Annotated in this window: 43 protein-coding genes and 1 pseudogene (2 of these 44 cut by a window edge); 32 read left to right on the top strand and 12 right to left on the bottom strand. The window is 70.0% G+C overall.

Annotated elements, in window-relative coordinates; all coding sequences use genetic code 11:
- Together nrdF and M3E84_RS00460 are read left to right on the top strand one after the other, a co-directional pair.
- Positions 1–606, top strand: the 3' portion of a protein-coding gene (nrdF, locus tag M3E84_RS00465) for a class 1b ribonucleoside-diphosphate reductase subunit beta (protein WP_259893935.1). It extends 372 nt beyond the left edge of the window; 606 of the gene's 978 nt are visible here — the last part of the coding sequence; its start codon lies beyond the left edge, outside the window; it ends in the stop codon at positions 604–606.
- 204 nt (positions 607–810) lie between these two features.
- Positions 811–2,664 (top strand): DUF262 domain-containing protein, encoded by a 1,854-nt coding sequence (locus tag M3E84_RS00460; protein WP_259893909.1) that lies wholly within the window; start codon positions 811–813, stop codon positions 2,662–2,664.
- A gap of 68 nt (positions 2,665–2,732) precedes the next feature.
- On the opposite strand, the gene M3E84_RS00455 is transcribed toward M3E84_RS00460, so the two are convergent.
- Complete coding sequence (locus M3E84_RS00455) at positions 2,733–3,887, bottom strand: PrpF domain-containing protein (RefSeq protein WP_259893908.1); 1,155 nt, start codon at positions 3,885–3,887, stop codon at positions 2,733–2,735.
- Between the two features lie 180 nt (positions 3,888–4,067).
- Here M3E84_RS00455 and M3E84_RS00450 point away from each other — a divergent pair, with 180 nt between their 5' ends.
- Complete coding sequence (locus M3E84_RS00450) at positions 4,068–5,270, top strand: M20 family metallopeptidase (protein WP_259893907.1); 1,203 nt, start codon at positions 4,068–4,070, stop codon at positions 5,268–5,270.
- A gap of 43 nt (positions 5,271–5,313) precedes the next feature.
- Positions 5,314–6,603, top strand: coding sequence for an MFS transporter (locus tag M3E84_RS00445; protein ID WP_259893906.1), 1,290 nt, complete (start codon positions 5,314–5,316; stop codon positions 6,601–6,603).
- Between the two features lie 124 nt (positions 6,604–6,727).
- Here the strand turns inward: M3E84_RS00445 and M3E84_RS00440 are convergent.
- Positions 6,728–7,092: pseudogene (locus tag M3E84_RS00440) on the bottom strand (hypothetical protein); the annotation flags it as partial.
- 154 nt (positions 7,093–7,246) lie between these two features.
- Between M3E84_RS00440 and M3E84_RS00435 the strand changes: the two are divergent.
- Positions 7,247–8,629 carry a DUF4832 domain-containing protein gene (locus tag M3E84_RS00435; protein WP_259893905.1) on the top strand — a complete coding sequence of 461 codons (1,383 nt, stop codon included), beginning with the start codon at positions 7,247–7,249 and terminating at the stop codon, positions 8,627–8,629.
- On the opposite strand, the gene M3E84_RS00430 is transcribed toward M3E84_RS00435, so the two are convergent.
- The 5 genes from M3E84_RS00430 to M3E84_RS00410 all read right to left on the bottom strand — a co-directional run bounded on the left by M3E84_RS00430 (position 8,616) and on the right by M3E84_RS00410 (position 15,725).
- Positions 8,616–9,788, bottom strand: coding sequence for an NAD(P)/FAD-dependent oxidoreductase (locus M3E84_RS00430; protein WP_259893933.1), 1,173 nt, complete (start codon positions 9,786–9,788; stop codon positions 8,616–8,618). The two genes, M3E84_RS00435 and M3E84_RS00430, sit on opposite strands and share 14 nt — an antisense overlap.
- 105 nt (positions 9,789–9,893) lie before the next feature.
- Positions 9,894–12,224, bottom strand: coding sequence for an AAA family ATPase (locus M3E84_RS00425; protein ID WP_259893904.1), 2,331 nt, complete (start codon positions 12,222–12,224; stop codon positions 9,894–9,896).
- A 39-nt stretch (positions 12,225–12,263) separates the two neighbouring features.
- Positions 12,264–12,962: a hypothetical protein gene (locus M3E84_RS00420; RefSeq protein ID WP_259893903.1), complete on the bottom strand. Its 699-nt coding sequence runs from the start codon at positions 12,960–12,962 to the stop codon at positions 12,264–12,266.
- Positions 12,963–13,273: 311 nt separating this feature from the next.
- Positions 13,274–14,263 carry a hypothetical protein gene (locus tag M3E84_RS00415; protein WP_259893902.1) on the bottom strand — a complete coding sequence of 330 codons (990 nt, stop codon included), beginning with the start codon at positions 14,261–14,263 and terminating at the stop codon, positions 13,274–13,276.
- 88 nt (positions 14,264–14,351) lie between these two features.
- A complete protein-coding gene (locus M3E84_RS00410) occupies positions 14,352–15,725 on the bottom strand; it encodes an MFS transporter (protein ID WP_259893901.1) in 1,374 nt (457 codons plus the stop codon).
- A gap of 193 nt (positions 15,726–15,918) precedes the next feature.
- On the opposite strand from M3E84_RS00410, the gene thrS reads away from it, so the two are divergent.
- From thrS to M3E84_RS00390, 4 genes are all read left to right on the top strand, one after another.
- Positions 15,919–18,066, top strand: a complete 2,148-nt coding sequence (gene thrS / locus M3E84_RS00405) for a threonine--tRNA ligase (RefSeq protein ID WP_259893900.1) — start codon at positions 15,919–15,921, stop codon at positions 18,064–18,066.
- On the top strand, positions 18,063–18,719 hold the full coding sequence (locus M3E84_RS00400) for an HIT domain-containing protein (protein WP_259893898.1): 657 nt from the start codon (positions 18,063–18,065) through the stop codon (positions 18,717–18,719). Before thrS ends, M3E84_RS00400 begins: the two co-directional genes overlap by 4 nt.
- Before the next feature lie 23 nt (positions 18,720–18,742).
- Positions 18,743–19,954 carry a multidrug effflux MFS transporter gene (locus M3E84_RS00395; protein ID WP_259893896.1) on the top strand — a complete coding sequence of 404 codons (1,212 nt, stop codon included), beginning with the start codon at positions 18,743–18,745 and terminating at the stop codon, positions 19,952–19,954.
- A 132-nt stretch (positions 19,955–20,086) separates the two neighbouring features.
- Positions 20,087–20,677, top strand: coding sequence for a hypothetical protein (locus tag M3E84_RS00390; protein ID WP_259893894.1), 591 nt, complete (start codon positions 20,087–20,089; stop codon positions 20,675–20,677).
- Between the two features lie 196 nt (positions 20,678–20,873).
- Here the strand turns inward: M3E84_RS00390 and M3E84_RS00385 are convergent, their stop codons facing one another.
- Positions 20,874–21,437, bottom strand: a complete 564-nt coding sequence (locus tag M3E84_RS00385; RefSeq protein WP_259893892.1) for an AAA family ATPase — start codon at positions 21,435–21,437, stop codon at positions 20,874–20,876.
- Positions 21,438–21,626: 189 nt separating this feature from the next.
- On the opposite strand from M3E84_RS00385, the gene M3E84_RS00380 reads away from it, so the two are divergent.
- The 11 genes from M3E84_RS00380 (at position 21,627) to M3E84_RS00330 (ending at position 35,430) form a co-directional block, all read left to right on the top strand.
- Positions 21,627–23,051: an FAD-binding oxidoreductase gene (locus M3E84_RS00380; protein ID WP_259893890.1), complete on the top strand. Its 1,425-nt coding sequence runs from the start codon at positions 21,627–21,629 to the stop codon at positions 23,049–23,051.
- Positions 23,052–23,108: 57 nt separating this feature from the next.
- Positions 23,109–24,419, top strand: a complete 1,311-nt coding sequence (locus M3E84_RS00375) for a Mur ligase family protein (RefSeq protein ID WP_259893888.1) — start codon at positions 23,109–23,111, stop codon at positions 24,417–24,419.
- 13 nt (positions 24,420–24,432) lie between these two features.
- Entirely contained in the window at positions 24,433–25,206 is a 774-nt protein-coding gene (locus M3E84_RS00370; protein WP_259893886.1) for a type 1 glutamine amidotransferase, read from the top strand.
- A 176-nt stretch (positions 25,207–25,382) separates the two neighbouring features.
- Positions 25,383–26,144, top strand: a complete 762-nt coding sequence (locus M3E84_RS00365; RefSeq protein WP_259893884.1) for a YebC/PmpR family DNA-binding transcriptional regulator — start codon at positions 25,383–25,385, stop codon at positions 26,142–26,144.
- A 32-nt stretch (positions 26,145–26,176) separates the two neighbouring features.
- Entirely contained in the window at positions 26,177–26,848 is a 672-nt protein-coding gene (ruvC, locus tag M3E84_RS00360; RefSeq protein WP_259893882.1) for a crossover junction endodeoxyribonuclease RuvC, read from the top strand.
- Positions 26,849–27,003: 155 nt separating this feature from the next.
- The gene (gene ruvA, locus M3E84_RS00355) at positions 27,004–27,666 is read left to right on the top strand and encodes a Holliday junction branch migration protein RuvA (RefSeq protein ID WP_259893880.1); all 663 of its coding nucleotides are present in this window, start codon (positions 27,004–27,006) and stop codon (positions 27,664–27,666) included.
- Positions 27,667–27,668: 2 nt separating this feature from the next.
- The gene (ruvB, locus tag M3E84_RS00350) at positions 27,669–28,763 is read left to right on the top strand and encodes a Holliday junction branch migration DNA helicase RuvB (protein WP_259893878.1); all 1,095 of its coding nucleotides are present in this window, start codon (positions 27,669–27,671) and stop codon (positions 28,761–28,763) included.
- 263 nt (positions 28,764–29,026) lie between these two features.
- Positions 29,027–29,491: a preprotein translocase subunit YajC gene (yajC, locus tag M3E84_RS00345; RefSeq protein ID WP_259893877.1), complete on the top strand. Its 465-nt coding sequence runs from the start codon at positions 29,027–29,029 to the stop codon at positions 29,489–29,491.
- Positions 29,492–29,819: 328 nt separating this feature from the next.
- Positions 29,820–31,649 carry a protein translocase subunit SecD gene (secD, locus tag M3E84_RS00340; protein ID WP_396415525.1) on the top strand — a complete coding sequence of 610 codons (1,830 nt, stop codon included), beginning with the start codon at positions 29,820–29,822 and terminating at the stop codon, positions 31,647–31,649.
- Positions 31,649–32,737 (top strand): protein translocase subunit SecF, encoded by a 1,089-nt coding sequence (gene secF, locus M3E84_RS00335; protein ID WP_259893874.1) that lies wholly within the window; start codon positions 31,649–31,651, stop codon positions 32,735–32,737. The genes secD and secF overlap by 1 nt, the downstream gene beginning before the upstream one ends.
- Before the next feature lie 125 nt (positions 32,738–32,862).
- The gene (locus M3E84_RS00330; protein ID WP_259893872.1) at positions 32,863–35,430 is read left to right on the top strand and encodes a bifunctional (p)ppGpp synthetase/guanosine-3',5'-bis(diphosphate) 3'-pyrophosphohydrolase; all 2,568 of its coding nucleotides are present in this window, start codon (positions 32,863–32,865) and stop codon (positions 35,428–35,430) included.
- 83 nt (positions 35,431–35,513) lie between these two features.
- Here the strand turns inward: M3E84_RS00330 and M3E84_RS00325 are convergent, their stop codons facing one another.
- Both M3E84_RS00325 and M3E84_RS00320 read right to left on the bottom strand, forming a co-directional pair.
- On the bottom strand, positions 35,514–36,146 hold the full coding sequence (locus tag M3E84_RS00325; protein ID WP_259893870.1) for a hypothetical protein: 633 nt from the start codon (positions 36,144–36,146) through the stop codon (positions 35,514–35,516).
- Positions 36,147–36,295: 149 nt separating this feature from the next.
- Positions 36,296–38,101, bottom strand: coding sequence for a DUF349 domain-containing protein (locus M3E84_RS00320; protein ID WP_259893868.1), 1,806 nt, complete (start codon positions 38,099–38,101; stop codon positions 36,296–36,298).
- A gap of 373 nt (positions 38,102–38,474) precedes the next feature.
- Here M3E84_RS00320 and hisS point away from each other — a divergent pair, with 373 nt between their 5' ends.
- Positions 38,475–39,833: a histidine--tRNA ligase gene (hisS, locus tag M3E84_RS00315; protein WP_259893866.1), complete on the top strand. Its 1,359-nt coding sequence runs from the start codon at positions 38,475–38,477 to the stop codon at positions 39,831–39,833.
- On the opposite strand, the gene M3E84_RS00310 is transcribed toward hisS, so the two are convergent.
- The gene (locus M3E84_RS00310; protein WP_259893864.1) at positions 39,817–41,160 is read right to left on the bottom strand and encodes an APC family permease; all 1,344 of its coding nucleotides are present in this window, start codon (positions 41,158–41,160) and stop codon (positions 39,817–39,819) included. The two genes, hisS and M3E84_RS00310, sit on opposite strands and share 17 nt — an antisense overlap.
- A gap of 209 nt (positions 41,161–41,369) precedes the next feature.
- Between M3E84_RS00310 and aspS the strand changes: the two genes are divergently transcribed.
- From aspS to rpsD, 8 genes are all read left to right on the top strand, one after another.
- Positions 41,370–43,205 (top strand): aspartate--tRNA ligase, encoded by a 1,836-nt coding sequence (gene aspS, locus M3E84_RS00305; protein ID WP_259893862.1) that lies wholly within the window; start codon positions 41,370–41,372, stop codon positions 43,203–43,205.
- Positions 43,206–43,250: 45 nt separating this feature from the next.
- Positions 43,251–44,057 carry an alpha/beta hydrolase gene (locus tag M3E84_RS00300; RefSeq protein WP_259893860.1) on the top strand — a complete coding sequence of 269 codons (807 nt, stop codon included), beginning with the start codon at positions 43,251–43,253 and terminating at the stop codon, positions 44,055–44,057.
- Between the two features lie 36 nt (positions 44,058–44,093).
- Entirely contained in the window at positions 44,094–44,570 is a 477-nt protein-coding gene (gene dtd, locus M3E84_RS00295) for a D-aminoacyl-tRNA deacylase (protein ID WP_259893858.1), read from the top strand.
- 103 nt (positions 44,571–44,673) lie between these two features.
- The gene (locus tag M3E84_RS00290; RefSeq protein ID WP_259893856.1) at positions 44,674–46,230 is read left to right on the top strand and encodes a replication-associated recombination protein A; all 1,557 of its coding nucleotides are present in this window, start codon (positions 44,674–44,676) and stop codon (positions 46,228–46,230) included.
- A 109-nt stretch (positions 46,231–46,339) separates the two neighbouring features.
- Complete coding sequence (locus tag M3E84_RS00285) at positions 46,340–48,196, top strand: glycerol-3-phosphate dehydrogenase/oxidase (RefSeq protein WP_259893854.1); 1,857 nt, start codon at positions 46,340–46,342, stop codon at positions 48,194–48,196.
- Between the two features lie 26 nt (positions 48,197–48,222).
- Entirely contained in the window at positions 48,223–48,981 is a 759-nt protein-coding gene (locus tag M3E84_RS00280) for an MIP/aquaporin family protein (RefSeq protein WP_396415524.1), read from the top strand.
- A gap of 46 nt (positions 48,982–49,027) precedes the next feature.
- Positions 49,028–50,641: a glycerol kinase GlpK gene (gene glpK / locus M3E84_RS00275; RefSeq protein WP_259893852.1), complete on the top strand. Its 1,614-nt coding sequence runs from the start codon at positions 49,028–49,030 to the stop codon at positions 50,639–50,641.
- Between the two features lie 290 nt (positions 50,642–50,931).
- A complete protein-coding gene (rpsD, locus tag M3E84_RS00270; RefSeq protein WP_259893850.1) occupies positions 50,932–51,567 on the top strand; it encodes a 30S ribosomal protein S4 in 636 nt (211 codons plus the stop codon).
- A gap of 138 nt (positions 51,568–51,705) precedes the next feature.
- Here the strand turns inward: rpsD and M3E84_RS00265 are convergent, their stop codons facing one another.
- A complete protein-coding gene (locus tag M3E84_RS00265; protein WP_259893849.1) occupies positions 51,706–53,502 on the bottom strand; it encodes a S8 family serine peptidase in 1,797 nt (598 codons plus the stop codon).
- Positions 53,503–53,805: 303 nt separating this feature from the next.
- Here M3E84_RS00265 and M3E84_RS12435 point away from each other — a divergent pair, with 303 nt between their 5' ends.
- The 3 genes in view from M3E84_RS12435 to alaS are tightly spaced (each overlapping or abutting the next) and all read left to right on the top strand, a layout consistent with a single transcriptional unit that may run on beyond the window.
- Entirely contained in the window at positions 53,806–54,525 is a 720-nt protein-coding gene (locus tag M3E84_RS12435; RefSeq protein WP_396415522.1) for a DUF948 domain-containing protein, read from the top strand.
- Positions 54,522–54,998 (top strand): hypothetical protein, encoded by a 477-nt coding sequence (locus tag M3E84_RS00255; RefSeq protein WP_259893847.1) that lies wholly within the window; start codon positions 54,522–54,524, stop codon positions 54,996–54,998. Before M3E84_RS12435 ends, M3E84_RS00255 begins: the two co-directional genes overlap by 4 nt.
- Positions 54,992–57,671 carry the 5' portion of an alanine--tRNA ligase gene (gene alaS, locus M3E84_RS00250; RefSeq protein ID WP_259893844.1) on the top strand. It continues 8 nt past the right edge of the window, so 2,680 of the gene's 2,688 nt are visible here — the first part of the coding sequence; the start codon lies at positions 54,992–54,994; its stop codon lies off the right edge, out of view. The genes M3E84_RS00255 and alaS overlap by 7 nt, the downstream gene beginning before the upstream one ends.

Genomic DNA, 57,671 nt, shown 5'->3' with positions numbered 1-57,671 from the left:
GACGACGCCTTCCGGTGGTCCGAGGAGAACGAGTTCCTGCAGCGCAAGGCCGACATCGTCCTGGACCGCTATGTGGGCGATGATCCGCAGAAGAAGAAGGTGGCCTCCACGCTGCTGGAGTCCTTCCTGTTCTACTCGGGTTTCTACCTGCCAATGCACTTCTCCTCGCACGCCAAGCTGACGAACACGGCGGATCTGATCCGCCTGATCATCCGCGACGAGGCCGTGCACGGCTACTACATCGGCTACAAGTACCAGCGCGCCATGGAGCAGGAGAGCCCTGAGCGCCAGGCCGAGCTCAAGGACTTCACGTACGACCTGCTCGACGAGCTCTACGAGAACGAGATCGCCTACACCGAGTCGCTCTACGACGCGGTGGGGTGGACCGAGGAGGTCAAGAAGTTCCTGCACTATAACGCCAACAAGGCGCTGAACAACCTCGGCTACGAGGCCCTGTTCCCCAAGGAGATGACCGACGTCTCCCCGGCGATCCTCTCCGCGTTGTCCCCGAACGCCGACGAGAACCACGACTTCTTCTCCGGTTCCGGGTCCTCCTACGTGATCGGCAAGGCCGTGAACACGGAGGACGAGGACTGGGACTTCTGATCGGCTGATCCTCTTGTCGTCCAACGAGGCGACCCAGGGCCCGGTACCGCAGGATTCTGCGGTGCCGGGCCCTTCTTGATGCAGCTCCCGGATGAAGCGACGATGACGCAGCTGACGCAGCCGGTCTCCTGCTGTGGGGCATGATGAGTTCGAAGTCGGTCACTTGCAGCCGAACCATGGCCCCATACCGAGACGAGGTTCAATTTGTCCTTCGAGACCCCGCAGTTCCAGCTCGCTGAATACGTTTCATGGGCCCGCCAGGGAAAGCTGCAGCTTCCGGATTTCCAGAGGGAGTACAAGTGGGACGACGAGCGCGTTCGCCAGCTCATCGTCACCGTCCTACGGGGCCACCCGATGGGCATCGTCATGCTCTTGCAGACCGGCAACGAGCACGTGCGATTCAAGCCCAAGGCGATCTCCGGCTCGGGAGCTCCTGAGGGGACCGCGCCCGATTGGCTTCTGCTGGACGGGCAGCAGCGACTCACCTCATTGACCCAGGCCTTCAGCGGAAACGGAGTCGTGGCGACCAGGGACTCGCGCGGGAAGCTCCTGGACCGTCGATACTTCGTCGACGTCCGGGTGGCAGCAGAAGGGGATGACCGTCTTGATGACGCGGTCCTGTCGCTTCCTGCCGACGGCATCGAGCGCTCCAATTTCGGACGGGACATCGTCCGGGACCTGTCGGATGCCGACAATCAGGTCAGGGCGGGAATCGTGCCGGTCAGTCTCTTCCTGGACAGCTTTGCTCTCTACCGTCTCGTCAGCCGGATGGACGATCGAGATCTGGGCGACCGATTCATCAACGACATCGTGCAGCCGACCTCGGCCTACCGGATCCCGGCCATCTCCTTGGACCGCAAGACCAGCAAGGCGGCTGTGGCGACGGTCTTCGAAAAGGTGAACACCGGCGGGGTGCCGCTGACGGTATTCGAGCTGCTCACCTCCAGCTTCGCAGGTGACGCGCAATACTTCGAAAAGCACGGCAGCGACTTCAGGCTGAAGGACGACTGGGCCGAGATCGAAGCTGATTTCGCGGTGTACCCCGTTCTGGCTGACACCCGTAACGTTGAATTCATCCAGGGAATCAGCCTGCTCGAGACTCTCCGGCGCAACCGGGAGAGCAGGACCCAGCGCCCACCGGCCGTGTCCGCCAAGCGCGAGGACCTCCTGAAGCTCGAATTGGCGTCGTATCTGTCGTGGCGGGATCAGCTGCGCGACGGTTTTCTGTGGGCTGCGCGATTCGTCGTCGATCAGTGCATCTTCGACACGCGCTTCCTGCCGTATGCGACCCAGCTCGTCCCGCTTGCTGTGATCCGAGTGCTCCTCGGCTCGAACGCCGACAATCACGGAGTGCAGGCTCGGCTCCGGCGTTGGTACTGGTCCGGAGTGCTGGGCGAGCTCTACGGTTCCTCAACAGAGACCCGGTTCGCGCGAGACGTGGAGCAGGTACCGGCTTGGGCAATCGGAGAGTCCCAAGACCTGCCCCTGACCGTCGCGGACGCGTCGTTCAACGAATGGCGTCTGTACACGCTGAGGTCCCGGATTTCCGCCGCGTACAAGGGGATCTACGCGCTGCAGGTGGCGAAGGGCGCACGTGACTGGATTGCCAACCATCGCTTCGACCTGCAGACACACAAGGATCTGGCGACCGACATCCACCATGTCTTCCCCAAGGCCTGGTCGGAGAAGAATGACATCCGGGGCAGCCAGTACGACAGCATCATCAATAAGACACCCCTGGCGGCACGCACTAACCGGGCGATCGGCGGTGTCGCTCCGTCGCAGTACCTCCGACGTGTGGAGCGGGAGTCGCAACTGTCCTCGGCAGAGGTCGATGATCTGCTGCGGTCGCACGGTCTCGATGCGGAGGCCATGCGGCGAGACGACTTTGCGAGCCACTTCGAGCACCGTCGCGAGTTCCTCATCCGACTGATCGAGGAAGCCATGGGGACGCCGGTGCAACGGGAGAGCTCCGGGGCCGACGTCGTTCAAGACGCCGTAGCGGCAGCGGCGACGTTCGATTCCGACCAGGTGAAAGACGACACGGACGACGCCTGAGATTGACTGAAATCGGTCGACGACGAGGCCCGGATCCGCAGCACAATGCGGATCCGGGCCTCTCCGCATTACTGCGGCAGCGCCACCTGTCCGCGCATCAGCGGCCGGGCCGTGCGGAACAGCGACGCCGCAGTGACCTTGAGCGCACCGTCCTCCGCGCTCACGTCGGCCGCGGAGGCGACCACGCCCGACGGCGTCGCGATCCGCAGCTCCGAGCCCGAGCTCGTGGAACAGCGCTGCACCACGGTGCCCTCGATGTTCGCGGCTGCCGCTGCGCACAGCGCGGAGGTGCCGGGGATCGCGCGGTGGCTCAGCCCCATGGACACGGCGCGGATCAGGACGTCGCAGTCAGCGGCGGGCACATCGGTGCCGTCGAGAAGGGTCGAGTCTGCTGGCGGTGCGACCATCGCGATCTTGGGAACGGACTGCGGGGCGTCCGCCGGCGTCTCGCACAGTCCCATGGCCACCGCACCTGTCCGTCGGATCCGCTCCAGCAGGGCTGCGAGCTCCGCCTCGGCATCGAGCGCGTCGGGCAGCTCGGCGCCCGTGAGGCCCAGATCGGTGGCTGCCACGAACACCATGGGCGTGGCGACATCCACGAGCGAGACCTCGATCGAACGCCCTCCGACCTCGAGGGTGTCGACGGGGTACCCAGTGGGCAGCGCGCCGCTGGTGCGCGAGCCGCTTGGGTCGAGGTAGCGCAGCTCGATGGGTGCTCCGGATCCGGCCACGCCCGGGAGCACGAAGTTAGCTGAGGTCACGGCGGCGCCATCGGCGACCTCCAGCCTGACCTCGATCAGCTTCCCGGTGTTGGTGTTGTGGGCGATGACGCTGGCGGGTCCGTCGTCGTCGACCTCGTGGATGCCGGCCATTAGCGCGAAGGGCACGACGGCCGCCGAGAGATTGCCGCAGTTGCCCGAGTAGTCCACGGCCGCCTCGCGGACGGCCACCTGGCCGAAGGTGTAGTCCACATCCGCATCCGGCCGTGACGACGGCGCCACGGAGACGACCTTGGACAGCGACGAGATCCCGCCGCCCATCCCGTCCAGCTGCCGGCCGAACGGATCCGGGGAGCCCAGGGCATCCGTGAAGACGCGGTCGCGCTGCGGCCCCGCCGGAGGGAGATCCTGCTCGCGGAAGAACAGTCCCTTGCTGGTGCCCCCGCGCATGAACATCGCATCGATCCAGGTGGTCGTCGGGCGGGCCTTCGCATCTGCGCTCATGCAGGGAGTCTGGCGACGCTGCTGGGGCGGCGCAAGCACAGGCCCTGTTCGGGGTCCCGCCGGTGACCCGGCTGAGGATTAGGCTCGGTGCATCGTGATCGGTGTCCCGGCAGGACGCAGGCCTCCTGGCGCCCTGCCGAGAACCACCGGGCGAGAGAGCCCCGAGGCGGAGGAGCCCAGATGTCCCGGACAGTCCAGGCGCAGGACCTCGACCTGATCGCCCTGCGTCGGGAGCTGCATCAGATCCCCGAGGTCGGGCTGCAGCTGCCGCGCACACATGCCCGGCTCCTGGCGGAGTTCGAGCAGCTGCCGGTGGAGATCACCGAGGCTTCCGGCGCGTCGGGGTTCGTCGCCGTCCTGCGCGGCACCGCCGAAGTCCCCGCTGATCAAAGGCGCCCGATTGCGCTTCTGCGCGCGGATATGGACGCACTGCCCGTGGTCGAGGAGACCGGCGAGGCCTTCGCCTCGTCGAACGGGGCCATGCACGCCTGCGGGCACGACCTGCACATGGCCGCGATCGTCGGGGCCGCCCGGCAGCTGTGCGCCCGGCGCCAGGAGCTGTACGGGGACGTCGTCTTCCTCCTGCAGGCGGGGGAGGAGGGCCACGGGGGAGCGCGGCTGGTACTGGAGGAGGGGTTGATCGAGGCGGCCGGGCGCCGCCCGGATCATGCCTACGGCCTGCGTGTCTGGTCCTCGGGGCACCCCACCGGTTCGATCCGCAGCCGCGCCGGTGCGCTGATGGCCGGGGTGGACACCTTCGATCTGCGCGTCATCGGGCGCGGCGGACACGGCTCCGCGCCGCAGCACACGGTCGATCCCATCCCGATCCTGTGCGAGATGGTCACCCAGTCCCAGGTCATGATCACCCGCCAGTTCGACGTCTTCGACCCGGTGGTGCTCACCTGCGGCGTCCTGCGCGCCGGTGAGGCGAACAACGTGATCGCGGATCAGGCGATGGCCTCCTTCTCCATGCGCACGTTCTCGGATGCCACGCGCCAGAAGATGCTCGGGGAGCTCGCCCGGCTGTTCACGCACCTGGCGCAGGCTCGGGGCGCGCACTGCGAGCTGAAGGTCACCGCCTCATCGCCCACGACCCTCAACGATCCCGCCGAGGTCGACTACGTGGAGGCGGTCGTCCAGCGAGGCTTCCCGGGCCGCTGGTCGCCCATGGCGGATCCGGTGACGGCCTCGGAGGACTTCGCCTACGTGCTCGAGCAGATCCCCGGGGCCTTCGTGTTCGTCTCCGCCGTCCCGGAGGGCACCGACCCGACGACGGCGCCGTCGAACCACTCCCCGCAGGCCATCTTCGACGACTCCGTGCTCGACGACGCCGCCCACCTGCTCACCGAGCTCGCCCTCGGCCGACTCGTCGAGCCGTCCTGAACGACCACCACACCCTCCCGCCTCGAGAAAGCAGGTGCCGTCCATGACCACCACCACCGAGCGACCCCGGCAGAGCGCCGCCCGGACGCTGATCGGAACCGGCGTCGGCAATGCCGTCGAATGGTTCGACTGGAACGTCTACGCCACCTTCGCGGTGTACTTCTCCATCCAGCTGTTCAACAGCGAGAACCCGCAGTCGGCGTTCCTGCAGACCATGGCGGTCTTCGCCGTGGGCTTCGTGGCCCGGCCCTTCGGCAGTTTCGTGTTCGGCTGGGTCGGCGACCGGATCGGGCGCCGCCCGTCGCTGACGCTGGCCGTGCTGGCGGCTTCGGCGGGTTCGCTGCTGATCGCGGTGTGCCCCACCTACGACCGGATCGGCTGGCTGGCCTCGGTGCTGCTGGTGCTCGCCCGCCTCATCCAGGGCCTGGCCCACGGCGGCGAGATGCCCTCGGCCCAGACCTATCTGGCCGAGCACGCGCCGCGGGAGCACCGCGGCCTGTTCGCCAGCGTCATCTACGTCTCCGGCACCTTCGGCCTGCTGATGGGCCTGGGGCTCGGCCTCGGCCTGCAGGCGATGCTCACCGAGGATCAGATGGCCGCCTGGGGCTGGCGCGTGCCGTTCGCGATCGGGGCCGTGCTGGGACTCATCGCCCTGTGGATCCGCCGCTCCATGGAGGAGTCCGAGGTCTTCGAGGACCACCGGGCCCACACCCAGGCTCTGGAGATCGTGGAGGAGAACGTCTTCGTCGCCGTGTTGAAGAACTGGCCGACCGGTCTGCGGGTCATCGCGATGACCGCGGGCCTGACCGTGTCGTACTACATCTGGTCGGTGACCATGAGCTCGGTCGCTCAGACCTCGTTCGGCTACTCGCCGGGAGAGGCCTTCGAGGCCGCGCTGCTGGGCAACCTCTTCCTGATCCTCGTGCTGCCCGTGTGGGGCTGGGTCTCGGACCGGATCGGACGACGGCCGGCTATCATCATCGGCCTGCTGGGCAGTGCGATTCTCTACCTGCCCATGATCAATCTGGTGGACGGCGGCACCATGTGGCAGCTGACCTTCGCGATCTGCGTCCAGGTCGGGCTGCTGGCCGGCTTCCTCTCCCACGCCCCGGCCACGTACGCGGAGATGTTCCCCACGGGCCAGCGCACGAGCGGGTTCGGGATCTACTACGCGATCGCCATCGCGGCCTTCGGAGGCACCGCCGGCTACGTGTTCACGTGGATCGGCGACGCGCGCACGTTCGGCTTCTACGCCATCGGCCTGCTGCTGATCGCTGTGGCCACGGTCTTCTTCATGCCGGAGACCAAGGGCAAGGACCTCACCGAGGCCTGAGCTCTCCACTGCAGATGCCAGCGGGTCGCCGTCCGACGGGCCGCTGTCCTCGTCTTCAGCCCTCGGGCGGCGGCAGGGTGGTCATCCGCGACAGCCGACGGGTCACGACGATCGCCGTCAGCGTCTGATGCAGCACGCAGATCGCGTTGTAGACATCGGTCAGCGCGTTGACTCGTGGCAGCCCCTTCTCGGCGCGGCGGGTGAGCGCCTCCAGGGAGTTGCGGGTGCGCTGCGGCTTGGCGCCGAAGGCCCGATAGGCCTCGCGCCGGCGGCGATGTGGGGCAGCTCGTCCACCGGAGTCTGCGAGAGGAGCTCGGCAGTATGCTTCTCGGCGGCGGTGATCAGCTCCTCGACCGCCTGCCCGCCGTCGCCGGCAGTGACCTCGGGGCTCAGGCCATCGACGACCATGAGCAGCCCCCGGTAGTCGGGGCGCAGCTCGAGGACGGCGGGGTCGACGGAGCAGGCCTCGAGGAATTCGCGGGCGGGCATCTTCTGGGTCATGTCGCTCACGCTAGTCGGACCGAGTGCTTCGCCGGCCTGTCCGTGACGGGGTCGGGCCCTGCGAGTCCGGGATGATCCCGCACGCACCACTACGCTGGTCTCGTCCGCCGGGATCCTCCCGGCATCTCGAATCGGGGTCGGGGTGAGTTCCACGCATCGTCATGGCCTTCTGGGCGCCGCAGCGGTGGTGGCCGTCGTCGCCTCGCTGATCGCAGGAGTTCCCCAGGGTCCCATGTCCAAGCAGGTCCAGGATTACGAGTCCACCGACGAGCCGATTCCCAACCCGGGGCGCGGGATGTCGCACTACACCCAGACTCGCTACGCCGAGGACGGCTCCGGGCACACGCCCCTGGACGTCTGGCAGCTGCGTCGCTGGAAGGATGAGGACCAGACCACGGTCGTCTATCGGATCGTGCTGCTCGACGGATACCGCGAGTCGGACGCGCTGCCGCAGAAGGTCCTGGACGACCTGGACTCGGATCTCGACCTGCTCAACGACGAAGGCATGAAGGCGATCGTGCGCTTCGCCTACACGGAGGACGGAACGGACGACGCCACCGCGGATCGCACCGTCGCCCACATCCAGCAGCTGGCGCCGGTGCTCAATGATCACCGGGGCGTGATCCACTCGCTGCAGGCCGGCTTCGTGGGGCAGTGGGGCGAGTGGTACTACTCGGACAACTTCGCCAGCGATGCGAACGAGCCGTGGAATCTCACCGGCGACGACTGGGCGAACCGCCAGCGCGTCATGGATGCGCTGCAGGAGAGCATCGACCCGCGGATCGTGCTGCAGGTCCGCTACCCGGAGATCCATCGCCGGCTCGTGCACGAGGACCGCAAGGACCGGGTGGGCATCCACAACGACTGCTTCCTGGCCTCGGACACGGACATGGGCACCCTGGTCAACGACGAGGACCGCGCCTATCTGGAGCAGGTCGCGAAGAACGTGCCCACGACGGGGGAGACCTGCGCGGTGAACCCCGGGCGCTCCGATGACGCCGAGACCGCGGTCTCCGAGCTGCAGCGCTACAGCTGGGCCGTGCTCAACGCCGACTTCAACCAGGAGGTCCTGCAGTCCTGGGGCGAGGACGACCTGGCCGAGATCCAGAAGCGACTGGGCTACCGCTATGCCCTGGCCAGCGCCTCCGCGCCGCGCGAGCTGGCGCCGGGGGAGGACGGCCAGCTCTGGCTGCAGCTGCGCAACGACGGCTACGCGGCCACCGGGCGGCATGCGGAGATCGTCCTGACCTTCTCCGACGACTCCGGCCGGATCGTGCACACCGCGCGGACCGACGTGGAGCTGGATGGCATCCGCCCGGGTGAGGAGGGCTATGTTCCGGTGCCGTTCCAGGCACCCGCCCAGACGGGGTCCTACTCCCTGGGGCTGCAGGTCCCGGATCCGGACAGCGACTCCACCAGCGCGGATCTGAGACAGCCGGCCTACAGCGTGCGCCTGGCCAATGACGGCATCTGGGATTCCGGGACCGGCGTCAACGACCTGGGGATGCAGCTCACGGTCGAGTGAGGCTCTCGGCGCTGCGCACCGCGCCGCGGGCCGCCGCACGACCGGCTCGCGTGGCTCCGATGGTCGAGGCCGAGGCTCCGTAGCCCACCAGGAACAGCCCGGGCTGCTCGGTGACTGAGACGCCGTCCGGCTCCATCTGCACGCCGCCGCCGGGCCGGCGCAGGTGCAGCGGGGCCAGGTGATCCAGCACGGCGCGGAAGCCGGTGGCCCACAGCACCGCATCCACCGGGGTCTCCCATGCGCGCGGTCCGTCCGTCTCGGATGGTCGACCGGGCAGGGCGTCCATGGGCGGCTCCGTCCGCTGCAGGCCCTCCTCCACGACCTCACCCTGAGAGGGCCGTCCGCGACCGTCGGGTCCGGGCCCATCGAGCACCGCGCCCGTCTGCGTGAGCCGCAGGAGTCGGCCCCGGGAGATCAGGGCGCCGTCGTCGATGCCCTGCCGGTACTGCTCCGTGAGCGGCAGGCCCGTCGCGGCGACCACCGACAGCGGCGGCAGCCCGGTGGTGGTGCGCGCGGAGACCGAGGCCTCCACGTCAGCACCCCAGGACTTGTCGAAGAAGCGGTCGGTCCAGTCCGGTTCCCGACGCTTGCTCCACACCGTCTGCGCCCCAGCGGCCTCGAGCTGCAGGAGGAACTGCAGCGCTGAGGTGCCGCCGCCGACCACCAGCACGCGCTGGCCGGCGAAGTCCTCCGCCGCCGTGAAGTCGCGGGTGTGCAGCTGCCGGCCCGCGAACTCCCGCATCCCGGGATAGGCGGGCCAGTGCGGTCGGTTCCAGGTCCCAGTCGCGCTGATTACCGCGTTCGCTCGCCGCACCGAGCCGTCGGAGGCCGTGACGCGGAACAGGCCGTCGTCGTCGCGCTCCACCGAGGTCGCGGCCGCCGGGCGCACCACGGGCAGTCCGAGCTCGCGCTCGAAGGCTCCGTAGTAGCGGGAGACCACGCGACTGGCCGGCTCGGTCGGATCGGGATCGCCCAGCGGGAAACCGGGAAGGTCGTGGATGCCATGGGCGGCGTCGAAGGTCAGCGAGTCCCAGCGATGCCGCCACGCTCCGCCGGGCCCGTCATTGCCGTCGAGCACCACGAACTCCCGCCACGGCTGCAGCCCCTTGCGCAGCAGGTGACCCGCCGCGCTGAGCCCGGCCTGCCCCGCGCCGATCACAAGCACGGGCAGGGGATCGCCCTCGGCCCGCTGAGAAGTATGTGATGTATCCACAAAATCGAGAGCGCGCGGCGGCGTCGAGCTATTCCCTGCAGGCGCGGAGGCTCACAGCGCCGTGATGCGGACCGACGGCGCCTCAGCGGCTCGACTCGGATCGACCGTCGACGAGGTGCCCTCGGCCCAGGCCAGGAAGTCGGCGAACGCCAGGATCGGCTTGCCGTACTGCACCGCCTTCTTGGCCTTGCCGGACTGGGTGCCGAGCTCGGCGACCACCAGCACGTCGCACTTGGTCTTGGTGACGTTGGCGACCGGGGTGAGCCCGTGGGAGGCAGCCAGCCTCTCCACGTCGTAGCGGGAGAGCTCGCGCCCGTCGGCGTCATGGGCGGTGCCCGTGAAGCAGACTCGCGCGCCGGGGGAGAGGACGTCGGACAGATCGACGTCTGCGCCCTGGTCGCCGTCCAGGATCTGCGTGCCGAGCTGCGCCTCGATCTCCTGCAGGAGCCCTCGTGCCGTGGGGCTCAGAGCGGCGCGGTCGGCGGCGACCCGCAGCGCCTCGGTCAGTGCGGTGGCGCGATCGTCGTCCGAGGCGTCCAGCCCGGGCGCGTGCACGAGCAGCTTGACGCCCTCTGCACTGCGCGGCATGAGGTAGCCGGGGCGGTCGTCGATCCGGGGGAACGGCTCCTCGCCGCTCAGACCGCGTCGGGAGGCGATGTCGCGGGCGGCCAAGGCGCGCTCCAGCGCAGTCGGGGCGCTCAGGCGGGTGCGGTCCTCCCAGGTGAGTGAGCCGTCGTCGAGCTCGGTGCCCAGCGGCATGCGGGTGACGTGCTGGTTGCGCTTGAGCTCGAAGTCGATGCGGCTCAGCGCCTGGTCGACATGCAGCCCGATGGGCGTGCGGTCGCTGAGCAGCGGGCCCAGGGCGGCCCAGGCCTGCTCGAGCACCGGGGCGAGCTCCACGTCGGCGGCGGCGATGCCGTAGTCCGTGCGCGCCGAGCCCAGATCCCGCGTGGGGTTCACCAGCGTTGCGGCCTGCTGGCCGTCGTCGGTGACCACGGCCAGCTCGATGGGCCGCGGCTTCCAGCGCGTGCCCTCGTCGCCGACCCAGCACACGCCCAGGTACACGCTGCCGCGGGTCTCGAGCGCCGGTGCCTGGGAGCGCAGGAAGCGGCGCACGCGCTGATCCACGCGCAGGTCCTTGGGCAGCACATCGCGGGTGAGGACCATGCCCTCGAGCGTGCGGCAGCGGCTCAGCGCCACGTAGAGCTGCCCGTCGGCAAAGGTGCCTCCGGTCAGATCCACCACCACCCGGTCCAGGGTCTGGCCCTGACTCTTGTGGATCGTGATCGCCCAGGCCAGGCGGAACGGCAGCTGGGAGAAGGTGCCCACGACCTCGTGCGTGAGCTGCCCGCCCGCCACCGACGGCCGGGTCACCTCCCACAGGTGCCGCTCCACGGTGGTGCGCGAGCCGTCGGGCAGCTCGACGACGACGTAGGGCTCGCCGTCGTCGTCGAACAGGGTCTCGGTGATCTTGGCCAGGGTGCCGTTGACCCAGCGATCGGCCGGATCATTGGTCAGCAGCATGATCTGGGCGCCGGCCTTGTACTCCAGGACGTCCTCGGCCGGGCGCTCCATGCCATCGAGCTCTCCGGTGATCCGGGCGGTGGAGAACGCGGCCGGTGCCTCGATCCGCTCGAGCATCCGCCGATTGCGGGCCCCGGCGATCCGGTTGGTGGTGGCCAGGGTCAGCCAGAACTCATCCAGCGGCGGCTCGAAATCCGGATCGGTGTGGCGGTTCAGCTCGGTGCGCGCCTCCTCGAGCAGGCCGCCGTCGCGCACGGCGTTGAGGATCTCGACCATGCGCGTGTCGTTGAGCTGGCGGAAGACCGTGGTCAGCTCCACGACCGCGAACGACGGCGCCGCGTACTGATGTCCCGAGAAGAAGAAGGGGGACTCGTAGTAGGTCTGGAAATGCTCGCGCTCCGGCTCGGTCACCACCGGGGGCAGCTGATGCAGATCGCCGACCAGCACGAGCTGCACACCGCCGAACGGCGTGCCCGGCTTGGGCCCGAACTGCTCCAGGGCGAGCACCAGGCAGTCGAAGAGATCGGCCCGGACCATGGAGATCTCGTCGATCACCAGGGTGTCCAGGGCCTTCAGGGTCTTCATGAACCGACCCGGCCGGTAGTCCCCGGAGCGCACCTGCTCGGGGGTGATGCCCGCAGGGAAGGAGAACAGTCGGTGCAGGGTGTAGCCGCCCACGTTCAGCGCGGCGATGCCCGTGGGCGCGGCCACCACCACGGAGCGCGAGGTGTCTTCCAGGAACGTGCGGATCAGCGTGGACTTGCCTGTGCCGGCGCGGCCGGTGAGGAACACGGGGACGCCGGCGTGCAGCTTCTCCAGGGCGTCGGAGAACTCGGCGGTGAGGGTGAGGGCGGTCATGGCAACCATGGTCTCAACTGCAGCATGCCGCGGCGGTCATCAGGCCTTCCGCCGACCAGGATGTTCTGGGATGCGTCGGCGCAAGGTGGATTTCGCGTTCACCCACGCTTCCGCATCTGCCGAGACCCACTTCGCCAGGTCAAGGGCGGACGTCAGATCACGCTGCAGATTTCTGCGGTGTATCGGCTCATGGTGAGCTGCGCGATTACGGACGAACGTGAGGCTCTTCATCCGCCCGGCGACCTCTCTCTGCCGTTGCCGGAGATCCTTGGGGCCGTTCTCGAAGGCCCTGTGTGTCGCTGGAACCCAGAGCGAGGTCAAGTATCTGGACTCGACGAGGAAGCGCCAGAAGCCGAGACTGAGCTCGGCAATCACTTTGCCGTGGATCTCGGCGTCTTTGCCGTGGCGGGTTGCCCGCTGGCGGGCCTTGGAAACGTCCAAACTGGCGCGATCATCGAGAGGAGCCAGATCGAACCAGCTGATTCCTGGGCGCTTCTTCTGCGCCCATTCCGCAAGTGCGGCGTCAATGGCATTCCTGATGATCACTTCGACCATCGAGGTGAGCTCCAGCACCGATGCAGAAGCAGACATGTTCCACTCGTACAGCTCGAACGCTCGCTGATTGCTGCCGTCAGTGTCTGCGAAATAGGAGGAGAGCCGCTCATTGGTCAGGAGTCGGCGCAGCTCGCCGTAGTCCCACTCATGGGACGGAGGCGCGGGTGGATGAGGCGTTGACATCGCTCTCTCCTGCGGTAGAGTCTTCCGCGAAGACCCCGGAACGATCACTGGCCGTTGGCCACATCGCCGGGGTTACTTTTATGCCCGACACCGCGACTAGGCTCACGTCCTGCATGGCGCTGCGCGTAACGGAGTCACCGTGAGCCTAGTCGCGGTGTCGGTGCGATGCGGGCAACACGCCGAGCCCGCGCCGACGCGAGACGACACTCTGGGCGATGATGTCGCATCCTGCCTGCCGTGGAGTGGCGTGCTCCCCTGCCTGATGCAGGCCAGTACTGTCCTGACAGTGGCGTCTGGCATGCTCGACGCCCTCACTGATACGACACGAACCACGGCTTCGGCTCGATGTCGTAGGTCTGCTCGGGCGTCCAGGTGGGGGTGTCCTCGTCGTAGAAGTTCTTCCACGCCATGCGCATGCCCTGGGGCAGATCCGTCTTCAGCGTCTCCCAGGTGCTCAGCTTCAGATCGCGGGTGCCGTGGCCGTCGGCGTGGATGACCATGGCCAGCTCCGGCACGGTGGCATCGATGCTCGCGCGGTCCGGGAGCATGGTGACGGAGAACTGATGCAGGATCAGCACCTTCTGCGGCAGGTCGTCCTCCCGCACGATGCCCGCCAGCCATTGGGCGACCTCGTTGACCTCGGCGGCGCCCACCGAGCCGACCTGCACCATGTGCCGAGCACCGGGCTGCAGCCGCCACTCGGGATCCAGCGCCAGGCCCACATGCGGCTGCCGCAGCAGATCCTCGTAGCGCTTGGCCTGGGTCAGGAAGTCCGTGGAGCCGGGCTGCAGATCCAGCACGCAATAGACACCGGCCTCGCCTGCGGCATCGATCCACGGCTTCAGGGACTTCGGATCCAGCTCATTGGAGTAGTCGCCGTCGGGGCCGGCCTCGGCGGAGGCCACGGTGGCGATGATCTCGAAGGCCGGGATGATCGGCTGTTCGGAGAACGGCTCGTACTCCTTCGCCAGCTGCTTCACGCGGGTGATCGAGGCTTGGAGGTCCTGCTCGCCCAGGCAGCCCAGCCCCGGCACCCCCGGGGTGCCGTAGAGGGCGACCATTCGACGGTCCGGGAAGACCTCCCTCCCGCCGCCGGGCAGCTCTACGGGCTCGGGTGTCGGCGACGGACTGGCAGAGGGTGTCGTCGTGCCCGAGCCGTCCGAGTCCGAGGCAGTGCGGTTCGGATCGGAGGAGCATGCGCTGACTCCCGCGAGCACGGCCAGCGGCGTGCCGAGCAGCAGGGTGCGGCGCGTCGTCGCGGGGAAGGACCGGAGTCCAGAGCGGGGGGCGGGAACTGGCATGGCGGGGGACCTCGTGGGGCGAAGACGGGCAGATCGGTCGTTCACGATCGAAACTATCCCAGCAGGCTGATGATCGTCGAGCCGGGGCTCACACGATGTCGATCGTCCCCGTCGGCAGGGGCGGCAGGCGTCCGATGCTGCGACCGTGCACCAGCCAGTAGTAGCCGAGGCAGACCAGCACCACACCGGCCGCGCACAGGAACATGCCCCGGTATCCCAGGGCAGGGATGACTGCGCCCAGGACCGCGGGGCCGACGGTGGCGCCCAGATCCATGCACAGGAAGAAGGTCGCGGTGGTCAGCCCCACGCGCGCGATCGGCGCCCGCTTCACGGCGGCGGACTGCGCAGCGGTGATGAGAGCCCCGAACGAGCACCCCAGCGCAGCGCCGGCCACCAGCAGCATCCAGCCGGAGACAGCGAAGGCCAGCAGCGACAGGGTCCCGGCGAAGAGCACGAGCGCCGGCAGGATCACGCTGTTGTCCCCGCGCCGGTCCTGCAGCCGCCCCAGGAACGGGCGCGTGAGCACGATCGCCACGGCGTAGATCACGAAGAACGCAGCCGCCGCACCCACCAGGTCCAGCTCGATCGCATAGGCGTTGAGGAAGGACAGGATCGTGGAGTAGGCCACGCCGATGAAGAACATCAGCCCGGAGATCGGCAGCGCTCGCGGCTCGATGATCGAGGACAGCCTCCATTGCAGGGCCGCCCGGCGCTGCTGGGCGCTCAGCTCGATCTCCGGGACGCGCAGCACCAGCACGACACCCAGTGCGAGAAGCGCCACCACGGTGACCAGCAGGAACAGGCTCCCGTAGCCGATCGAGCGCGAGAGCATCACGCCCAGGGCGGGGCCGAGGGCGGTGGCCAGCGTCGTGGACATCCCGAAGTAGCCGGTGGCCTCGCCGCGGCGCCGTGAGGGGATCACGGACTGCACCGCCGCCGGGGCGATCGTGGTGATCGCGGCGAAGGCCAGGCCGTTGACGAAGCGGACGGCCAGCAGACCCGACATGCCCGTGTCCGGCAGATAGGCAGCCGAGACCAGGCTGAAGAGCACCATCGCGCTGAGCAGCACGCGCCTGCGTCCCAGGACCTCCATGTACTTGCCGCTGAGCAGCCGGGCGATCACGGCTCCGATCGTGAACGCAGAGGTGGTCAGCCCGGCCTCGGACTCTCCGGCCCCGAACCGCTCCATCGCGTAGACCGCCGAGATCGTGGTCACTAGGTAGAACTGTATGGAGACCAGGAACTGGATCAGCCACAGCAGCACGAACTGCTTCGAGAGGATCGGCTGGGCCGGATCTCTGCGACGCCTCGGCTCCGGCACCTCGAGGCGCGGGATCTGCCCTGTCACCGGCTGGTTGTAGGAGCTGGGCTCGGCGGGTCCGTCGTCGCCTCGGTCCTGCAGGGCCTTGTCGCGGTCGTCGGGGTCCTCGGAGTCGTCGGTCCAGGAGGGCGGCTGGGGCATGACGGAACGGGTCTCCGATCGGCTGCGGATCTGGGTGCGGGGCACTGGCCACATTAGCCGCGTCCGCCGCAGGGCACCCCGGCTGCCTCGGCACTGCGGCGTCGCACCGCGCCGGTAGCATGGCCAGGTCACGCGGCCCCTGTACGGCCGCGTCCCCCGAACCGAAAGGCTGCAGCAGCTCATGAGCGAGTCCGTGTCCCAGAACCCCTCCGCGCACAACGGCGCCGATGATCAGACCCTGAGCGTCATCGTCGACGGCCAGCGGCAGCAGGTCCCCACGGGCAGTACCGCAGCCGACCTGTACCAGGGCCAGCGCGAGGTCGTCGTGGCCCGGATCGACGGCACCTTGCGGGATCTGGCCACGCCCCTGGCCGAGGGCCAGTCCATCGAGCGCGTGCTGATCTCGGATCCTGAGGGCCTGGAGGTCCTGCGCCATTCCACCGCCCACGTCATGGCCCAGGCGGTCCAGCAGCTCAAGCAGGAGGCCAAGCTCGGCATCGGCCCGTACATTACGGACGGGTTCTACTTCGACTTCGACGTCGACGAGGCCTTCACCCCGGAGGACCTCAAGGCGCTGGAGAAGCGCATGCTCAAGATCGTGAACTCCACGCAGAGCTTCCGCCGCCGCAGCGTCACCCACGATGAGGCCGTCGCCGAGATGGCCGATGAGCCCTACAAGCTCGAGCTGATCGGTCTGGCCCAGGGTCCCGGCTCCGGCGCGGAGGTCGCGGCCACGGAGGGCGCCTCGCAGGAGGTCTCCGCCGGCGAGCTGACGATCTACGACAACGTCGATCGCAAGTCCGGGGAGACGGTCTGGAAGGACCTGTGCCGCGGCCCGCACCTGCCGGACACCAAGCTGATCGGCAACGGCTTCGCGCTCATGCGCTCGGCGGCCGCTTACTGGCGCGGCTCGGAGAAGAACAAGCAGCTGCAGCGCATCTACGGCACGGCCTGGCCCACCAAGGACGAGCTCAAGGAGTACAAGGACCGGCTCGCCGAGGCCGAGCGGCGCGATCACCGCAAGCTGGGCTCCGAGCTGGACCTGTTCTCCTTCCCCGACGAGATCGGCTCCGGACTGGCGGTGTTCCACCCCAAGGGCGGTCTGATCCGCATGGAGATGGAGAACCTCTCGCGCGAGCAGCACGTCAAGAACGGCTACTCCTTCGTGAGCACGCCGCACATCACCAAGTCCTCGCTGTTCGAGATCTCCGGGCACCTGGGCTTCTACAAGGACGGCATGTTCCCGCCCATGCAGATGGACGAGGAGCGCGACGCCGCGGGCAACATCACCAAGCAGGGCCAGGACTACTACCTCAAGCCCATGAACTGCCCCATGCACAACCTGATCTTCCGCCAGCGGGGCCGGTCCTACCGCGACCTCCCGCTGCGGCTGTTCGAGTTCGGCACGGTGTACCGCAATGAGAAGTCCGGGGTGATCCACGGCCTGACCCGCGCCCGCGGCTTCACGCAGGACGACGCCCACATCTACTGCACGCGCGAGCAGATGCGCCAGGAGATCGCCACCACGCTGGACTTCGTGCTGGACCTGCTGCGGGCCTACGGGCTGGACGACTTCTACCTGGAGCTGTCCACGCGCGATCCGCAGAAGTCCATCGGCGACGACTCCACCTGGGAGGAGGCCACCTCGACCCTCGAGGAGGTCGCCACCGCATCGGGTCTGGAGCTCGTGCCGGACCCGGAGGGCGCCGCCTTCTACGGCCCCAAGATCTCGGTCCAGGCCCGCGACGCAATCGGGCGCACCTGGCAGATGTCCACGATCCAGCTGGACTTCTTCATGCCGGAGCGCTTCGACCTCGAGTACGCGGCCGCCGACGGCTCCCGCCAGCGCCCCGTCATGATCCACCGGGCACTGTTCGGCTCGATCGAGCGCTTCTTCGGTGTGCTCACCGAGCACTACGCCGGCGCATTCCCGGCGTGGCTGGCGCCCGAGCAGGTCCGCGCCATCCCGGTGGCTGAGGCCTTCGACGACTACCTGGGCGAGGTCGTGGCGAAGCTGCGCACCGCCGGTGTGCGCGCCGAGCTCGACTCCTCCTCGGACCGATTCCCCAAGAAGATCCGCACCGCGTCCAAGGACAAGGTGCCGTTCGTGCTGATCGCCGGCGGCGACGACGCCGATGCCGGTGCCGTCTCCTTCCGCTTCCGCGACGGCTCCCAGGAGAACGGGGTGCCGGTCGAGGAGGCCGTCGCGCGGATCGCCGCGCACGTGTCGAATCGCGTCAACGACGATCCCGTCCCCTCGGCGGCCGCAGGCGATGAGACGGTCGGGCAGGCCCCGGGTGTGGACGCCGATGCGACGAGGTCGCAGGGCACGCAGTCATGAGCACGGGGGAGCAGGACGCGCGCGTCGGCCAGCACCACTGGGTGCGCCAGGACGACTTCGAGATCCCCGGGGTGCCGGATTCGTTCCAGCGCCTGTGGACCCCGCACCGGCTGGCCTACGTGCGCAGCGAAGACACCTCGGTCGAGACGGAGCCGGGCTGCCCGTTCTGCACGGGACCCGAGCGCCGGGACGACGAATCCCTGATCGTCTTCCGCGGCGAGCACTGCTTCGTGATCCTCAACCTGTTCCCCTACAACCCGGGCCACCTGCTGGTGTGCCCGTACCGTCACGTGGCCGAGCTGACTGATCTGTCGGACGATGAGCTCACCGAGCTCATGCGCCTGACCCGCGACGCCGTCGTGGCAGTGGGCGAGGCCTCCCACCCGAACGCCTTCAACACGGGGCTGAACCTGGGCCAGGCCGCTGGCGGGTCCCTGTCGGATCACCTGCACATGCACGTGGTGCCGCGGTGGATCGGCGACTCCAACTTTTTGCCGGTGACCGCCCACACCAAGGCGATCATGGACACCCTGGGCGGGACCTGGACCGACATCCGGGAGCACTGGCCGGGGCCGGGGTCCGGGTCGGAGCCGGCACCGGAGGCCTCGGGCGCGGGAGCTGAGGATCCGGCCGAGCACTCCGAGGAGGGCTGATCACCCCCGCTTTGCGCGCGGCGATGCAGCGACCCGCCGCCGTGCTGATCGTGGTGCTGGCGCTGCTGTCGGCGGTCTCGCCGCTGGCCACCGACGTCTACCTGCCGTCGTTCCCGGAGATGACCCGGGAGCTGACCACCACGGGCTCGGCGGTCCAGCTCACGCTGACCACCTTCATGATCGGGCTCGGCCTGGGCCAGCTGATCATCGGGCCGATGTCCGACGCTCTCGGGCGGCGCGGCCCGCTGCTGATCGGCACGGTCGTGTGCCTGCTGGCCGGGATCGTGTGCGCGCTGGCACCGAGCATCGAGGTGCTGATCGCGGCACGATTCGTGCAGGGCTTCAGCGGTGCGGCCGGAGTGGTGATAGCCCGGGCGATCATCACCGACCTCACCCGTGGAGCCATGACCGTGCGGCTGATGAACATCATGATGATCATCGGCGGCGTGATGCCGGTGATCGCGCCCATGATGGGCGGCGCCATTCTGCAGGTCGCCGACTGGCGAGGCATCTTCTGGGTGATCACCGCGATCGTGGCCGTGATGGTCGTCGGCATCCTGACCGTCGTCCCGGAGTCCCTGCCCGACGCGCGGCGCCAGGAGGGCGGCCTGCGGCGCATGGCATCCAACATCGACGCGGTGCTGCGCACGCCGGTCTACGCGGGCGGCGTGGTCGTCTCGGCTATGTCCTTCGCCACGCTGTTCGCTTACGTCTCGGCCTCGCCGTTCGTCATCCAGTCCATCCTGGGCCTGCCCACGCTGGCGTACTCGCTGCTGTTCGGGCTCAACGCCCTGGGTATGACCTCCGGCAGCCTGATCTCGATCCGGTTGGCCGGACGCGTGCACGTCCAGCGCACCCTGGGCACCGCTCTGTTCGCGCTCACGGCGGTGGCGCTGGCGCTGGTCGTCGTCGTGCTGATCGGGCTGCCCACGGTGCCGACCCTGGCGCTGCTCTTCTGCGCCACGACCGCCATGGGCTTCATCCTGGGCAACGCCTCGGCGGTGACCATGCAGGCCGCGCCCGAGACCTCCGGGACCGGCTCGGCGCTGATGGGGGCGCTGCAGTTCGGCATGGGCGCGCTCGTCTCCCCGATCGTGGGCATGGCCGGCGAGACCGACGCTCGCCCGATGGCGTGCACGATGGCCGTGTGCGCATCCATCGCGCTGGCCGCGTTCCTGATGCTCCGGCGCCGTGCGGCCTCGGTCTCGGCTGGCAGCACAGCCGGGAGCAGCTGAGCCACAAGATCAGGGCTCTGCGGTGGCCTGCAATCCGGTCCGCTTGTGTCGTCTGACCTCTCGTGTCTGCTGGAGCCACCCTCGAGCTGGGCCTTTTGGCGACAGCGTCATGGGGTCTGAGAGGAGACCCGAATGCAGAATTCGGACCATCCCGAGCTTCATGCCTGGGTGGACGAGAGCATGCGACAGCACGCTGTGCCTGATCCCATGTATCTGCTCGGTGCAGTCGTCTCCGAGCCGGCTCGCTGCCCCGGGACGAGACACCAGCTGCGGACCGTCCTCCCGAAAGGGGCTCCGAAGCTTCACTGGCATGAGCTGAGCCCACGGAAGAAGACTGAAGTCACGGCAGTGGTGGCCTCTGCCGAAGGCGAGCATCTCGTGGTCATGGCGACTCCGCTGAATCTCCGCAAGCAGGAACGAGCGAGAGCGGAGTGCCTCAAGCGTCTGCTCTGGGAGCTGGGCCAGCGAAATGTCAGTCTCGTGCACCTGGAGGCAAGGACTCCGTCGCTCAACAAGCGCGACATGGACCTGATCCTGCGCCTACGAGGCCAGAGAGCGATCCCTGCGGGCATCAGGGTGGAGATCGAGTTGCCCTCGATCGAACCGATGCTGTGGGTCCCCGATCAGGTCTTGGGGGCGGTCGGTGATGCCGAGACGGGCGACAGGAGATGGCTCGACCATTTTCAGGGAGCCGTCCAGATCATGCGCATCGTGTTGCAGTAGACAATGGACAGCGCGAAGGCCAGGTCCCGTCAGAGCGGGGATCCTGGCCTCTACTTCTCACCCACCCGCAGGAGGGGAGCTGCGTTCAGTAAACCTCACGGGCGCATCCTCTGTCCAGGTCCAGCCGAAGGCGAACTCGCTGCTTGATGCATGCACCGGTCGTCGATGCAGTATCCGAGCCTCGCCGTCAGCTCCTTCATCGTCTGGTGCCCTCGTCGAGGGCCCTGAGGCACCGTCTGGCTTCCCGGGGATGGCTCAGACGCACGGTGGTGAAAGAGGGGCAGCGGTCGTCCAACGTGGGAATGACCCGCTTGAGCTTGTTCCTGGTTCGCCAGCCCCACCGAATGATGTGGTCCTCATCGGTGAAGAACGTACGCAGAGGGGGCTCCTCATTCCCGTTCCACAGTTCCTGCCGCAGCAGGCGTCTGCTCAGGGTGCGCCGCACCAGCCGAGCCATCTGCACCGAGGTGGGGTAGTCCAGCCAGAACAGGGTGTCTGCGCGCTCCAGGATCAGGGGCTGTACCTCCTGGTATTGCAGCTCGATGACCCACTGGGGTCCTGAGATGAACCGTTCGACGTCGGCGACGAACGACTCGCGGCGTGTCCACTCGGGACCGTGGTGCAGGCTGTCGATCTCCACCCGCGGGTACCCCATCAGCTCTGCGATCCGGTTGCAGAGCGTGGTCTTTCCGGTCCCGCTGCCGCCGGCCACGGTGATCCTCTGGGGCATCCAGGTGAGGGGGTCATCTGCGGTGAGCACGCACATCAGCCTAGGCCTCGCCGGGTGCCGTGGCCTCTGAGTCGTCTGAGCCTCCACCATTGGCATGACCGGCTGCCGCAACCACGTCTCGCCCATGCGTCGACCGGGTGGACCTAGGCTCGAGTCACACCGCATCCCAGCAGGACCCCTCGTGCTGCTTGCTGCGGCACCTGACCGAGGAGTTGCCTGATGCCCACGAACCACCCGACGACGACTGCGCTCAAGCACCTCAAGGCGCAGCTGGGGGCGCGGCTGAGCACCGACCCCGCTGAGCTCGAGCCGCTGCGGGAGGACCGCTCGGGGCACCGCAGCCCGGGCGCCCCGCTGGCGCTGATCCGCGCCGGCAGCATCGAGGACATCCAGCTCGTGTGCCGCACCGCTTTCGAGCACGACATCCCGGTCGTCACCCGCGGCGCGGGCACCGGCCTGGCCGGCGGGGCGTGCGCCGGCCCCGGCGAGCTCGTGCTCTCCACGCAGGACATGGACCGGATCCACAAGATCTCGGTGCCCAACGGGCTGGCCGTCGTCGGGCCCGGGATCCTCAACGGCGCGCTGAACGCCCAGCTGGCCGAGCACGGGCTGTGGTGGGCGCCGGATCCGGCCAGCAAGGACATCTCCACGGTGGGCGGCAACATCGCCATGAACGCCGGCGGGCTGCTGTGCGCGAAGTACGGCGTCACCCGCGAAGCGGTGCTCGCGCTGAAGGTCGTGCTCGCCGACGGCCGCCTGATCTCGGTGGGCCACCGCACCGTCAAGGGCGTGACCGGCTACGACCTCTGCGCACTGATGATCGGCTCGGAGGGCACGCTGGGTGTGATCGTGGAGTGCACCCTGGCGCTGCGTCCCGTCGTGACGGGGCCGCGGCCGGTGGTCGCCGCCAGCTTCCCGGGCGTCGTCGCTGCCTCGGCGGCCGCCTCCGCCGTGACGGCCGAAGGCCTCACCCCCGCGCTGCTCGAGCTGATGGACGGGCCCACGGTGCAGTGCGTCGAGCAGCTGCGCGGTCGGCGCATCGGCTCGGCGGGGTCATCGTTCCTGCTGGTCCAGACCGACGGGGCCGAGGCGGCCGAGGCCGCGGGGCGGACCGCGGCGATCCTCGAACGCGCCGGGGGAGAGGTCCGCGCGGCCGAGGACGAGACGGAGGCCGAGGAGCTCGTGGACCTGCGGCGCAGCGCGTTCCCTGCGCTGGAGGCACGTGCCGAGCAGATGGCCCGGGACGGCGGCTTCGACGGACGCGGCTCGATCCTGGTGGAGGACATCGCCGTGCCGCGCGACCGGCTGGCCGAGGCCTTCGAGCGGATCCGCGAGATCGAGCTGCGCCACGGGATCCTCATCCCCACGACCACCCACGCCGGCGACGGCAACCTGCATCCCGTCTTCCTGGTCGGGGAGCCAGAGGTCCCAGAGCGCATCTGGGAGGCCGCCGGCGAGGTCTTCCGGATCGCCCTGGAGCTGGGCGGGACGCTGTCAGGCGAGCACGGCATCGGGCTGCTCAAGCGCCGCTGGCTGGGCGAGGAGCTCGGGGAGGATCAGCTCGAGCTCCAGCAGCGGATCCGCGAGGTCTTCGATCCGCAGGGGATCCTCAATCCCGGCAAGGTCATCGCTCGGGAGCGCTGAACCGGGCGTCTGGTCTCCGGCCCTGCCGTCGCTGAGGAGTCGGGGCGACGAACTAGGATGGCCGCCATGTCCAGACCACTTGTGAGGCTCCTCGGCCAGGGCGTGCGCGCCGCCACCAAGCTGCGCGGCGGGGGCTCGGCGTTCCCCGGGCTGATGATGGAGAAGCTGCACCCGGACTTCGTGGCCGAGCAGCTGGCCCGGCTGCCCCAGGGCGTCGTGGTGATCTCCGGGACCAACGGCAAGACGACCACCACCAAGATGGCCGTTCAGCTGCTCGAGTCCCAGGGCCTGCGCGTGTTCACCAACCGCACCGGCTCGAACTTCGTGCGCGGGGTGGCGGCCTCCCTGCTGGAGGAGATCTCCCTGACCGGCAGGCTGGACGCGGACATCGCCGTGCTGGAGCTCGACGAGGCCCACGCGGTCCACTTCGTGAAGCTCGTCCAGCCCCGGTTCGCACTGCTGCTCAACGTCATGCGAGATCAGCTCGACCGCTTCGGCGAGATCGACACCACCCGCCGCATGCTCTCCCAGATCGCGGCGGCCACCACCGAGGCCGTGGTCCTCAACCGCGAGGACCCGCGCATCGCCTCTCTGGCCGATGACGTCCGCCCCGGGGCCGCGGTGCACTGGTACGGGCTGTCGGAGAAGCTGCGGCCCATGTTCCCGTCGGACGACGACATGCGCGGCGCCGACGGCCCTGAGGCTCCGGTGCCGTCGCAGCAGGCCAAGCCGGAGGCGATCGTCCAGCTGGACGACTTCGAGGCCACCGACGTCACCTTCTCCGTGCGCGGGGAGCCGGCGCAGGCGGAGGTCCATCTCTACGGCGTCTACAACGTCTACAACGCCGCGGCCGCCCTGGCGCTGGCGCTGACCGTGTCGCAGGATCGCAGCGGCCCGTCGGCTGCTCTGCCGTCGCTGCTGGGCGAGCTGTCGCGGGTGACCCCGGCCTTCGGGCGCGGGGAGACCATCATGGTCGAGGGCACCCCCCTGCAGCTGCTGCTCGTGAAGAACCCCGCGGGCTTCCGCCTCTCGCTGGCCTCGGCGGCGCCGGAGTCCTACGCGACCATGATCTCCATCAACGACGAGTACGCCGACGGCCGCGACGTCTCCTGGCTGTGGGACGTCGAGTTCGAGTCCCTGCGCACCGGGGGAGTGGACATGGTCACGGGCACACGCGCCTGGGACATGGCGCTGCGCCTGGACTACGACCAGGTGCAGGTGGGCGCAGTGGAACCGGAGATTGGCCGTGCGCTCACGGAGTTCATCGCCGCAGCAGACGGACGCCCCATGCGGGTGTTCTGCACCTACACCTCCATGCTGACGCTGCGCCGCGAGCTGCGCGCCGTCGCCGTCGTCCCCGAGATCTGAGAAGAGGACCGCGATGACCACTGCGACTCCCGACCTCCCCTCCGCCGCGGCCGAGCCCGAGCTCGGCGGGCAGGGTGAGATCCACCTCGTCCAGCTCTACCCCCGGGACATGAACATCTACGGCGACTGGGGCAACACGCTGACGCTCAAGCGCCGCCTGGAGCGCCGCGGCTACAGCGTGCGCCTCACCGACTACAACCCTGGGGACTCCTTCCCCGGCGACGGCGACATCTTCGTGGGCGGCGGCGGCCAGGACTCAGGGCAGTTCCGCGTCATGGAGGACCTGCAGCGCATCAAGCCGCTGCTGCTGGAGCTGGTGCAGGACGGCGCGCCCATGCTCGCGATCTGCGGGCTCTACCAGCTCTTCGGCCATCGCTTCCGCACGATCGGCGGCGAGACGCTGACCGGCGTGGGGATCTTCGACCTCGAGACCGTCGGGGGCCCGGAGCGGCTGATCGGCAACATCGTCACCGAGTCGCCCGAACTCGGCACCGTGATCGGCTACGAGAACCACTCCGGTCTGACCCACCTGGGCGCGGGCCAGAAGCCCTTCGGCACCGTGGTCTCCGGTGCCGGCAACGACGGCCAGGACGGCACCGAGGGCGCGGTGACCCGCGAGGTCATCGGCACCTACCTGCACGGCTCGCTGCTGCCCAAGAATCCGGCGGTGGCCGATCACCTGATCGCCACCGCGGTGCGCCGCCGCCACGGGCACGAGACCTTGGAGCCGCTCAACGACCTGCTCGCCGAGAAGGCTCGGGAGGTCGCGGCGTCCCGGCCGCGCTGAGCCGGCGGCGCGTCCCCTACAATCGTCCAGCAGACTTCCCAGACCAGCGCGTCCTGCGTCGCGGGGGTGCGCGTCCGGCAACTCAGGCCGGCGGCGGCACCCCGCCGCACGCGCGGTCGGCCGCCGTCGGGATCCTCCCCACGGCGCGCCACCGACACCGAACCAGGAGGCAAGCCATGTCCGGTCACTCCAAGTGGGCCACCACCAAGCACAAGAAGGCCGCCATCGACGCCAAGCGCGCCAAGGCCTTCGCCAAGTACATCAAGGGCATCGAGGTCGCCGCACGCCAGGGCGGCGCCGACACCGCCGGCAACCCGGCGCTGGACCTGGCCGTGTCCAAGGCCAAGAAGAACTCGGTGCCCAATGACAACATCGACCGCGCCATCAAGCGCGGTGCCGGTCTGACCGGCGAGGTCATCGAGTACTCCGAGATCTTCTACGAGGCCCGCGGCCCCGAGGGCTCGGCGCTGTACATCGAGTGTCTGACCGACAACAAGAACCGCGCGGCCTCCGATGTGCGCGTGGCCGTGACCCGCAACGGCGGCACCATGGCCGATCCGGGCTCGGTGACCTTCATGTTCGAGCGCAAGGGCGTGGCCGAGGTCGCCAAGGCCGACGGCGTCACCGAGGACGACGTCATGATGGCCGTGCTGGACGCCGGTGCGGAGGAGGTCATCGAGGACCAGGAGGTCTTCGAGGTCATCTCCGAGGCCACCGACCTGCCCCAGATCCGCAAGGCCCTGGAGGAGGCGGAGCTGGAGTACAACAACGACGACCCCCAGTTCCGTCCGAACATGAAGGTCGAGCTGGACGCGGACGCCGCCCGCAAGTTCCTGCGCCTGGCCGATGCCATCGAGGAGCTCGACGACGTCCAGAACGTGTTCTCCAACGTGGAGATCACCCCCGAGGTCGCCGCCCAGCTCGAGGACGAGGACTGAGCCAGGCTCCGCCGGCGGACCGAAGCACCGCCATGGGCTCCGCGGCCCGATCGCAGATCCGCTCGCACGCACCCGAGCAGGTCATCCTGGGCGTCGACCCCGGGCTGACCCGCTGCGGGTTCGGGATCGTGCGCATGCGCGCCGATCGCCGCGCCGAGTGGGTCCACCACGAGGTCCAGGGAACGGGAGCCGATGAGCCGCTCGAGCAGCGGATCCTGCGCATCGCCCAGGCCGCTGATCAGCTGCTCGAGCGCTTCGCCCCGGACGCGCTGGCGATCGAGCGCGTCTTCGCCCAGAACAACGCCCCCACCGTGGTCGGCACCGCCCAGGCCTCCGGCGTGGTGATCGCCGCCGCGGCAGCGCGCGGCGTGCCGGTCGCCTGGCACACCCCGTCCGAGGTCAAGGCCGCGGTCACCGGCGACGGCTCGGCGGAGAAGGCCGCGGTGACCAAGATGATCGCGCGCATCCTGCGCCTCGAGGATCTGCCGCGTCCGGCCGATGCCGCGGATGCCCTGGCGATCGCCGTCTGCCACGGCTGGCGCTCCGGCGTCGGAGCAGGTCTGGACGCTCAGGCGGCCACGACCACCACGCATCAGGGGGCGCGCACGGGTCTGCAGCGCGCCGCCCGGGAGCGCGGCGCAGTCCTCACTCCGGCCCAGCGCGCCTGGCAGGCGGCCGAGCAGAAGGCTCGACGCGGTCGCTGAGGGCATCCGCCGGGCCTGCGGGCGTAGGGATTCCCGGGGCACGTCCTGCCCAGCGTCGTCCCTGCGGCTTGGTAGGGTGAGCGGCGTATCGTACTGATGTTCGAATGGCCGTCCTGCTCGTGGGTGGCCTCCCGCATCGAGGAGAGGGTGTTCCCATGATCGCGTCCGTGCGCGGCGAGGTGCTGCACAAGGGGCTGAGCACGGTCGTCGTCGACGTCATGGGGCTGGGCCTGGAGCTGCAGGCCACCCCGCAGACCCTCTCCGGGCTGCACGAGGGCCGTGAGGCCCGGCTGGCCTCGGCCTACGTGGCGCGCAAGGACGACTCCCCGCTGCTGTTCGGCTTCGCGGACGCGGAGGAGAAGGAGATCTTCGAGACCATGCTGGGCGTCTCCGGCATCGGTCCGCGCACCGCCTTGGCGGTGCTGGCCGCTCTGGGCACGCAGGAGGTCCGCACGGCCATCGCCCAGGGCGACCCCAAGCCGTTCACCACCGTCTCCGGCATCGGGCCCAAGGGTGCCAAGCGCATCGTGCTCGAGCTCGCGGACAAGCTCGTGCCCGCCGATCCGGCGCCGGCCTCGGCCCCGCAGGCGGCGCAGATCCCGTTGTGGCGCACTCAGGTGACCGAGGCCCTGACGGGGCTGGGCTGGAACGAGAAGGACGCCGGCGCCGCGATCGACGACGCCCTGGACGGCCGGGAGGAGCTCGCCGAGTCCGGTGATGTCGCCCTGATCCTGCGCACCGTGCTGGCCTGGCTCGGTGCGCGGGCCTCGACTCCCGCGGCCGGTCGCGGCTCGAACCGGGCAGGGGAGGGCCGCTGAGCATGGACGCACAGCACAGCGGACCCGAGCGCCTCGTGGGCGGGGAGCCGGAGCTGGATGAGCGCGCCGTCGAATCGGCGCTGCGCCCCGAGTCCCTGGCGGACTTCGTGGGCCAGCCGCGCGTGCGCCAGCAGCTCTCCCTGGTCCTGGAGGCCTCCAGGCTGCGGGGCCGCAGCGCCGATCACGTGCTGCTGTCCGGCCCTCCCGGTCTGGGCAAGACCACGCTGGCCATGATCATCGCCCAGGAGATGGGTGCTCCGCTGCGCATCTCATCCGGTCCTGCCATCCAGCACTCCGGGGATCTGGCGGCCATCCTCTCCTCACTGACCGAGGGCGAGGTGCTGTTCCTCGACGAGATCCACCGCATGTCCCGGCCTGCCGAAGAGATGCTCTACATGGCCATGGAGGACTTCCGGGTCGACATCGTGGTGGGCAAGGGCGCCGGAGCGACCTCGATCCCACTGGATCTGCCGCCGTTCACACTGGTCGGAGCCACCACGCGCGCTGGTCTGCTGCCGGGGCCGCTGCGCGATCGCTTCGGCTTCACCGGGCACCTCGAGTTCTACAGCGATCATGAGCTCGTCTCTGTGCTGCGCCGCTCGGCCGGGCTGCTGGACCTGCGCCTGTCCACGGAGGGCTTCCAGGAGGTGGCCACCCGCTCGCGCGGTACGCCGCGCATCGCCAACCGCCTGCTGCGGCGCGTGCGCGATTGGGCCCTGGTCCACGGCGTGGACAGCATCGACGCTCGAGCCTGCTCGGCGGCCCTGGAGATGTACGAGGTCGACTCGAGGGGCCTGGATCGCCTGGATCGCTCCGTGCTCGAGGCGCTGATCCGCCACTTCGGCGGCGGCCCGGTGGGGCTGTCCACGCTGGCCATCGCCGTGGGGGAGGAATCGGAGACCGTCGAGGAGGTCGCCGAGCCCTACCTGGTGCGCGAGGGCCTGCTGGCACGGACCCCGCGCGGTCGCATTGCCATGCCCGCTGCCTGGGAGCACCTGGGACTGGTCCCGCCCGAGCACGCCGCCTTCCGCGACACCGCGGTGCGCCAGGCGCTCGGGGACAGGGCGCCCAGCGAGCAGGACCCGCCGCAGCAGTAGCCCGCAGACGGGCCGAGCTGCATGCAGCGCGGCTCGAGCGGGGGCCAGGAGCCCGCCCCTTCCTGCGGGCGGGGTGCGGAAGCGCTCTGCGTGACCCGTCGCCTGGGAGGCCGCTGACCGGGTGCAGCGCGGTCGCGTCCCCTACCATGGACGGGAATCCCCGCCGCCGCCCGAGGCCAGCCTCCACGTCCCGGAGCTGAGACCGAGCCGCGGCAACGACCACCATGCGATGCCTCGAGCGCATCGCAGGATCAGGAGTCTGCATGACACCCGCCGTTCCCGCTTCGCTGTCCGCCGCCGGAAGCGCCGGAGGAGGCGGCTCCTCCATGCTGCTCTTCGGCTTCATGCTGCTGCTGATCATCGGCATGTTCTGGTTCTCCAGCCGCACCCGCAAGAAGCAGCAGGAGAAGCTCAAGTCGCAGCAGCGCGCCATGGAGCCGGGCATGGAGGTCATGACGAGCTACGGCCTCTACGGCCGCCTGGTCTCCAAGGACGAGGACGCCGTCAAGGCCGTCCTCGAGATCGCCCCGGGCACCCAGGTCACGGTGCACCTGCAGACGCTGACCAATGTTGTCGAGAAGGACGCCCCCGGCGCCCAGGGCACGCAGACCCGCGCTGAGGGTGCGGGTGCCACCGGCTCCACGGCCGCTGACGAGACCCCCGTCGACGACACCGCCGCCGGTGATCCCACGGATCCCCGCGATCCGGGAGCCGACTCCTCCCGCTGATCCTCCAGCACCTGCGCCTCGGCCGCTCGGCCGGGGCGCTCGTGCGTGTCGCGGTCCCGAGCTCGACTGCTCGGGCCCGCCATGGCGTGGCCGCAGCACGCGGCCCCCGTCTTGAACCCCTCGAACCCCGCAAGGATCTGCGCCCCCGATGTCGACATCGCCAGAAGATCGCTCCTCCGCGAGCACCCCCGGCCGCGAGCCGGGGGACCGGAAGAAGAAGCCGCGCCGCGGCGAGCAGGAGACCGCCGCCCAGCGCGCGCAGCGCCGGCAGGTCGGCGGCACCGAGCTGCACCGCGCGGTGAGCACCGCCCGCGGCTCGCTCGTGGCCATGTTCGTGCTCCTGGTCGCCCTGTTCGGCGTGCTCAGCTGGGGTGCGGGGCAGGGGCACACCGGCTGGGGGCCGCGTCTGGCGCTGGACCTCGAGGGCGGCACGCAGATGATCCTGACTCCCGAGCTGACCGGTCAGCAGGAGGGCGATGAGATCTCCCAGGAGCAGCTCGACCAGGCGGTGGAGATCATCCGCCAGCGCGTCGACGGCTCCGGCGTCTCCGAGGCCGAGGTCTCCACGCAGGGCGGGGAGAACATCGTGGTGTCCATGCCGGGCACGCCCGATCAGGAGACCCGGGACCTGATCCAGACCTCGGCGCAGATGAGCTTCCGCCCGGTGCTGATGGTCGGCCCCGCCGAAGCCACTCCCGAGGATCAGCGCACACCGGAGGACGAGCAGATCGAGCCGGAGGCCGAGCCCACGGACTCGTCGGATCCCAACTGGGTCGACGGCGATCTGATGGCCCAGTACGAGGCCACGGACTGCACACAGCCGCAGACCCCTGAGCAGCGCGCGGCCCAGGACCCGGAGGCGGCCATCGTCGCCTGCGATCCGGCCGGCGGCGGCAAGTACATCCTGGGCCCGATCGAGCTCGAGGGCACTGACATCTCGGACTCGTCGTACGGCATGGCCCAGGGCGCCAACGGGACGACCACCGGTCAGTACGCCGTGAACATCCAGTTCGACGATGAGGGCACCCAGACCTTCAAGGAGCTCTCCGAGCGCCTGAACTCGATCGGGCAGACCAGCCCCGGCGACCCGCGCAACCAGTTCGCGATCCTGCTCGACGGCGAGGTCATCTCCGCGCCGTCCATGGACGCGGTGATCCCCGACGGCCAGGCGCAGATCACCGGCTCCTTCACCGAGGAGGAGGCCGCGTTCCTCTCCGAGCAGCTGCGCTACGGCTCCCTGCCCGTGAGCTTCGAGATCTCCTCCGAGCAGCAGATCTCGGCCACGATGGGCGCCGATCAGCTGCGCTGGGGCGTCGTCGCCGGACTCATCGGCCTGGCCCTGGTGGCCGTCTACTGCCTGCTGCAGTACCGCCTGCTGGGCCTGGTGACCATCGCCTCGCTCGTGGTCCTGGGCGTGGCGTCCTGGCTGGCCATCGTGCTGCTGGGCTGGGGCATGAACTACCGCCTGTCGATGGCCGGCGTGGCCGGTCTGATCGTGTCGATCGGCATGGCCGCGGACTCGTTCATCGTCTACTTCGAGCGCATCCGCGATGAGATCCGCATCGGGCGCACGATCCCGGCGGCCATCGACCACGGCTGGAAGCGCGCCCGCCAGACGGTGATCGCCTCCAAGACCGTGAACCTGATCGCCTCCGTGGTGCTCTACTTCGTGGCAGTGGGCAACGTGCGCGGCTTCGCGTTCACCCTGGGTCTGACCGCAGTGATCGACCTGGTGGTCGTCTTCCTGTTCACCCACCCCGTCATGGTCCTGCTCTCGCGCACCCGCTTCTTCGCCCAGGGTCGCAAGGGCTCCGGACTGGATCCCGAGACCCTCGATGCCGTGCCGCTCTACCGCGGCGCCGGACGCACCCGGACCCCGGATGACCTGGATCCATCCGCCGGCGCCGTGGCCGAGGAGCCCGCCGCGCAGACCGCCCCGGCCGAGTCGGAGCTCGTGGGCGCCTCCTCGCCGCTGAGCTCCCGCCCGTCGGGGGCTTCGGCGGAGCCCGACGACGAGCGCGGACTCACCGTCGCCGAGCGCAGGCGTCGGGCCCGCCGCGAGGCAGGCGTGTCAGCCCCGGCCGACCCGCCGCCCCCGCAGGACCCGGATGCGACCCGCCCGGCCGCCGACCGACGCACGAACGAGGAGGACGCCTGATGTCCCGCTTCTCAGACTTCGGCAACGACCTCTACAGCGGTCGTCGCTCCTTCGCCTTCGTGCCCCGCCGCTGGCTGTGGCTGGCCGTCGCCGCCGTGCTCGTGGTGATCAGCCTGCTGATCCCCGTGGTCAAGGGCGGCTTCAACCTGGGCATCGACTTCACGGGAGGCTCGGAGTTCACGATCTCCTCGGTGGCCGACGACGATCCGCAGGCGGGCCAACAGGCGCTGCAGGACACCGGTGCCGCCGAAGGCGGCGACGTCACCAGCATCGCCCCGGGCATCGTGCGCGCCCAGACCGAGCAGCTCGACGACGAGCAGACCCTCGAGGTCCGCGACGCCCTGGCCCAGGCCTACGACGTCCCCGCTGAGAACGTCACCTCGAACTTCGTGGGCCCCACCTGGGGCGCTGGCATCTCCGAGCAGATGCTGCGCGGTCTGGTGATCTTCCTGGCGCTCACCGCTGTCGTGATGGCCCTGTACTTCCGCACCTGGAAGATGTCGGTGGCCTCGATGGCCGGCGTGTTCGTCACGGTCGCCCTGACCGTGGGCACGTACTCGCTCGTAGGCTTCGAGGTCACGCCCTCGGCCGTGATCGGCTTCCTGACCGTGCTGTCCTACTCGCTCTACGACACCGTGGTCGTCTTCGACAAGGTGCGCGAGAACACCCAGGGCCTGCTCGACGGCTCCGCACCGGCCTCCCGCCGACAGCGCGGGTTCCTGGGCCAGATCAACCTGGCGGCCAACCAGACGCTGGTGCGTTCGATCAACACCTCGGTCGTGGGCCTGCTGCCCGTGGGCGCCATCCTGTTCATCGGAGCCGCGCTGCTGGGCGCCGGAACGCTCAAGGACCTGGCGCTGTCGCAGTTCGTGGGCATCATCTACGGCACGCTGGCCACGCTGTTCGTGGCCACACCGCTCTACGCGGTGCTGCGCTCCAGGGAGCCCGCCGTGCGTCGGCTCGACGAGGCCGCCTCGAAGGGGACGCAGGCCACGGACGACGGCACCGGGATCGCTTCCGAGGACGAGGCTCCTGACAGCGTGGCCGCAGGCGGCGCCGTCTCCCGTACCGGAGCCGCGGAAGCCTGAGCAGGCGCCGCACTGTGGTCTGGAACACTTCCGGATCGACCTACAATTGCCGGATCGATCCAGCGCAGCGATCGCGTGGACGAGCCGGGCGCTGAGACCGGACGCAGCGAGAACAGGAGGCGGAGATGACCGACGGCCGCAGGGGAGTCATCGACGACGGCCGGGGGCGGCCTCCGAGCGCGACTGCCTCCGTCGCTGAGTCTGCTGAGCCTGTCGAGAGCGCCGGGTCCGCCGAGCCGGTGGAAGAGGCCTCGGCCGACGGCGCCGCCACCGGGACGTCTGCGAATGATCCGGAGGAGGCCATCGCCCGGCGGTCCCGTCAGCTGGAGGCCGAGGAGGTCCAACGCATGGCACGTCGGCGCACCGGCTCGAGCGCCGGCGGCACGCACTGGGTCGTGCCCGCCTCCCGTCCCGTGTTCGGCCGCGCCGTGTTCCCGGGCCGCTCGGAGCGCACCCGCTCCACGCTGTCGTACCTGTCGGGGGCCTCGATCTCGTCGTCGCCGCTGATCGAGCCGCTGCTGCGCACGGTGCGCGAGAACGCACCCGGCGAGGATCTCGCCGTCCTGCAGCGGGCGTTCGCCGTGGCCGACGAGCGCCACCAGGGGCAGAAGCGCAAGAGCGGCGACCCGTACATCACCCACCCGGTGGCCGTGACGACCATCCTGGCCGAGCTCGGGATGACCGGCTCGGTGCTGGTGGCAGCCCTGCTGCACGACACCGTCGAGGACACCGACTACTCGCTCGAGCAGCTCACCGAGGAGTTCGGCGAGGAGGTCGCGGCCCTCGTCGACGGCGTGACCAAGCTGGACAAGGTCCAGTACGGGGAGAACGCGCAGGCCGAAACCGTGCGCAAGATGATCGTGGCCATGGCCAAGGACATCCGCGTGCTGCTGATCAAGCTCGCCGATCGGCTGCACAACGCCCGCACGTGGCGCTTCGTGTCCCAGGAGTCCTCGGGGCGCAAGGCGCGCGAGACCCTGGAGATCTTCGCACCGCTGGCCCACCGCCTGGGCTTGAACACGATCAAGTGGGAGCTCGAGGACCTGTCCTTCGCGGCGCTGTACCCCAAGATCTACGAGGAGATCGTGCGGATGGTGGGGGAGCGCCAGCCCCAGCGCGAGCGCAACCTGGCGCAGATCCGCTCCGTGGTGGCCGAGGATCTGGACAAGGCCGAGATCGAGGCCACGATCACCGGGCGCCCCAAGCACTACTACTCCATCTACCAGAAGATGGTTGTGCGGGGTAAGGATTTCGATGAGATCCAGGACCTGTTGGCCGTGCGCGTGCTGGTGGGGACGGTGCGCGAGTGCTATGCGGCACTGGGCGCTCTGCATGCGCGGTGGCGACCGCTGCCGGGGCGGTTCAAGGACTACATCGCCATGCCCAAGTTCAACATGTACCAGTCGCTGCACACCACGGTGCTGGGACCGAACGGGCGCCCGGTCGAGATCCAGATCCGCACCCACGACATGCACCAGCGCGCCGAGTACGGTGTGGCGGCGCACTGGAAGTACAAGGCCTCCGGGGCGGCCGACGGCCCCTCCGCCAAGGCGGATGCCGATGACATCGGCTGGCTGAAGTCCCTGGTGTCGTGGCAGGACGAGACACGGGACTCGACCGAGTTCCTGGACTCGCTGCGCTATCAGATCGACACCAAGGAGGTCTTCGTCTTCACACCCAAGGGCGATGTCATGGCGCTGCCCGTGGGCTCCACCCCGGTGGACTTCGCCTACGCCGTGCACACGGAGGTCGGGGACAAGACCATCGGTGCGCGGGTCAACGGCAAGCTCGTGTCACTGTCCTCCGAGCTGCAGCACGGCGACTGGGTCGAGGTGCTGACCTCCAAGTCCGAAGCCGCCGGACCGTCGCAGGACTGGCTGAAGTTCGTCTCCTCGCCGCGGGCCCGGTCCAAGATCAAGCAGTGGTTCTCCAAGGAGCGCCGCGAGGAGGCCATCGAGCGCGGCCAGGAGGCGCTGACCCGGGCGCTGCGCAAGCACCATCTGCCGCTGCAGCGCACCGTGACCCAGGAGGCGCTGGTCTCGGCGGCGCACACGCTGAACAAGTCGGATATCGCCGAGCTCTACGAGGCCATCGGCACCGATGCGGTGACGGCCCGCCAGGTCGTGGACCTGCTGGTCGAATCGGCCGGCGGCGAGGAGGGCTCGGCCGAGGAGATCGACGACACCTCCACCCCCATCCAGCCGGTGCGCTCCCGCGTGGTCGACGCCGGCGTGGTCGTGGACGGAGCCACCGACGTCTACGTCAAGCTCGCCCGCTGCTGCACCCCGGTCCCGCCGGATGCCATCGTGGGCTTTGTGACCCGGGGCCAGGGCATCTCGGTGCACCGCGCCGACTGCTCGAACATCGCCGCGCAGAAGGAGCCAGAGCGCCTGGTCAAGGTCCACTGGGCCCCTACCCAGGCCTCGGTGTTCCTGGTCGAGATCCAGGTCGAGGCGCTGGATCGCGCCTCGCTGCTCTCCGATGTCACCCGGGTGCTCTCCGAGAACCACGTGAACATCCTCTCGGCCAACGTCTCGACCTCCACGCAGCGCGTGGCGATCTCCCGCTTCGCCTTCGAGATGGGCGATGCCCGCTACCTCAACCACGTGCTCAACCAGGTCCGACGGATCGACGGCGTCTACGACGTCTACCGCACTTCCGGGCAGCGCAGGCTGTCCCCCGCGGAGGCCTGAGGACTCCTTCCGCTCCACCGTGCTGGAGCTTCGCAGGTCGTGCCGGGTGGCGCTGCGCGACGTCTGCGCTGTCCATGGCCGGCTCACCGCGGCACGACCAGCCCGAGCCTGCGGCAGGCCCTGCGCAGTGCGGCCATGCCCTGGCGTCGCTGCGGCAGCCGGGAGCGATCCCGCAGCAGGTCCATGACGGCCTGAGGCCCCACGCCCAGGTGCGGGGCCTCCAGGAGCCGCTCCAGGGCGGGCGCCGCCGTAGGGTCCTCCCAGCAGGCCAGGTCGGCCGCCGTGCGCAGGGGCGTGGTGACCCGAAGACCGTGGAGCCGGTCGACGTCCTGCGGCTCATGGGCGAGCTGGCGCACCTCCCAGGGCAGGCCGTTGTGCTGCGGATCCACCGGGCGGGTGGTGGTGCGCCGCCGGCGATGGACCATCAGGTGCAGGCGAGCCGGTGCCGGGCAGCAGGAGAGGAACCAGGCGGCGGTCGTGCGATGCAGCACTGCGTGCTCCAGCACCGCCGCCGGCACGATCGCCCGGATGGCCTCAGCCCGATGCGCACGGGTCACGGGCTGCAGCCGCGGGCTGCAGGTGCCGCCCAGCAGCGGGGCGGCCAGGTCATCGCGCTGCAGCGCCGTTCGCTCAAGGGCGGAGAGCTCGACCCATCGCGGTTCTTCATCGGCGGAGGGTCGGAGGGTCTTGTGAGGATCGAGCAGCGGATGTGTCATGGCCGAGAGTCCACACCGACTCCGGGTGGTGAGGGGGATCGGGATCGCGGCTGTGGACAGAGCCGTGGCGTGGCGATGGCCCCCGATCCAGCAGAGGGATCGAGGGCCATCGGACGGAGGTCTCAGCCTGTGCTGCTGAGCCAGTCAGCTCACAGCGAGGCGGCGGAGCGGCGGATCATCTCCAGCATGGACTGGGCGCTGTCGATCTCCTTGTCGAGCTTCTTGGTCCGAGCGGAGTCTCCGGCGGCCTCGGCGGCCTCCTTCTTGGCCTGCAGATCTGCCAGCTTCTCCTCCGCCTGGGCGGTCATGGCGTTGGAGCGGACCTCGGTCTGCGAGGCGGCCTTGATGCGACCGCCGGAATCGGCCTCGCGCACGGCGTCCTCGACCTCGCCGAGCTCGTTCTCGATGCGCTTGAAGTCCCCGCGCGGGACCTTGCCGATCTCCTCCCAGCGGGCCTGGATGGACGACAGCTTCTTGCGGGCAGCCTTGGCGTCCGTGACGGGCAGCAGCTCGCGGGCCTCCTTGACCAGGGCCTCCTTGAGCTCCAGGTTGGCCGCGAACTCCCGGTCGACCTGCTTGTCGGCCTCCTTGCGGGCGTTGAAGAACACGTCCTGGGCGGCGCGGAAGCGGGCCCACAGGGCGTCGTCGTCCTTGCGCCCGGCGCGCGGGGTGGCCTTCCAGCGGTCCATCAGGTCGCGGTACTTGCCGGAGGTGGGGCCCCAGTCGGTCGAGGACTGCAGGGCCTCGGCCTCGGCGATCAGCTTCTGCTTGGTCTTCTTGGCCTCGGCGTTGCGCTCGTCGAGCTTGGAGAAGAACGCGCGGCGGTGGCGGTCGAACGTGGTGCGGGCGCCGCGGAAGCGCTTCCACAGCGACTCCTCGTCCTTGCGGGAGAGGCGATTGCCCGACTTCTGATGGGCCTGCCAGGCCTCGAAGAGCTCGTTCATGCGGGCGGTGGACTGCTTCCACTGCGTCTTCTCGGGCTCCTGCGCGGCGACCCGCTCGGCCTCGGCCACGATGGCCTCGCGGTGGGCGAGGTTCTCGGCGCGGGCGGCGTCGGCGGCCTTGCGGTGCTCGGCCTCCAGCTCCTTGATGCGCGGGCGCAGCGCCTCCAGGCGGGCCTCCAGCGCGCGGACGTCGCCCACGAGCTTGCGCTCGCCCAGCTGCGTCTTCACACGATCCAGACTGCGGGTCAGATCCCCGGCGGGAGCTCCAGCTGCCACACGCTGCTCGAGCAGCTCGACCTGGGTGCGGGCCTCCAGGAACTTCTTGGCGAAGTAGGCCAGCGCCTCGTCCTTCGGCACCTCCGGGACCTGCCCGGCCAGGACCTTCTCGCCGTCGATGAGCAGGTGCACGCTGCCGTCGTCGTCGACCTCGCCGAACTGGCGGGCCTCCTCAAGCTGCTCCGGGGTGACCTCCGCGGACGGTGCCGGCGTGGACGGGGCCGGTGCGCTCGAGGCCGCGGGGGCCTGGGCGGCCGAGGCGGGAGTGGGGGCGGCGGGCGAGGGAGCCGAGGTCTGCTCGCTCTCCTGGCCGGCAGCCTGCTCGGGGGCCTTCTCGGCCTCGGTGGGCTGCGGCTCGGCGGGGGAGGCGGACTCCTCGGCGGAGGACTGCGCCTCCTGCGCCGGGACGGTCGCAGCCGACGGCTCGCCGTCCTCGGCCGCACCGCCCTGCTGGATCAGGGTCTGATCCGCCGCCTCCTTCTCCTCGGCAGCTGTGGCCTCCTCGACGGCGACGGCATCGGCGATCTCACCTGCCACGTCCTCGCCGTCCGCCTGGGCCTGGGCCATGCGGGTCTGCTCCTCCTCGGCCAGCTGCGCCTCGGTGGTCTCGCCCGCGGGCGATTCCGCCTGGGCGGCGTCGGCGTCAGCCGCGGCCTCGGCGGCCGTGGAGTCGGGGTCGGCGGCCGCTTCGGTCGCCGGGAGGAAGTTGTCGTCGGATTCGAGACGCTCAGTCACCGCTGGAACTCTTTCGCTCGTGCCGACACGCGATCCCGGAACTCGCTGAGGGGGCGCTCGGCAGCCTGTCATGGTCCGCCGCTCGTGTGCTGCGCGGACGCTGTGCCCGTCCATCGTATCCAGAGGCGCCGACGCGACACCGGATGCGCGTTCGCCCGGGCGATGCCGTCGTCCGCCCCCACCCCGCTCACGGCCCCTCCCCACCGCCGAACGGGCAGCCCTTTGCGCTATAGGGCCTCTCAGCGCAACTGATTGCCCGTTCGGCGGTGGGGTGGGGGAGTCGCCGACGACGGGGCGGCGTGGATCTAGACTGTCCCGGACGCCGTCCGGCGCCAGCACCCACGTCGACCGCAACACCAGGAGACGACGCCCCATGGCCAGCAAGACCTCCCTCTCCGGCTTCCCCGAGTGGCTCCCGCAGGAGCGGCTCGTGGAGCTGCACGTGCTCGACACGCTGCGGGAGACCTTCGAGCTGCACGGCTTCTCCTCGATCGAGACCCGCGCCGTGGAGACCGTCGACCAGCTGCTGCGCAAGGGGGAGATCGATAAGGAGGTCTACGGCGTCTCGCGCCTGCAGGAGGACGAGGACAGCGGCCCCAAGGAGGGCCAGCTGGCACTGCACTTCGATCTCACCGTGCCGTTCGCCCGCTACGTCGTGGACAACGCCGGGCACCTCAGCTTCCCGTTCCGCCGGTACCAGATCCAGAAGGTCTGGCGCGGCGAGCGTCCCCAGGAGGGCCGTGCCCGCGAGTTCACGCAGGCGGACATCGACGTCGTGGGCGACGGCGCCCTGCCCTTCCGCTACGACGTCGAGATGGCCCTGGTGATCATCGACGCCCTGTCGAAGCTGCCCATCCCGGAGTTCGTTCTGCGGGTCAACAACCGCAAGCTCGCCGAGGGCTTCTACCGCGGCATCGGCCTGTCGGATGCCCCCGCCGTGCTGCGCGAGATCGACAAGCTCGAGAAGATCGGAGCCCAGGCCGTGGCCGCGAATCTCATCGAGAACGTGGGTGCCACGCAGGAGCAGGCCGACGCCGCGCTGAAGCTGGCGAGCATCCGCACCGAGGACGCCTCCTTCGTGGAGCAGGTCCGCGCGCTCGGCGTGCAGGACGAGCTGCTCGACGAGGGCCTGGCCGAGCTCGAGGAGGTCGTCGCCGAGGCCGTGCGCCGCGCCCCCGGCAAGCTGGTGGCCGATCTGTCGATCGCCCGCGGCCTGGACTACTACACCGGCACCGTCTACGAGACCGTGCTCGTGGGTCACGAGAAGCTGGGCTCCGTGTGCTCTGGCGGTCGCTACGAGTCGCTGGCCTCCTCCGGCAAGCGCACCTTCCCGGGCGTGGGCCTGTCGGTCGGCGTCACCCGACTGGTCTCGCGCATCCTCTCGCAGGGACTGGCCGAGGCCTCGCGCTCGGTGCCCACCGCCGTGCTGATCTCCCTGGTGGACGAGGACTCCTGGTCCGAGGCCCAGGACGTCGCCCAGCAGCTGCGCGCCCGCGGCATCGCCTGCGAGGTCTCGGCCTCGGCCGCTAAGTTCGGCAAGCAGATCCGCCACGCCGATCGCCGCGGCATCCCCTTCGTCTGGTTCTCGACCCGCGACGACTCCGGTGCGGTGACCCACGAGGTCAAGGACATCCGCTCCGGCGAGCAGGTCGCCGCCGATCCGGCCTCCTGGACTCCGCCGGCCGAGGACCTGCGCCCGTCGGTCGGCGCCCCGCTCAGCTGCGCCGATTGAGCACCAGGGCCCGCCCTGCCAGGCCCACCGCGAAGATCCCGAGCATCACGGCCACGGACTGCCACGGCAGCGAGAAGGCCAGCAGCAGGCAGCCGATCAGGCCCACGATGTTCAGCGCCCTGGGCGCCCAGCGCGGCCGCTCGTGCAGGGTGACCGCGGAGAGGTTGGCCAGCGCGTAGTAGACGAGCACGCCGAAGGACGAGAAGCCGATCACGGTGTGCAGATCGGTGAGGACGATCAGCGCGATCACGATCACGGCGGTGGTCAGCTCCGAGGCCCAGGGGACCTGCCTGCTCGAGATCCGGCGCAGGTACCGGGGCAGGTCGCGCTCCCGCGACATGGCCAGCGACGTGCGGGAGACCCCGGCGATCAGCGCCAGAAGAGCTCCCAGGGCGCCGGCGGCGGCCGCAAGCGTCACCACCGCAGCCAGGGCGGCGGAGGCGCCGTCGCCGAGGCCCAGCCGGATCGAGATCTCCTGGGCGGCAGCCAAGAACGGGGCCGAAGACGCCGCCAGCCCACCGGCGCCCAGCAGCCCGAGCAGCAGGACGGCCAGGAGCAGGTAGACCACGAGCACGAAGGCCAGCGCGCCCAGGATCGCCCGCGGGATGGTGCGCTGCGGGTCTCGGACCTCCTCGCCCATGGTGGCCACTCGTGCGTAGCCGGCGAAGGCGAAGAAGAGCAGCCCCGCTGCGGGAAGGACGCCCAGGGCGCTGCCGCGGTCGTCCTGCATGGCGGCTGTCAGGCCGTGCGTCGTGTCTGCTCCCAGCGCCGCCACGGTCAGACCCGCCACGACGGCCAGGATCAGCAGCACGACCGAGACCAGGATCCGCGTGAGCCCTGCGGTGCGGGTGATCCCGCCCAGGTTGACGCCGGTCAGCACCACGATCGCGGCCACCGCGAGGGCTCGGGCAGCGGCGGTGCCGTCGTCGAGCCCGAGCAGGGAGGCGGCGTACAGGCCGAAGGCCATCGACATGCCGGCCGCGGAGGCCGTCTTGCCGGTCACGAACCCCCAGCCGGCGGCGAAGCCGGCCCAAGGGCCCAGCTGCCGGTTCGCATAGACATAAGTGCCGCCGGAGGCCGGGTGGACCATGGCCAGCTGCGCCGTGGAGGTCGCATTGCACCAGGCCACGGCCGCCGCCAGCAGCAGCGCGACCGGCAGCAGCGCACCGGCATGGGCGGCGGCCGGGGCGAAGGCCGCGAACACCCCGGCGCCGATCATCGACCCGACGCCGATGATCGCGGCGTCGGCCGTGCCCAGGCGTCGGGCGAGCTCGCCGGGTCGGCTCGCCGAAGATGCGGCAGGGGGACGGGACGGTGAGGCGTTCACTGATCTCCTAAGGCGGCGCGGCGGCGGGATCGGGCCGGTGGGGCGAGGGCCACCCCCGGCTTGTAGACTCGACCGCGGCGACGCTACAGATCCCCGGTGAACCCGTCGTGAACGGGACCGGGCAGAGCGCTCGCCCCCAGACACCCCGAAGCCCCGGCGCATCCCGCCGGAGGGATTCGACGACGACCACGACCAGAAGGAAGTCCCACGTGCTGCGCACTCATCGACTCGGCGAGCTGAACGCCGAGCTCATCGGAGACACCGTCACCCTGACCGGCTGGGTGGACCGTCGTCGCGATCACGGCGGCGTCGCCTTCCTGGATCTGCGCGACGCCTCCGGCGTGGCCCAGGTGGTCGTGCGCGATGAGAACGACTTCCACCCGCTGCGCAACGAGTTCGTGCTGCAGATCCAGGGCACCGTCGAGCGCCGCCCGGAGGGCAACGAGAACCCGAACCTGCCCACCGGCGAGATCGAGGTCATCGCCGAGACCGTCACGGTGCTCAACACCTCGGCCCCGCTGCCGTTCCAGATCGACGAGCACGTGGAGGTCGGCGAGGAGGCCCGCCTCAAGTACCGCTACCTGGACCTGCGCCGCCCGGAGCCTGCCCGCATCATGCGCCTGCGCTCGGAGGCCTCCCGCGTGGTGCGCGAGCTGCTGCACGAGCAGGACTACCTCGAGGTCGAGACGCCCACGCTGACCCGCTCCACCCCGGAGGGCGCCCGCGACTTCCTGGTCCCGGCGCGTCTGGCCCCGGGCTCCTGGTACGCGCTGCCGCAGTCCCCGCAGCTGTTCAAGCAGCTGCTGCAGGTCGGCGGGCTCGAGCGCTACTTCCAGATCGCGCGCTGCTACCGCGACGAGGACTTCCGCGCCGACCGCCAGCCGGAGTTCACCCAGCTGGACATCGAGGCCTCGTTCGTCGAGCAGGACGATGTGATCGAGCTCGGCGAGGCCATCGTGAAGGCGCTGTGGTCGCTGATCGACGTGGAGGTCCCCACCCCGATCCGGCGCATGACCTACGCCGAGGCCATGGAGAAGTACGGCTCGGACAAGCCGGACCTGCGCTTCGGCCTGGAGCTCACCGAGCTGACCGAGTACTTCAAGGACACCCCGTTCCGCGTGTTCCAGGCCCCGTACGTGGGCGCCGTCGTCATGCCGGGCGGAGCCTCCCAGCCCCGACGCACGCTGGATGCCTGGCAGGAGTGGGCCCAGCAGCGCGGCGCCAAGGGCCTGGCCTACATCCTGTACAAGGAGGACGGCGAGTTCTCGGGCCCCGTGGCCAAGAACATCACGGACGAGGAGAAGGCCGGCCTGGCCGAGGCCACCGGCGCGGCCCCCGGCGACTGCATCTTCTTCGCGGCCGGCGAGGCCAAGCCGTCGCGCGGCCTGCTGGGTGCTGCGCGCGTGGAGATCGGCCACCGCACCGGGCTGATCGACCCGAACGACTGGGCCTTCGTGTGGGTCGTCGACGCCCCCATGTTCGAGCCCGCCTCGGATGCCGTGGCCTCCGGCGACGTCGCCGTGGGCTCCGGGGCCTGGACCGCCGTGCACCACGCGTTCACCTCGCCGCGCCCGGAGTACCTGGACACGTTCGACGAGAACCCCGGCGAGGCCCTGGCCTACGCCTACGACATCGTGCTCAACGGCACGGAGCTCGGCGGCGGCTCGATCCGCATCCATCGCCGCGACGTCCAGGACCGGGTCTTCCGCGTCATGGGGCTGTCCGAGGAGGAGGCCCAGGAGAAGTTCGGTTTCCTGCTCGATGCCTTCTCCTTCGGCGCGCCCCCGCACGGCGGCATCGCGCTGGGCTGGGACCGCGTGATCGCGCTGCTGGCCGGAGCGGATTCCATCCGCGAGGTCATCGCCTTCCCCAAGACCGGCAACGGCTACGACCCCCTGACGGCCGCGCCCGCGCCCATCACCGCGCAGCAGCGCAAGGAGGCCGGTGTGGACGCCAAGCCGGAGTCTCAGGCCAAGAAGGCAGCGGCTGCGGAGGACGTTCGCGAGGACCAGGGCGAGCAGCCCTCGGCGCCGACCGAAGGCTGAGCGGGTCCGCCCGCCGCGCCAGGACCACCGAGACAGGAGCAGAGCATGGCCCAGCAGGACATCATCCTCATCCACGGCACCTGGGGCAGCGGCGAGAGCTGGGGCCCGTTCGCCGACGAGCTGCGCGGGCTCGGGCTGCGCGTGCACACGCCCACGCTGCGCCACCACGGGACGCCGCAGGACCACGACGTCTGGGAGCTGGCCGAGCGGGTGCGGCGAGTCAGCCTCACGGACTACGTCGACGACCTGCAGCGCGAGGTCGAGCAGATGGAGACGGCCCCGATCATCCTGGGCCATTCTCTGGGCGGGCTGATCGCCCAGCTGCTCGCCGCGCGGGTGGAGTGCGCGGGCCTGATCCTGCTCTCCACGGCTCCCAGCCGTGGCATGTTCGCGCTCTATCCGTCCATGCTGCGGCTGTGGGGACCCCACGCCCCGACCTGGCTGCTCAGCCGCCCCATGTTCCCGGTCCCGCTGCAGACCTTCCGCAAGCGCATCGCCAACGTCCACTCGGACGAGGACACCGCCCGGCGCCACCGCACCCAGTGCGCCGAGTCGGGCCGGGCCTACCGGCAGATGTGCCTGTGGTTCCTGGACCCCACGAAGGCCTCCCAGGTCGACCCGGAGGCGATCCAGGCCCCGGTGCTGGTCGTCGGGGGAACGGAGGACCGCTGCGTCGATCCGCGCGTGGCCAAGTCCACGGCCAGGCTGCTGGGGTCGCAGGCGCAGCTGCACATGATGCGCGGCGCGGATCACGAGATGGCCTCCGAGAAGCACATGCCCGAGACGCTCCGCCTGATCGCGGAGTGGGGCGCCGAGCACGGCCTGCTGCCGAGCGCCCGAGAGCGTCGCTGAGGCCGCGGGGCCGGTCGGCGTGATGGACTGATCCGCATGCGAGTCATTCTGCAGCGAGCGCGCGGCGCCTCCGTCACGATCCCCGGCCCCGACGGCCCGCAGACCGTCGGCTCCTTCGAGGGCCCCGGCCTGGTGGCGCTCGTGGGCGTGGCCCACGGCGATGACGCCGCCACGGCCGCAGCCCTGGCGGAGAAGACGGCTGGGCTGCGGATCATGTCCGATGCCCAGTCCGACGAGGTCTCGTGCACCGACCTGGGCGCCCCGGTGCTCGTGGTCAGCCAGTTCACCCTCTACGGCGACGTCCGCAAGGGCCGGCGCCCGTCGTGGTCGCAGGCGGCGCCGAGGGAGGCCTCCGAGCCGATCGTCGAGGCCTATGCGCAGCGGCTGCGCGAGCTCGGCCTCGAGGCCCCCACCGGGCAGTTCGGTGCGGACATGCAGGTCAGCCTGGTCAACGACGGTCCGGTGACCCTGATCCTGGACTCCGAGCAGCTGGCGCGACCGCGGCGCGGCTGAGTCCGTTCGTCGCAGATCCGACGGTCCCGGGTCTGCGCTCCTGCCTCGCCCGTACGACGTCCGCGTCGACTGCGGTGTCGGAGACCGTCCCTAGCCTGAGAGCGTGACCAGCCAGAGCGACACCTCGCTGTTCGATCTAGACCCGGAGCCGGAGACCGATCCGGATCCGGAGACCGCCGCCGCGCCCTCGCAGGGCCGCCCGGGTGCCCGCACGGGAGCAGGTCGGCGCCGCTCGCCCTCCCCGCTGGCGGTGCGCATGCGCCCGCGCACGCTGGACGAGGTCGTGGGCCAGAAGCACCTGCTGCGCCCCGGCTCGCCGTTGCGCGTGCTGGCCGGAGAGGACACCGGGCCGGCCGGACCCAGCTCAATCATGCTGTGGGGCCCGCCCGGCACGGGCAAGACCACGATCGCCCACGTCATCGCCCGCGGCCCCCACCGCAAGTTCGTGGAGCTGTCGGCCATCACCGCCGGCGTGAAGGACGTCCGCCGGGTCATGGACCAGGCCCTCACGGACCGGGATCTGCATGGGCGCACCACCGTGCTGTTCCTGGACGAGATCCACCGCTTCACCAAGGCCCAGCAGGATGCCCTGCTGCCCGGCGTGGAGCGCGGCTGGGTCGTGCTGGTTGCCGCGACCACCGAGAACCCGTCCTTCTCGGTGATCTCCCCGCTGCTGTCGCGCTCGCTGCTGCTGACCCTGCAGCCGCTCGAGCAACGGGACATCGGGGAGCTGATCGATCGTGCGGTGACCGATCCCCGCGGCCTCGACGGCGCGGTCGCCCTGCAGCCCCGGGCCCGCGAGCACCTGCTCGAGCTGTGCGGCGGCGATGCCCGCAAGGCCCTGACCGGACTGGAGGCCGCCGCGGCCGTCGCGCTGTCGGAGGCCGCGGCCCGTGAGGCGGAAGCGCCCGCTGCGGCTGAGGGCGGCACCGATGCCGAGTCCTCGGAGGATGCAGGGGCGAGCACCGCAGACTCGCAGCATGATGCCGAGGACGCCGGCCCGTCGAACGCAGGTGCGGTCCCGGAGATCACCGTGGAGCACACCACGGAGGCCATGGACCGAGCCGCGCTGCGCTACGACCGCGACGGCGACCAGCACTACGACGTCATCTCCGCGTTCATCAAGTCGATCCGCGGCTCGGACGTCGACGCCTCGCTGCACTACCTGGCCCGGATGATCGAGGCAGGGGAGGACCCCCGGTTCATCGCCCGGCGCCTGATCATCTCCGCCGCGGAGGACATCGGCACCGCCGACCCCACGGCCCTGCAGACCGCCGTGGCCGCCGCCCAGGCCGTGCAGCTGATCGGCATGCCGGAAGGGCGGATCCCGCTGGCGGAGGCCACTGTCCTGCTGGCCACCGCACCCAAGTCCAACGCCGCCTACACGGCGATCGACCAGGCCATCGCCGACGTCCGCGCGGGCAAGGCCGGCCCCGTGCCCCCGCACCTGCGCGACGCCCACTACCCGGGGGCGCAGTCGCTGGGTCACGGGCGCGGCTATCGGTATGCGCATGACGCCCCCAACGCCGTGGCCTTCCAGCAGTACCCGCCGGACGAGCTGGTCGGGAAGGACTACTACCTGCCGACCGGCTACGGCCACGACCGAGAGCTGCAGCAGCGCACCCGCAAGCTGCGCGGCATTATCCGCGACGGCCCCTGACCGGCGTTGCGCACCACATGAGCCCCTTGTATGACTATCGTCACTCGAGACGCCGGGTATCGGTAACCAGCCCCGAGCCGACCGGGTGACCGGAGGAGAGGAAGAACCCATGGCGAACAGGACCTTCAGCACAGACCGCTCCGCGCTCAACCAGCGCTCGCGGGCCCGGGCGCTCGAGCAGATGGAGAACGGACCCCAGCTCGACGTCCTCGTCGTCGGCGGCGGCGTCACGGGCGCCGGCATCGCCCTGGATGCGGCCACCCGCGGTCTGCGGGTGGGGATCGTCGAGGGTCAAGACTGGGCCGGGGCCACCTCGCGCTGGTCCTCCAAGCTCGTCCACGGCGGGCTGCGCTACCTGCAGCAGCTCGACGTCAAGCTCGTCGCCGAGGCCCTGGGGGAGCGCGAGCGGCTGCTGTACACCCTGGCGCCGCACCTGGTGGAGCCCGTCCCATTCCTGTACCCGCTGCACAGCGGCTGGGAGCGCCCGTATGTCGGCACGGGGATCGGCCTGTACGACACCCTGGCGCACCTGAACTCCAAGGTGACCTCGCTGCCCAAGCGCGAGCACCTGAGCACCGAGGAGGTGCTCAAGCAGTTCCCCGACTTCCGCGAGGACGCCTCCGTGGGCGCTTTCAAGTACTGGGACGCCAAGGTCGATGACGCCCGCCTGGTCGTCACCCTGGTGCGCACCGCCGCGGCCAATGGAGCGCTGGCGGCCAACCGCGCCGAGGTTGTCGACCTGCTGCGCGAGGAGGACGAGTTCCAGGAGGGCCAGAACGTCGTGGGCGCCCTGGTGCGCGACAAGGAGACCGGCCGCGAGTTCCCGGTGCGCGCCTCGACCGTCATCTCCGCCACGGGTGTGTGGACCGAGTCCGTCCAGTCGCTCAGCGCCGCGGACGCCGGGCTGAAGGTGCTGGCCTCCAAGGGCATCCACATCGTGGTGCCGCGCGAGCGAATCCGCGGCGACGTCGGGCTGATCCTGCAGACCGAGAAGTCCGTGCTGTTCGTGATCCCGTGGGCGCATCACTGGATCATCGGCACCACGGACACCCCCTACGAGCAGTCCCTGGACACTCCTGCGGCCACGGGCGCGGACATCGACTACGTCATCGATCACGCGAATGAGGTCCTGGCCGACCCGCTGACCCGCGAAGACGTCATCGGCGTCTACGCCGGTCTGCGCCCGCTGCTGCAGCCGGTGACCCGCGACGGTCAGGACACGGCCTCCACCAAGGTCTCGCGCGAGCACACCGTGATGGAGCCGGTGCCGGGCCTGGTGAGCATCGCCGGCGGCAAGCTGACCACCTACCGCATCATGGCCCAGGACGCAGTGGACCTGGCTCTGGGCGAGGAGGAGGCGCAGAAGCGCCCGTCGATCACGGATCGCACACTGCTCCACGGCGCCGACGGCGTCTTCGGGCTGCGGGCGCGGATTCCGCTGCTGCTCGAGGACCTGCGCGCCGGGGCGGAGGACCCGCAGGTGTGGACCGAGCAGCGCCTGACCGACCTGATCGCCCGCTACGGCTCGGACCTGCACGCCGTGCTGGCGCTGATCGATGAGGACCCGTCGCTCGAGCGGCCGCTGGCCGGCGCGCCGGTGCACCTGCGCGCCGAGATCGTCCACGCCTGCCGGGCGGAGGGCGCGCTTCACCTCGAGGACCTGCTCGACACCCGCACCCGCCTCACCTACTCCGAGCCCCATCACGGCGACGCCGCAGTCGATGAGATCGCCGATCTGGCGGCAGCCGAGCTCGGCTGGGACGCCCAGCGCCGGGATCGGGAGGTCGAGGCCTATCGCTCGCGCAGCGCGGCAGAGGACGCCGCGGCCCGCACCCAGGAGGATCCGGCCGCAGAGCAGGCCCGCGACAGCGCCGAGCCTGTCGTGGAGGGTCTGCGCGTGCGCACTGTCCGCGACGATGACCAGCAGGGCGGGCGAGACCGCCAGGCCGATACGAACGGAGAGTGATCATGCTCAGCATCCCCGGGCAGACCATGCTGCCCCAGGCCCAGGAGGCCGCCCAGGTCGGTCTCGGCCAGGTCTTCGTCTCCGAGGTGATCGGCACCGCGGTGCTGATCCTCCTCGGCTGCGGCGTGGTGGCCAACGTGGTGCTGCCCAAGACCAAGGGCCACGACGGCGGCTGGCTCCTGATCAGCTTCGGCTGGGGACTGGGCGTGTTCGCCGGTGTCTACATGGCCTGGGCATCGGGGGCGCACATCAATCCCGCGGTGACCCTCGGAATGCTCGTCTCGGGCGCCTCCGAGTACGCCCCGGGCGTGGCCGTCACGCCCGCCTCTACCGCCGTCTACTTCATCGCCACCACACTGGGCGCCTTCCTGGGCGCGGTGCTGGTCTGGCTGGCGCACAAGAAGCACTACGAGGCCGCCGATGACCCCGCCTCCATCCTGGGCACGTTCGCCACCTCCGCGGAGATCCGCTCCCCGTGGTGGAACGTGGTCACGGAGGTCATCGCGACCTTCGTGCTGGTCGCGGTGATCCTCGTGTTCGGCGAGACCCCCTCGCAGCTCGGTCCCCTGGCCGTGGCCATGCTCGTCGTCGGCATCGGGGCGAGCCTCGGCGGGCCCACCGGCTACGCCATCAACCCCGCCCGTGACCTCGGTCCGCGCCTGGCCCATGCCGTGCTGCCCATCCGGGGCAAGGGCGGCTCGGACTGGTCCTACTCCTGGGTCCCGATCGCCGGGCCCCTGATCGGTGCAGCCCTGGCCGGGCTGCTCGTGCGCGCACTGGCCTGACCCACCCATCCGCGGTCCCGCAGGGACCCGACTCGAGGAGACGATGATGTCCCAGAGCACCCAGAAGTCCGACAGCACCAAGAAGACTCCCAAGGCGACCAAGGCGGCCAAGGGCACCAGCCCCAAGCCCCGCAGCGCGGATTCGGAGAAGACCCACGTCATCTCGATCGACCAGGGCACCACGAGCACCCGCGCGATCGTCTACGACCAGAAGGGCCGGGCCGTCTCCTCGGCCCAGCTCGAGCACAAGCAGATCTTTCCGCGCGCCGGCTGGGTCGAGCACGACGCCAAGGAGATCTGGCGCAATGTCCGCAAGGTCGTCGGCGATGCCCTTGCCGATGCCGACATCTCCTCCGATCAGATTGCCGGCGTGGGCATCACCAATCAGCGCGAGACCACGGTGGTGTGGGAGAAGGAGACCGGCAAGCCGATCCACAACGCAATCGTCTGGCAGGACACCCGCACGCAGAAGGCCGTGGACAAGCTGGCGGACAAGCACGGCGAGGAGCTGTTCCGGGAGCGCACCGGCCTGCCCCTGGCCAGCTACTTCGCCGGGCCCAAGATCTCCTGGATCCTCGATGAGGTGAAGGGCGCCCGCAAGCGCGCCGAGAAGGGCGAGCTGCTCGCGGGCACCATCGATTCGTGGCTCGTGTGGAACATGACCGGGGGCAAGCCGGATTCGGTGCACATCACCGATGTCACCAATGCTTCGCGCACTCTGCTGATGAACATCGACACCCTCGACTGGAACGAGGACCTCTGCCAGAAGGTCGGCGTTCCGGTGAAGATGCTCCCGGAGATCCGCTCCTCGCTCGAGGTCTACGGGGAGGTGCGTCGTCGGGGTCTGCTGCACGGTGTGCCGATCGCGGGCATCCTGGGCGATCAGCAGGCGGCCACGTTCGGGCAGGCCGTGTTCGAGCCCGGCATGATCAAGAACACCTACGGCACGGGCAACTTCGTGCTGATGAACACCGGCACCGAGCTCACGCGCTCGGACAACGGGCTGATCACCACGGTGGCCTATCAGATCGAGGACCAGAAGCCGGTCTACGCCCTCGAGGGCTCGATCGCGGTGACCGGTTCGCTCGTGCAGTGGCTGCGCGACAACCTGGGGCTGATCTCCTCGGCCCCCGAGACCGAGAAGCTGGCCGCGGAGGCGGAGGACAACGGCGGGGCCTACATCGTCCCGGCGTTCTCCGGCCTGTTCGCCCCGCACTGGCGCCCCGATGCCCGCGGCGTGATCGTGGGCCTGACCCGCTACGTGGACAAGCGCCACATCGCCCGCGCCGCGCTGGAGGCCGCCGCCTTCCAGTCGCGCGACGTCGTGCTCACCATGGACACCGACGCAGATGCCCCCGTGAAGGAGATCCGCGTGGACGGCGGCATGAGCGCCAACGACCTGCTGATGCAGTTCCAGGCCGATCTGCTCAACACCACCGTGATCCGCCCCAAAAACATCGAGACGACCGCCCTGGGCGCGGCCTACGCCGCCGGCATCACCGTCGGATTCTGGGACGGCATCGACGACGTCGCCGCCGCCTGGGAGGAGGACAAGCGCTGGGAGCCCACCATGAAGAAGAAGGAGCGCGAGCGCCTGGCCCGCAACTGGGACAAGGCCGTGGAGCGCACCCTGGGGTGGATGGACGACGACGTCCTGTGATCTCCGGCTCCTCCTGACCTGTCGGCTCGGGCGTCCCCGTTCGGGGGCGCCCGAGCTGGTATGGTGGCCCGTCGGCCGGCAAGGCCCTGCCTCGCGCACCTCGGACGTGTCCCAACCGCACGGACCCGGGCGGCTCGAGCAGGTGACCTGCAGCGTGAGGGGATTGCGGCTGATCCCCAGCTCTCCGCACGGAAAGATGCCGTGACGGAGGCCGCGCCGAACAGAACGCGCATCGGATTCCCGCACAGCTGTGAGGGGATTCCGGTCCGCCCGCATGAAAGGGGACCACAGTGTCCAACAACGCCAATCGCGCGCGCCGCCAGGTGCGCAAGTCGCGTGCCCTCGGCATCGCGCTGACCCCGAAGGCCGAGAAGTACTTCGAGCGTCGTCCGTACGCCCCCGGCGAGCACGGCCGTGCGCGTCGCAAGCAGGACTCGGACTACAAGGTCCGCCTGACCGAGAAGCAGCGTCTGCGCGCGCAGTACAACATCCGCGAGAAGCAGATGCACCGCGCCTACGTCGAGGCCAAGCGCCGCGAGGGTCGTACGGGCACCAACCTGCTGACCCTGCTCGAGTCCCGCCTCGATGCCCTGGTCCTGCGTGCTGGCTTCGCCCGCACCATGGCACAGGCCCGGCAGCTCGTCGTGCACCGCCACATCATGGTCGACGGCCAGCGCGTCGATCGCCCGTCGTTCATGGTCAAGCCCGGCCAGATGATCCACGTGCACTCGCGCTCGGAGAAGATGGCCCCGTTCCAGGTCGCCGCCACCGGCGCGCACCAGGATGTCCTCCCGGACACCCCGGCCTACCTGGATGTCTCGATCGACAAGCTGCAGGCGACCTACACCCGCCTGCCGGAGCGCTCGGAGATCCCCGTGACCTGCGAAGAGCAGCTCGTGGTCGAGTACTACGCCCGCATGGCCTGATCAGGCTGAACCTCGGCTGACCGCCTCGGCGGCTGGCCGGACGGCGGAAGGGCCCGCATCGTCTCAGGACGATGCGGGCCCTTCGTCATGCCTGCCCGGTGAGCCGCCGCGAGTCACGGCCCACCGGTGCGGCGGTCCTCAGTGCTTGTGCGGGGTGCGGCTCACAGCGCTGGCCGCGTTGACGATCCCTGCGCCGTAGAAGCCGTTGAACTCCGCGGTGCCTGCGCAGGCGGCCGTGTAGGAGTCGTCGCGGCCGGGGTAGGTGACCTCTGGCGCGTCGCAGGCCTTCTCGTGCGCGGAGCTCACGAGCAGCTTCTCCACCCGGTTCGGCTGCATCTTCATGCCGCCGAGCTGTCGGTCGGGCTGTCCGTGGCTGCCGATGATCAGCGCGGCCACGCCGGTGGCGTGCGGGGCGGCCATGGAGGTGCCCTGCATGTGCTCGTAGTACGCGCACTGACCGGCGGCATCGCACTCGCTGACCACGAACGGATCCGTGGACTCGCCGTTCTCGTCCAGGATGCCCATCTCGCGCACCACCTGGGCCGGGACCGCCGCCAGGATCAGATTGCCCGGCTGACGGCCCTGATCGGTGCCGTCGTAGTCGCGGAAGTAGCCGCCGGGAGCGGCCACGGTGGTCTGCTCGGTGCCGTAGTTGGAGTAGTCGGACTTGATCCCGGAGGGACCCACGGCGGAGATGCTCAGGACCCCGTCGCCCTCGGTGGGCATGTCCAGGCAGGAGTTGTCGATCATGCGCTCTCGGGCCGCGCCCTCGGGCAGGTTCGGGCTCGAGGTGTCGACCTGGGGATCGCCGAGATCCATGTGGGAGTTGCCCATGGCGGCGAGGAGAGTCACGCCGTGGTCCTGGGCATAGTTAAGGGCGCGGTTGGTGGCCTCGATCGTCAGCTGCTGGGCCTGCTGCTCTTCCGGGCTGTCAGCCGGGTTGTCGGTGCAGTTGAAGGCCCAGGGGTCGATGTAGTAGCTCATGTTCACCACGTCGATGCCGACCGACGGGGCGTAGGTCAGCGCCTCGAGGGTGGACTCCAGGAAGAAGTAGCCGCTGTCCTGGCCCACGCGCAGGTTCACGATCTCGGCCTCCGGCGCCACGCCCTCGATGCCCAGGCCGTTGACGGGCGAGGCGATGGTGCTGGCCACATGCGTGCCGTGACCGCCCTCGTCGACCGTGGGGCCGTCCTGGCAGGAGCCGTCGACCTCGTCCTCACATGCGCCGTCGATCTCGGGGATGTCGGTGGTGAAGTTGCGCGAGAGCTCGTAGTTGAGGTTGGGGGCGATATCCGGGTGGGTGCCGTCCACGCCGGTGTCCATGACGCCCACGCGGACACCTGCACCCGTCTCGGTGCGATGCGCCTGGTCCGCGTCGATCATGTCCAGGCTCCACTGCCGGTCGCGCAGCGGGTCATCGGCGGTGGCCGGAGCCTTCTGCTTCTTGGCCTGCCCCGGGGGGATCCGCACGTTGTCCGGGGCCTCGGTGACCGCAGGGCGATCAGCGCGGGCGCGCTCCACGTCGTCGGTGTCCTTGCGGCGCTTGTCGACGCGAGCATCAGGGGTGTAGCCGATGACCTGGTCGTCCATGGCGCCGGCGATGGCGGCCGAGGACTCCAGGCGCTGGTCCAGGTCCGCGGGTCCGTTGACGGTGAACAGGCCGATCGCGTCGTTGCGCTCGGCGATCTCGCCGCCGGCGGCCTCGATGGCTGCGGCGGCCTGGCCGACGTCGGCTCCCTCGGCCGCCAGGACGATCTGGCGCTGCGGCGACTGCTCCGAGGAGGGCGCGGCATAGGCGGGCAGCAGCCCGCCGGTGGAGCTCAGGGCCATGGCCGAGGTGAAGGCCAGCGCTGCGACGGCGCGAGTGCGGCGGCGGCTGCGCGCGGGAGGCGTCTGGGCGTCGAGCGACGCGTGGGAGGGTGTGGTGCGGTGCATGGATCCCCCTTGATCCGAGAGCGGAACACCGACGGTGCGGTGTGGTGGGGGTCACAATACACACATGTATGTGCTGGTCGGGGCGGATTCGGCACGGCTTCGGACATATCGGTCCGCAGCGGCGCCTCGCGCAGACGCGGCGATGCGCACATCACAGCTGTCGTCGGGTTTCGTGACCTTTTTGTTACAGTGGTCCCCGCACTGCACGCCCTGTCGCCGACTCTGTCCGTCGTCCGGATCCGTGCGGCTCAGGGCAGGTTCTCCCGATCGCTGCCGCCGCCGAGCAAGGAGCACCCCCAGCACATGACCGGAGGAGATATCGCCGGGCTGATCGCCGCCGGCGTGTTCGCAGTGCTCGTCGCCCTGCTGGCGGTTCCGATCGTCAAGCTGGGCAGGGTCTTCGATGAGCTGCGGGTGCTGATCCGCGACCTCAACGACGAGACCGAGCCGCTGCTGCAGGAGGTCACGCGCACGGTCGCCACGACCAACTCGCAGCTCGAGAAGGTCGATGTCATCACCGACAGCGTCTCGGACGCCTCGGCCAGCATGTCTGCCATGACCTCCCTGGTGGCCTCCACCGTGGGACAGCCCATCATCAAGACCGCGGCGTTCTCCTCCGGGGTGCGCCGCGCGTTCAGCAGCGACGCCGTCCGCGCCCGTCGCGAGGAGCGGCGCAGGGCGCGAGAGGCCGAGCAGGCTGCAGGCGCGGCCGCTGCCGAGGCTCCGGCGCCGACCGAGACGGATGGGCCCGACCACGCTGGTCCCGCCGCAGGCACCGAGCAGTCCGGGCCCATGCGCGCCGCGCCCGCCCACGGCATGCCTGTGCGCGAACAGGGCGGCGCCTGGTGGGAGGGCACCGAGTGGGACAGCGACCCGGACATCGACAGCACCGGCGCCTCCGCCGCCGCGTCGCCCAGCAGTGAGACCATGTCGACGGAGTCCGTCGAGCCCGGCGTGGCACGGCGCGAGTCCGCGCAGGACGACCAGCCCGGGCGCCGAGACGCGGAAGGACCTCGAGCATGAGCGCATGGACCCGGCTCGCCGTGCTGGCGGCCGGCGCAGCCGTCGGCGTCGGGGCCGGGCGTGCCGCCGGCAGCGACCGCGGCCGTCGAGCCGCCTCCCAGGCGCTCGAGCGCGGTCGCGGCGCCGCCGAGCCCGTGGAGCGGACCCGCTCGGGTCCGGTGCGCGAGAACCGACTCGGCACGCGCGCGCTGCGCCTGGTCCAGGACATCCGCGCGGGAATGGACCAGGCCGAGACCGAGCTGCGCGATCAGCTCGGCGGCACCGGCCGCAGCCGCGGAGCTGGAGCGGGCGAGCCAGTCGCAGACAGGCATGAGCTGCCTGCCGGGCAGCGCGCAGGCGAGGCGACGATCATCGACCACGAGGACCAGGCGCCCGCCGCAGGCCCCGCGACGGCTCCTGAGCGCACCGACCGGCTCCGGCCGGTCACTTCACAGACCATCACGAACCCGAGGACCAAGAGGACGACATGCTGACCCACGAGATCACCGAGCGCTGGCTGAGCTTCTTCGAGAAGAAGGGACACACGGTCGTGCCCTCGGCCTCCCTGGTCTCGGCCCAGCCCGGTTCGATGTTCACCATCGCCGGCATGGTCCCCTTCATCCCGTACTTCCTGGGCCAGGAGCAGGCGCCGTACGACCGCGCCACCTCCGTCCAGAAGTGCATCCGCACGCTCGACATCGACGAGGTGGGCAAGACCGCTCGCCACGGCACGTTCTTCCAGATGGCCGGCAACTTCTCCTTCGGCGACTACTTCAAGGAGAAGGCCATCCCGTTCGCATGGGAGCTGCTGACCAGCTCCGTCGAGGACGGCGGGTTCGGGCTGGACCCGGAGCGGCTGTGGATCACGATCTACGAGCACGACGAGGAGTCCTACGCGCTGTGGCGCGAGACCGTGGGAGTGCCGGATGAGCGCATCCAGCGCATGCCCAAGGAGGAGAACTTCTGGGACACCGGCCAGCCCGGCCCGGCCGGTCCCGACTCCGAGATCTTCTACGACCGCGGCCCCCGCTACGGCAAGGAGGGCGGCCCGGCGGCGGACGACGACCGCTACATCGAGATCTGGAACCTCGTGTTCATGCAGTACCAGCGCGGCGAGGGCAGCGGCAAGGACTACGAGATCCTGGGCGAGCTGCCCAAGAAGAACATCGACACCGGCATGGGCGTCGAGCGCATGGCCATGCTGCTGCAGGGCGTGGAGAACTTCTACGAGACCGACCAGGTCCGTCCCGTCCTGGACGCCGCCGAGAAGCTCTCCGGCCGCACGTACCGCGGCTCCGAGAACCCCGGGGACGAGGGCTACGAGGACGACGTCCGCATGCGCGTGGTCGCCGATCACGTGCGCTCCTCGCTGATGCTCATCGGCGACGGCGTGGTGCCCGGCAACGAGGGCCGCGGCTACATCCTGCGCCGCCTGCTGCGCCGCGCGATCCGCGCCATGCGCCTGCTGGGCGTGGCCGAGCCCTGCCTGCCCACGCTGCTGCCGGCCTCCTCCGAGGTCATGGGCAAGGTCTACTCGGTGGTCAAGGACGACTTCGAGCGCATCTCCCGGATCGCCTACGCCGAGGAGAAGGCCTTCCTGAAGACGATCGAGTCCGGCACGGCTCGCCTGGACCAGGCGGTCTCCGCGGCCAAGGCCCAGGGCGGGTCGGTCGGCGGTGCCGATGCCTTCGCCCTGCACGACACCTACGGCTTCCCGATCGACATGACCCTCGAGATGGCCGCTGAGGCCGGTGTCGCGGTCGACGAGACGGCCTTCCGCTCCCTGATGGAGGAGCAGCGCCAGCGCGCCCGCGCGGATGCCAAGGCCAAGAAGGGCGGCTTCGAGGACCTCTCGGTGCTGCGCGCCCTGCAGGAGCAGCGCGGCTCCGTGTTCACCGGCTACGACGAGTTCTCCACCGCGACCACGATCCGCGCTCTGCTCGTCGACGGCCAGACCGTCCCGGCCGTGTCCGAGGGCCAGGAGATCGAGGTCGTGCTCGATTCGACCCCGTTCTACGCCGAGTCCGGCGGCCAGGCCGCCGACTCCGGCACGATCTCCGGCGACGGCTTCGTCATCCGGGTCTCGGATGTCCAGCAGCCCGTCAAGGGGCTGTCGGTCCACCGCGGCAAGGTCGTCTCCGGCGAGGCGGCCGCCGGCTCCGAGGTCACGGCCGCGATCGACGTCCGCCGCCGCCGCGACGGGGAGATGGCGCACTCGGCCACGCACATCGTGCACGCGGCGCTGCACGAGGTCCTCAGTCCGGAGGCCGTCCAGCGCGGCTCCTTCAACAAGGAGGGCTACCTGCGCTTCGACTTCAGCTGGGGCGAGGGGCTGTCCACCGCGCAGAAGCAGGAGGTCGAGGGCCTGGCCAACGCCGTGATCCACGACGACCACGAGGTCATCACCCGCGAGATGCCGATCGACGAGGCCCGCGCCCTGGGCGCCATGAGCCTGTTCGGCGAGAAGTACGGCGATGTGGTGCGCGTGGTCGAGATGAACGGCGAGTGGTCGCGCGAGCTGTGCGGCGGCACCCACGTGGACGACACCGCGCAGATCGGCTCGCTGTCGCTGATCTCGGAGGGCTCCGTCGGCTCCGGCAACCGCCGCGTGGAGGCCCTGGTGGGCCTGGACTCGTTCAACCACCTGGCCGCCGAGCGCACGCTGGTCAACCAGCTGACCGACATGCTCAAGGTGCAGTCCTCCACCGAGCTGCCCGAGCGCCTGCAGTCCACCCTGGATCGCCTCAAGGAGACCGAGCGCCAGCTCGGCGAGCTGCGCCGCGAGAAGCTGCAGGCCCAGGCGGGCTCGCTGCTGGATCAGGCCCAGCAGATCGGCTCCCTGACGGTGCTGGCCCACGACATGGGCGAGGTCTCCGGAGCCGATGACCTGCGCGCCCTGGCGCTGGATCTGCGCGGGCGCCTCAGCGACCGCGCGGCCGTCGTGGCCGTGACCGGCGTCTCCGGCGGGCGTCCGCTCGTGCTCGTGGCCACGACCGAGTCGGCCCGCGCCGAGGGCGCCAAGGCCGGTGCGCTGGTGCGCACCGCGGCAGGCGTTCTCGGCGGCGGCGGCGGCGGCAAGGACGACCTCGCCCAGGGCGGCGGCCAGGATCCCGCCCGCACGGGGGCCGCGCTCGAGGCCATCCGCGCCGAGCTGCGCGGCGGAGCAG

Source organism: Kocuria sp. p3-SID1428, assembly GCF_025149945.1.
Lineage (GTDB): Bacteria > Actinomycetota > Actinomycetes > Actinomycetales > Micrococcaceae > Kocuria.
This window is presented reverse-complemented; position numbering and strand designations above follow the sequence as displayed.

Bases quoted from the DNA above. Each gene is read 5' to 3' on its own strand.
- M3E84_RS00455 (WP_259893908.1), bottom strand. From the start codon at position 3,887: ATGAGCGCAGATGCGAAGGCCCGCCCGACGACCACCTGGATCGATGCG.
- M3E84_RS00450 (WP_259893907.1), top strand. From the start codon at position 4,068: ATGTCCCGGACAGTCCAGGCGCAGGACCTCGACCTGATCGCCCTGCGT.
- M3E84_RS00445 (WP_259893906.1), top strand. From the start codon at position 5,314: ATGACCACCACCACCGAGCGACCCCGGCAGAGCGCCGCCCGGACGCTG.
- M3E84_RS00425 (WP_259893904.1), bottom strand. From the start codon at position 12,224: ATGACCGCCCTCACCCTCACCGCCGAGTTCTCCGACGCCCTGGAGAAG.
- M3E84_RS00420 (WP_259893903.1), bottom strand. From the start codon at position 12,962: ATGTCAACGCCTCATCCACCCGCGCCTCCGTCCCATGAGTGGGACTAC.
- M3E84_RS00415 (WP_259893902.1), bottom strand. From the start codon at position 14,263: ATGCCAGTTCCCGCCCCCCGCTCTGGACTCCGGTCCTTCCCCGCGACG.
- M3E84_RS00410 (WP_259893901.1), bottom strand. From the start codon at position 15,725: ATGCCCCAGCCGCCCTCCTGGACCGACGACTCCGAGGACCCCGACGAC.
- M3E84_RS00400 (WP_259893898.1), top strand. From the start codon at position 18,063: ATGAGCACGGGGGAGCAGGACGCGCGCGTCGGCCAGCACCACTGGGTG.
- M3E84_RS00395 (WP_259893896.1), top strand. From the start codon at position 18,743: ATGCAGCGACCCGCCGCCGTGCTGATCGTGGTGCTGGCGCTGCTGTCG.
- M3E84_RS00390 (WP_259893894.1), top strand. From the start codon at position 20,087: ATGCAGAATTCGGACCATCCCGAGCTTCATGCCTGGGTGGACGAGAGC.
- M3E84_RS00380 (WP_259893890.1), top strand. From the start codon at position 21,627: ATGCCCACGAACCACCCGACGACGACTGCGCTCAAGCACCTCAAGGCG.
- M3E84_RS00375 (WP_259893888.1), top strand. From the start codon at position 23,109: ATGGCCGCCATGTCCAGACCACTTGTGAGGCTCCTCGGCCAGGGCGTG.
- M3E84_RS00370 (WP_259893886.1), top strand. From the start codon at position 24,433: ATGACCACTGCGACTCCCGACCTCCCCTCCGCCGCGGCCGAGCCCGAG.
- M3E84_RS00365 (WP_259893884.1), top strand. From the start codon at position 25,383: ATGTCCGGTCACTCCAAGTGGGCCACCACCAAGCACAAGAAGGCCGCC.
- ruvC (WP_259893882.1), top strand. From the start codon at position 26,177: ATGGGCTCCGCGGCCCGATCGCAGATCCGCTCGCACGCACCCGAGCAG.
- ruvA (WP_259893880.1), top strand. From the start codon at position 27,004: ATGATCGCGTCCGTGCGCGGCGAGGTGCTGCACAAGGGGCTGAGCACG.
- ruvB (WP_259893878.1), top strand. From the start codon at position 27,669: ATGGACGCACAGCACAGCGGACCCGAGCGCCTCGTGGGCGGGGAGCCG.
- yajC (WP_259893877.1), top strand. From the start codon at position 29,027: ATGACACCCGCCGTTCCCGCTTCGCTGTCCGCCGCCGGAAGCGCCGGA.
- secD (WP_396415525.1), top strand. From the start codon at position 29,820: ATGTTCGTGCTCCTGGTCGCCCTGTTCGGCGTGCTCAGCTGGGGTGCG.
- secF (WP_259893874.1), top strand. From the start codon at position 31,649: ATGTCCCGCTTCTCAGACTTCGGCAACGACCTCTACAGCGGTCGTCGC.
- M3E84_RS00330 (WP_259893872.1), top strand. From the start codon at position 32,863: ATGACCGACGGCCGCAGGGGAGTCATCGACGACGGCCGGGGGCGGCCT.
- M3E84_RS00325 (WP_259893870.1), bottom strand. From the start codon at position 36,146: ATGACACATCCGCTGCTCGATCCTCACAAGACCCTCCGACCCTCCGCC.
- hisS (WP_259893866.1), top strand. From the start codon at position 38,475: ATGGCCAGCAAGACCTCCCTCTCCGGCTTCCCCGAGTGGCTCCCGCAG.
- M3E84_RS00300 (WP_259893860.1), top strand. From the start codon at position 43,251: ATGGCCCAGCAGGACATCATCCTCATCCACGGCACCTGGGGCAGCGGC.
- dtd (WP_259893858.1), top strand. From the start codon at position 44,094: ATGCGAGTCATTCTGCAGCGAGCGCGCGGCGCCTCCGTCACGATCCCC.
- M3E84_RS00285 (WP_259893854.1), top strand. From the start codon at position 46,340: ATGGCGAACAGGACCTTCAGCACAGACCGCTCCGCGCTCAACCAGCGC.
- M3E84_RS00280 (WP_396415524.1), top strand. From the start codon at position 48,223: ATGCTGCCCCAGGCCCAGGAGGCCGCCCAGGTCGGTCTCGGCCAGGTC.
- glpK (WP_259893852.1), top strand. From the start codon at position 49,028: ATGTCCCAGAGCACCCAGAAGTCCGACAGCACCAAGAAGACTCCCAAG.
- M3E84_RS00265 (WP_259893849.1), bottom strand. From the start codon at position 53,502: ATGCACCGCACCACACCCTCCCACGCGTCGCTCGACGCCCAGACGCCT.
- M3E84_RS12435 (WP_396415522.1), top strand. From the start codon at position 53,806: ATGACCGGAGGAGATATCGCCGGGCTGATCGCCGCCGGCGTGTTCGCA.
- M3E84_RS00255 (WP_259893847.1), top strand. From the start codon at position 54,522: ATGAGCGCATGGACCCGGCTCGCCGTGCTGGCGGCCGGCGCAGCCGTC.